This window comes from Demequina aestuarii (assembly GCF_000975095.1).
GTDB classification, from domain to species: Bacteria; Actinomycetota; Actinomycetes; order Actinomycetales; family Demequinaceae; genus Demequina; species Demequina aestuarii.
The window spans coordinates 170,537-227,875 of sequence record NZ_BBRD01000002.1; the positions used below are offsets into that span (position 1 = coordinate 170,537).

Annotated in this window: 56 protein-coding genes (2 of these 56 only partly in view); 25 read left to right on the forward strand and 31 right to left on the reverse strand. The window is 68.1% G+C overall.

All coding sequences use genetic code 11. From position 1 onward, the window contains the following. On the reverse strand, positions 1-148 hold the start of the coding sequence (locus AOP72_RS12405; RefSeq protein WP_062137671.1) for a PGAP1-like alpha/beta domain-containing protein. The gene continues 1,448 nt to the left of window position 1, outside the view; the window shows 148 of its 1,596 coding nt (coding positions 1-148); its start codon is at positions 146-148; the stop codon falls past the left edge of the window. Continuing rightward, positions 145-423 (reverse strand): hypothetical protein, encoded by a 279-nt coding sequence (locus AOP72_RS12410; protein WP_062137674.1) that lies wholly within the window; start codon positions 421-423, stop codon positions 145-147. Before AOP72_RS12410 ends, AOP72_RS12405 begins: the two co-directional genes overlap by 4 nt. 95 nt (positions 424-518) lie before the next feature. Here AOP72_RS12410 and purB point away from each other — a divergent pair, with 95 nt between their 5' ends. Next, positions 519-1,952 (forward strand): adenylosuccinate lyase, encoded by a 1,434-nt coding sequence (gene purB / locus AOP72_RS12415; protein ID WP_062137677.1) that lies wholly within the window; start codon positions 519-521, stop codon positions 1,950-1,952. Between the two features lie 213 nt (positions 1,953-2,165). Here the strand turns inward: purB and AOP72_RS12420 are convergent, their stop codons facing one another. Genes AOP72_RS12420 through AOP72_RS12430 form a run of 3 tightly spaced genes read right to left on the reverse strand, consistent with a single transcriptional unit; the run spans position 2,166 to position 4,828 of the window. Then, entirely contained in the window at positions 2,166-2,843 is a 678-nt protein-coding gene (locus tag AOP72_RS12420) for an MOSC domain-containing protein (protein WP_062137680.1), read from the reverse strand. A gap of 9 nt (positions 2,844-2,852) precedes the next feature. After that, the gene (locus AOP72_RS12425; protein ID WP_152650417.1) at positions 2,853-4,289 is read right to left on the reverse strand and encodes a hypothetical protein; all 1,437 of its coding nucleotides are present in this window, start codon (positions 4,287-4,289) and stop codon (positions 2,853-2,855) included. Beyond that, positions 4,289-4,828 carry an RNA polymerase sigma factor gene (locus tag AOP72_RS12430; RefSeq protein ID WP_062137686.1) on the reverse strand — a complete coding sequence of 180 codons (540 nt, stop codon included), beginning with the start codon at positions 4,826-4,828 and terminating at the stop codon, positions 4,289-4,291. Before AOP72_RS12430 ends, AOP72_RS12425 begins: the two co-directional genes overlap by 1 nt. Positions 4,829-4,952: 124 nt before the next feature. Between AOP72_RS12430 and AOP72_RS12435 the strand changes: the two genes are divergently transcribed. The 3 genes from AOP72_RS12435 to AOP72_RS13665 all read left to right on the forward strand — a co-directional run bounded on the left by AOP72_RS12435 (position 4,953) and on the right by AOP72_RS13665 (position 8,563). After that, a complete protein-coding gene (locus AOP72_RS12435) occupies positions 4,953-5,780 on the forward strand; it encodes a CPBP family intramembrane glutamic endopeptidase (RefSeq protein WP_062137689.1) in 828 nt (275 codons plus the stop codon). Between the two features lie 29 nt (positions 5,781-5,809). Then, complete coding sequence (locus AOP72_RS12440) at positions 5,810-8,284, forward strand: lysylphosphatidylglycerol synthase transmembrane domain-containing protein (RefSeq protein ID WP_062137692.1); 2,475 nt, start codon at positions 5,810-5,812, stop codon at positions 8,282-8,284. A gap of 123 nt (positions 8,285-8,407) precedes the next feature. Next, positions 8,408-8,563 (forward strand): helix-turn-helix domain-containing protein, encoded by a 156-nt coding sequence (locus tag AOP72_RS13665; RefSeq protein WP_193746433.1) that lies wholly within the window; start codon positions 8,408-8,410, stop codon positions 8,561-8,563. Positions 8,564-9,084: 521 nt separating this feature from the next. Here AOP72_RS13665 and AOP72_RS13670 read toward each other — a convergent pair. Then, complete coding sequence (locus AOP72_RS13670; protein WP_193746434.1) at positions 9,085-9,483, reverse strand: peptidase inhibitor family I36 protein; 399 nt, start codon at positions 9,481-9,483, stop codon at positions 9,085-9,087. Positions 9,484-9,938: 455 nt separating this feature from the next. Here AOP72_RS13670 and AOP72_RS12455 point away from each other — a divergent pair, with 455 nt between their 5' ends. The 3 genes from AOP72_RS12455 (at position 9,939) to AOP72_RS12465 (ending at position 13,785) form a co-directional block, all read left to right on the forward strand. Beyond that, entirely contained in the window at positions 9,939-10,667 is a 729-nt protein-coding gene (locus AOP72_RS12455; RefSeq protein WP_062137698.1) for a hypothetical protein, read from the forward strand. Between the two features lie 81 nt (positions 10,668-10,748). Further along, positions 10,749-11,861: a peptidoglycan-binding domain-containing protein gene (locus AOP72_RS12460; protein WP_152650418.1), complete on the forward strand. Its 1,113-nt coding sequence runs from the start codon at positions 10,749-10,751 to the stop codon at positions 11,859-11,861. A gap of 49 nt (positions 11,862-11,910) precedes the next feature. Continuing rightward, positions 11,911-13,785, forward strand: coding sequence for an ABC transporter ATP-binding protein/permease (locus AOP72_RS12465; RefSeq protein WP_062137703.1), 1,875 nt, complete (start codon positions 11,911-11,913; stop codon positions 13,783-13,785). A gap of 493 nt (positions 13,786-14,278) precedes the next feature. Here the strand turns inward: AOP72_RS12465 and AOP72_RS12470 are convergent, their stop codons facing one another. After that, positions 14,279-15,601, reverse strand: coding sequence for a hypothetical protein (locus AOP72_RS12470; protein WP_062137707.1), 1,323 nt, complete (start codon positions 15,599-15,601; stop codon positions 14,279-14,281). Between the two features lie 224 nt (positions 15,602-15,825). Between AOP72_RS12470 and AOP72_RS12475 the strand changes: the two genes are divergently transcribed. Then, positions 15,826-16,812 (forward strand): cytochrome c biogenesis CcdA family protein, encoded by a 987-nt coding sequence (locus AOP72_RS12475; RefSeq protein WP_062137710.1) that lies wholly within the window; start codon positions 15,826-15,828, stop codon positions 16,810-16,812. Positions 16,813-16,876: 64 nt separating this feature from the next. On the opposite strand, the gene AOP72_RS12480 is transcribed toward AOP72_RS12475, so the two are convergent. From AOP72_RS12480 to rpsF, 8 genes are all read right to left on the reverse strand, one after another. Continuing rightward, positions 16,877-18,499: a methyl-accepting chemotaxis protein gene (locus tag AOP72_RS12480; protein ID WP_084631950.1), complete on the reverse strand. Its 1,623-nt coding sequence runs from the start codon at positions 18,497-18,499 to the stop codon at positions 16,877-16,879. Between the two features lie 116 nt (positions 18,500-18,615). Continuing rightward, positions 18,616-19,179, reverse strand: a complete 564-nt coding sequence (locus tag AOP72_RS12485; RefSeq protein ID WP_084631951.1) for a redoxin family protein — start codon at positions 19,177-19,179, stop codon at positions 18,616-18,618. Positions 19,180-19,203: 24 nt separating this feature from the next. After that, complete coding sequence (locus tag AOP72_RS12490) at positions 19,204-19,821, reverse strand: thioredoxin domain-containing protein (RefSeq protein ID WP_062137719.1); 618 nt, start codon at positions 19,819-19,821, stop codon at positions 19,204-19,206. 122 nt (positions 19,822-19,943) lie between these two features. Further along, positions 19,944-21,311, reverse strand: coding sequence for a replicative DNA helicase (gene dnaB, locus AOP72_RS12495; protein WP_062137722.1), 1,368 nt, complete (start codon positions 21,309-21,311; stop codon positions 19,944-19,946). A gap of 543 nt (positions 21,312-21,854) precedes the next feature. Further along, entirely contained in the window at positions 21,855-22,301 is a 447-nt protein-coding gene (gene rplI, locus AOP72_RS12500) for a 50S ribosomal protein L9 (protein ID WP_062137724.1), read from the reverse strand. Positions 22,302-22,314: 13 nt separating this feature from the next. Further along, positions 22,315-22,551: a 30S ribosomal protein S18 gene (gene rpsR / locus AOP72_RS12505; RefSeq protein ID WP_062137727.1), complete on the reverse strand. Its 237-nt coding sequence runs from the start codon at positions 22,549-22,551 to the stop codon at positions 22,315-22,317. Positions 22,552-22,579: 28 nt separating this feature from the next. Next, complete coding sequence (locus AOP72_RS12510; RefSeq protein ID WP_062137732.1) at positions 22,580-23,071, reverse strand: single-stranded DNA-binding protein; 492 nt, start codon at positions 23,069-23,071, stop codon at positions 22,580-22,582. Positions 23,072-23,120: 49 nt separating this feature from the next. After that, positions 23,121-23,411, reverse strand: a complete 291-nt coding sequence (gene rpsF / locus AOP72_RS12515) for a 30S ribosomal protein S6 (protein WP_062137734.1) — start codon at positions 23,409-23,411, stop codon at positions 23,121-23,123. A 161-nt stretch (positions 23,412-23,572) separates the two neighbouring features. Between rpsF and AOP72_RS12520 the strand changes: the two genes are divergently transcribed. Continuing rightward, on the forward strand, positions 23,573-24,616 hold the full coding sequence (locus tag AOP72_RS12520; protein WP_152650420.1) for a lipid II:glycine glycyltransferase FemX: 1,044 nt from the start codon (positions 23,573-23,575) through the stop codon (positions 24,614-24,616). A gap of 150 nt (positions 24,617-24,766) precedes the next feature. On the opposite strand, the gene AOP72_RS12525 is transcribed toward AOP72_RS12520, so the two are convergent. Continuing rightward, the gene (locus AOP72_RS12525) at positions 24,767-27,013 is read right to left on the reverse strand and encodes a transglycosylase domain-containing protein (protein ID WP_062137740.1); all 2,247 of its coding nucleotides are present in this window, start codon (positions 27,011-27,013) and stop codon (positions 24,767-24,769) included. Between the two features lie 403 nt (positions 27,014-27,416). Here AOP72_RS12525 and AOP72_RS12530 point away from each other — a divergent pair, with 403 nt between their 5' ends. Then, on the forward strand, positions 27,417-28,007 hold the full coding sequence (locus tag AOP72_RS12530) for a PadR family transcriptional regulator (RefSeq protein ID WP_238581701.1): 591 nt from the start codon (positions 27,417-27,419) through the stop codon (positions 28,005-28,007). A 9-nt stretch (positions 28,008-28,016) separates the two neighbouring features. After that, positions 28,017-29,108: an inositol-3-phosphate synthase gene (locus AOP72_RS12535; RefSeq protein WP_062137743.1), complete on the forward strand. Its 1,092-nt coding sequence runs from the start codon at positions 28,017-28,019 to the stop codon at positions 29,106-29,108. Positions 29,109-29,235: 127 nt separating this feature from the next. Here the strand turns inward: AOP72_RS12535 and AOP72_RS12540 are convergent, their stop codons facing one another. From AOP72_RS12540 to AOP72_RS12555, 4 genes are all read right to left on the reverse strand, one after another. Continuing rightward, positions 29,236-29,907 (reverse strand): SDR family oxidoreductase, encoded by a 672-nt coding sequence (locus AOP72_RS12540; RefSeq protein ID WP_062137745.1) that lies wholly within the window; start codon positions 29,905-29,907, stop codon positions 29,236-29,238. An 84-nt stretch (positions 29,908-29,991) separates the two neighbouring features. After that, positions 29,992-30,819, reverse strand: a complete 828-nt coding sequence (locus AOP72_RS12545; protein ID WP_062138082.1) for a MerR family transcriptional regulator — start codon at positions 30,817-30,819, stop codon at positions 29,992-29,994. A gap of 116 nt (positions 30,820-30,935) precedes the next feature. After that, entirely contained in the window at positions 30,936-31,604 is a 669-nt protein-coding gene (locus AOP72_RS12550; RefSeq protein ID WP_062137748.1) for a LysE family translocator, read from the reverse strand. A gap of 90 nt (positions 31,605-31,694) precedes the next feature. Continuing rightward, positions 31,695-32,216 (reverse strand): DUF805 domain-containing protein, encoded by a 522-nt coding sequence (locus AOP72_RS12555; protein WP_062137751.1) that lies wholly within the window; start codon positions 32,214-32,216, stop codon positions 31,695-31,697. Between the two features lie 218 nt (positions 32,217-32,434). Between AOP72_RS12555 and AOP72_RS12560 the strand changes: the two genes are divergently transcribed. Next, positions 32,435-33,733 carry an MFS transporter gene (locus AOP72_RS12560; protein WP_062137754.1) on the forward strand — a complete coding sequence of 433 codons (1,299 nt, stop codon included), beginning with the start codon at positions 32,435-32,437 and terminating at the stop codon, positions 33,731-33,733. A 100-nt stretch (positions 33,734-33,833) separates the two neighbouring features. On the opposite strand, the gene AOP72_RS12565 is transcribed toward AOP72_RS12560, so the two are convergent. From AOP72_RS12565 to AOP72_RS12575, 3 genes are all read right to left on the reverse strand, one after another. Further along, positions 33,834-34,658, reverse strand: coding sequence for a hypothetical protein (locus AOP72_RS12565; RefSeq protein ID WP_152650421.1), 825 nt, complete (start codon positions 34,656-34,658; stop codon positions 33,834-33,836). 197 nt (positions 34,659-34,855) lie between these two features. Then, entirely contained in the window at positions 34,856-35,425 is a 570-nt protein-coding gene (locus AOP72_RS12570) for a hypothetical protein (RefSeq protein WP_062137760.1), read from the reverse strand. Next, positions 35,422-36,894 (reverse strand): CCA tRNA nucleotidyltransferase, encoded by a 1,473-nt coding sequence (locus tag AOP72_RS12575; RefSeq protein ID WP_062137763.1) that lies wholly within the window; start codon positions 36,892-36,894, stop codon positions 35,422-35,424. The genes AOP72_RS12570 and AOP72_RS12575 overlap by 4 nt, the downstream gene beginning before the upstream one ends. A gap of 84 nt (positions 36,895-36,978) precedes the next feature. On the opposite strand from AOP72_RS12575, the gene AOP72_RS12580 reads away from it, so the two are divergent. The 9 genes from AOP72_RS12580 (at position 36,979) to AOP72_RS12620 (ending at position 47,315) form a co-directional block, all read left to right on the forward strand. Beyond that, entirely contained in the window at positions 36,979-37,542 is a 564-nt protein-coding gene (locus tag AOP72_RS12580; protein WP_084631953.1) for an NUDIX hydrolase, read from the forward strand. Continuing rightward, the gene (locus AOP72_RS13675) at positions 37,539-39,680 is read left to right on the forward strand and encodes a DUF6049 family protein (RefSeq protein ID WP_062137765.1); all 2,142 of its coding nucleotides are present in this window, start codon (positions 37,539-37,541) and stop codon (positions 39,678-39,680) included. The genes AOP72_RS12580 and AOP72_RS13675 overlap by 4 nt, the downstream gene beginning before the upstream one ends. Next, positions 39,673-41,364: a murein biosynthesis integral membrane protein MurJ gene (gene murJ, locus AOP72_RS12590; RefSeq protein WP_062137768.1), complete on the forward strand. Its 1,692-nt coding sequence runs from the start codon at positions 39,673-39,675 to the stop codon at positions 41,362-41,364. The genes AOP72_RS13675 and murJ overlap by 8 nt, the downstream gene beginning before the upstream one ends. 47 nt (positions 41,365-41,411) lie before the next feature. Further along, entirely contained in the window at positions 41,412-42,785 is a 1,374-nt protein-coding gene (locus AOP72_RS12595; RefSeq protein ID WP_062137771.1) for a protein kinase family protein, read from the forward strand. Positions 42,786-42,887: 102 nt separating this feature from the next. Further along, positions 42,888-44,213 (forward strand): thioredoxin-disulfide reductase, encoded by a 1,326-nt coding sequence (trxB, locus tag AOP72_RS12600; RefSeq protein WP_084631957.1) that lies wholly within the window; start codon positions 42,888-42,890, stop codon positions 44,211-44,213. A gap of 113 nt (positions 44,214-44,326) precedes the next feature. Continuing rightward, entirely contained in the window at positions 44,327-44,734 is a 408-nt protein-coding gene (locus tag AOP72_RS12605) for a hypothetical protein (RefSeq protein WP_062137774.1), read from the forward strand. After that, positions 44,731-44,949 (forward strand): helix-turn-helix transcriptional regulator, encoded by a 219-nt coding sequence (locus AOP72_RS12610; RefSeq protein ID WP_062137777.1) that lies wholly within the window; start codon positions 44,731-44,733, stop codon positions 44,947-44,949. Before AOP72_RS12605 ends, AOP72_RS12610 begins: the two co-directional genes overlap by 4 nt. A 103-nt stretch (positions 44,950-45,052) precedes the next feature. After that, the gene (locus tag AOP72_RS12615) at positions 45,053-46,354 is read left to right on the forward strand and encodes an aminotransferase-like domain-containing protein (RefSeq protein WP_062137780.1); all 1,302 of its coding nucleotides are present in this window, start codon (positions 45,053-45,055) and stop codon (positions 46,352-46,354) included. A gap of 31 nt (positions 46,355-46,385) precedes the next feature. Beyond that, on the forward strand, positions 46,386-47,315 hold the full coding sequence (locus AOP72_RS12620; protein WP_062137783.1) for a D-alanine--D-alanine ligase family protein: 930 nt from the start codon (positions 46,386-46,388) through the stop codon (positions 47,313-47,315). Positions 47,316-47,357: 42 nt separating this feature from the next. Here the strand turns inward: AOP72_RS12620 and AOP72_RS12625 are convergent, their stop codons facing one another. From AOP72_RS12625 to rpmH, 8 genes are all read right to left on the reverse strand, one after another. Continuing rightward, positions 47,358-48,410: a ParB/RepB/Spo0J family partition protein gene (locus AOP72_RS12625; RefSeq protein ID WP_062137786.1), complete on the reverse strand. Its 1,053-nt coding sequence runs from the start codon at positions 48,408-48,410 to the stop codon at positions 47,358-47,360. Continuing rightward, a complete protein-coding gene (locus AOP72_RS12630; protein WP_084631959.1) occupies positions 48,407-49,423 on the reverse strand; it encodes a ParA family protein in 1,017 nt (338 codons plus the stop codon). The genes AOP72_RS12625 and AOP72_RS12630 overlap by 4 nt, the downstream gene beginning before the upstream one ends. 197 nt (positions 49,424-49,620) lie before the next feature. Continuing rightward, entirely contained in the window at positions 49,621-50,289 is a 669-nt protein-coding gene (gene rsmG, locus AOP72_RS12635; protein WP_238581703.1) for a 16S rRNA (guanine(527)-N(7))-methyltransferase RsmG, read from the reverse strand. A 30-nt stretch (positions 50,290-50,319) separates the two neighbouring features. Next, the gene (locus AOP72_RS12640; protein ID WP_062137789.1) at positions 50,320-50,808 is read right to left on the reverse strand and encodes a Jag family protein; all 489 of its coding nucleotides are present in this window, start codon (positions 50,806-50,808) and stop codon (positions 50,320-50,322) included. After that, a complete protein-coding gene (yidC, locus tag AOP72_RS12645; RefSeq protein WP_084631960.1) occupies positions 50,805-51,863 on the reverse strand; it encodes a membrane protein insertase YidC in 1,059 nt (352 codons plus the stop codon). Before yidC ends, AOP72_RS12640 begins: the two co-directional genes overlap by 4 nt. 8 nt (positions 51,864-51,871) lie before the next feature. After that, positions 51,872-52,198, reverse strand: a complete 327-nt coding sequence (yidD, locus tag AOP72_RS13310) for a membrane protein insertion efficiency factor YidD (protein WP_084631961.1) — start codon at positions 52,196-52,198, stop codon at positions 51,872-51,874. After that, entirely contained in the window at positions 52,195-52,542 is a 348-nt protein-coding gene (rnpA, locus tag AOP72_RS12650; RefSeq protein ID WP_084631962.1) for a ribonuclease P protein component, read from the reverse strand. Before rnpA ends, yidD begins: the two co-directional genes overlap by 4 nt. 1 nt (position 52,543) lies before the next feature. Further along, positions 52,544-52,681 (reverse strand): 50S ribosomal protein L34, encoded by a 138-nt coding sequence (gene rpmH / locus AOP72_RS12655; protein WP_062137792.1) that lies wholly within the window; start codon positions 52,679-52,681, stop codon positions 52,544-52,546. Positions 52,682-52,911: 230 nt separating this feature from the next. On the opposite strand from rpmH, the gene dnaA reads away from it, so the two are divergent. From dnaA to AOP72_RS12675, 4 genes are all read left to right on the forward strand, one after another. Beyond that, positions 52,912-54,309 carry a chromosomal replication initiator protein DnaA gene (gene dnaA / locus AOP72_RS12660; RefSeq protein ID WP_062137795.1) on the forward strand — a complete coding sequence of 466 codons (1,398 nt, stop codon included), beginning with the start codon at positions 52,912-52,914 and terminating at the stop codon, positions 54,307-54,309. A gap of 428 nt (positions 54,310-54,737) precedes the next feature. Next, positions 54,738-55,865, forward strand: coding sequence for a DNA polymerase III subunit beta (gene dnaN / locus AOP72_RS12665; protein WP_062137797.1), 1,128 nt, complete (start codon positions 54,738-54,740; stop codon positions 55,863-55,865). 1 nt (position 55,866) lies between these two features. Then, positions 55,867-57,042, forward strand: coding sequence for a DNA replication/repair protein RecF (gene recF, locus AOP72_RS12670; protein WP_062137800.1), 1,176 nt, complete (start codon positions 55,867-55,869; stop codon positions 57,040-57,042). After that, positions 57,035-57,339, forward strand: partial view of a DciA family protein gene (locus AOP72_RS12675; protein ID WP_062137803.1) — the start only. It continues 307 nt past the right edge of the window; 305 of the gene's 612 nt are visible here — the first part of the coding sequence; it begins with the start codon at positions 57,035-57,037; its stop codon lies beyond the right edge, outside the window. Before recF ends, AOP72_RS12675 begins: the two co-directional genes overlap by 8 nt.

The following is a 57,339-nucleotide window of genomic DNA, read 5'->3' on the forward strand; positions in this document are numbered from 1 at the left end:
AGTAGACAGCCATCCGCAGCTGGCGTGCCGCCTCGTCCACCTCCACCGCGGCGTGATCGAGCGTCGCGCTGGCGTACGCGATGTCCTCGGTGAGGGCGACGTGTCCACCCGCTCCGCCGCCGACGGCGATGGGTGGCGGCTCCGTCATGACTGGCCGTGCACCCAGGCGAGGGTGCGAGCGCGGTGCCAGTCATCGCGGCAGCCGTCGACCGTGACCATGAGCCGACGCACCCGCACCTCCACCTCCGCCAGCTCCGAGCGGTACTGCGCCGCCGCGACCGACACCCAGTCGACGTCACGCGCGTGAGCCAGAGACGCGAGCGCGCGGCTCAGAGCGGCGTAGGCCTCATCCAAGGGGTGAAGGGGCAGCAGGAGCGGGGGTGGCGGTGCGGTGCCTCCCCACGTGACGGCGAGCTTGGTCATGGCACGACGCTAGGGACGCGATCCGGGCCGCCGTCCCGCCGGCCGCCATGCGCTGTGGACAGCGGCCGGGCCCGCGCGGGTGTGCGCGTGGAACAATGGTGGCCGTGACCGCCTGGAACCCCTCATCCCTCGTGTCCCTCGCCGACGTGGAGCCCGCCATCGCGCTCGGCCCCCTCGACGGCCGCTACCGTCCCGTCGCGGCGCCGCTGGTCGACCACCTGTCGGAGCCGGCGCTCAACCGCGCGCGCCTGCACGTCGAGGTCGAGTGGTTCATCCACCTGTGCGAGACCGGCGCCGTGCCCGGCGCACGCGAGCTGACCGCCGACGAGACCACGCTGCTGCGCGCGATCCCGGCCGGTTTCGACGCCGCCGGAATCGCCGAGCACGCGGAGATCGAGAAGGTCACGGTCCACGACGTCAAGGCGGTCGAGTACTACATCAAGCGCCGGCTCGAGGGGACGTCACTCGAGCCGCTGAGCGAGCTCGTGCACTTCGCGTGCACCTCCGAGGACATCAACAACCTCTCGTACGCGCTCATGGTCAAGGGCGCCGTCGAGCAGGTGTGGACGCCCGCCGCCGCCGCGCTCGTCGAGGACATCGGGACCCTCGCGCGCCTGGCCAAGGCAGTGCCGATGCTGTCGCGCACCCACGGCCAGACCGCCACGCCCACCACGCTCGGCAAGGAGCTCGCGGTGCTGGCCCACCGCCTCCAGCGCCAGCTCGCGCGCATCGGCCGCCAGGAGTACCTGGGCAAGATCAACGGCGCGACCGGAACGTTCGGCGCGCACACCGCCGCGGTGCCCGGAACCGACTGGATCGCGGTGTCGCGCACGTTCGTCGAGGGCCTGGGGCTCACCTGGAACCCGCTCACGACTCAGATCGAGAGTCACGACTGGCAGGCCGAGCTCTACGCGGACGTCGCGCGGTTCGGGCGCGTGCTGCACAACCTCGCGACCGACGTGTGGACCTACATCTCCCTGGGCTACTTCGCGCAGGCCGCCGCGAAGGGGTCCATCGGCTCGAGCGCGATGCCGCACAAGATCAACCCCATCCGCTTCGAGAACGCCGAGGCCAACCTCGAGATCTCAGCGGCGCTGTTCGACACCCTCGGCGCCACGCTGGTGACCTCCCGCCTGCAGCGCGACCTCACCGACTCGACGTCGCAGCGCAACATCGGAGTCGCGTTCGGCCACTCGCTGCTCGCGATCGACAACGTGCGTCGCGGCCTCACCACCTTGTCGGTGAACGAGGCCGCGCTGGCCGCGGACCTGAACGCGTCGTGGGAGGTGCTCGCGGAGCCCATTCAGTCCGCCATGCGCGCGGCGGCAGTCGCGGGCGTGCCAGGCATGGACAACCCGTACGAGAGGCTCAAGGACCTCACGCGCGGTCAGGCCATCGACGCGGCGGCGATCCAGGAGTTCGTGGCCTCGCTGCCGCTGCCCGCCGACACCGCCGCCCGCCTGGCCGCGCTCACCCCGGGCTCCTACGTGGGGCTCGCCGAGCAGTTGGTGGACGAGTACCTGCGCTGAGCCCTCACCTCACTCTGCGCGCTGCAGGGACATGGGTGCAGGATTCGCGCCGAAACGTGCACTCATGTCCCTCCAGCAACTGCTCAGCGCCCATATCGAGCCGAACCGGGCACTCAGCACTTGGCCGGGCGCGCCGTGGCGAGGACTCTGCGCGCTAGCAGTCACTGAGTCCCGGGAATTGGCCCAGGTCAGCACTGAATGACTGCCAGGGCGCTAGCGCAGCTCTACCGCGTCGCCGACGGCGATCCTCCCTGGCGTGATCACGTCCAGATAGATGGCGACGCGCATGTCGCGCTGATCCCCCAAGGGCTTGAGCCACCGGGTGCGCGTCTCGACGCCGTCCTGCGCCAGATCAATGGTGCGGCAGCGTTCGATGCGCCCGGCGGGCCGGAGCACCACATCGCCGATGCGCACCTCGCCCGACCAGTCCTCCTCCTCGAACGGCTCCGAGGTCGCAACCACGATGTTGGGGCGCAGCCGGCGCGCGTCGGCGTCGGCGCCGAGTTCGCGAGCGCACCACTCGAGGGTCGCGGTGCCGATGAGCGACACGGCGCCATCGTCGAAGTGCGGCACGTCGTCTTCGGGGGCTACGGTCACTGCCGCGCCCAAGTCCACGCTCAGGGCACGGTCGAGCGCCGGGTCTCCCACCACCCAGGTGCCGCCAGGCCCACAGACCTCGACCCCCGCATCGGCCGTCCGGGCGCTGTAGGCGAAGACGCCGTCGCGCCGCACCAGCCGCGTGGTGTTCTTGCCCGAGGCGAGGCGGGCCTCCGCATCCCGCACGGCGTAGCCGCGGTCGCCCACCAGACCGCGGCCATCGAGCTCGACGGTCGCGAGCGCCTCGCCGCCCATCGACTTCACGGGGTAGCGGCGCAGCGCAGTCACGTCCATCTCGCCAGGCTACGGGTTCTCGATCTCCTGCCACCCGTAGATAGGGCCAGTGACGGTGCCGTCCGCCGCCATCTGCGCGCCCCCAGACACTCCGTACAGCTTCGCGTCCTTCAGATCGCCCGTGAACCCGTCGCATGGCAGCAGTTCGGCGTCGTCCAGCAGGAAGAATTCGAGCCCGCGGTGTGGGGGATCACCCTCGAGCCTCTGACCTGGCGTCTTCACCGTGACGCCCGACGGCAGCGCCCGAGACGTGGAATCGTCGATGACACCCACCACGACGCGGTCCTTGACGGCGACCAACGAGAGCGACGTGACGTCATATCTCTCGTCGAGAGTCCACGACTCGAAGGTCTCGATGAACCTCGGCGCACCCGGATCCTCAAGAACGATCTCCCCATGGTGCAGTCCCGGTTCGTCGAACAGAGCTCCAGCCGCTTCGAACCGCAGCACCGGCGCAGACGGCTTGCGTATCGACGTGTCGATCGAGTCCGAGTAGCCTGCCGAGACCTCCGCCCATGCCTCCTCGGGCGACATCCACTCCTGGTCCACGATCGCCCATTCGTCGGGCAGTCGCTCGTCCTCGGGCAGCACGTATCCGCACTGGTACGGGGACGATGCGGTGGCAGAATTGCCAGCCTCCAGGTCGTCCGCCTCTGCTTCCGACGCCGACATCGACGCCGAAGGCTCATGACCCCACGTATCCGTGTCGACACATACCCACGGCGATTCGGGCCAGTCGAGGGGGAAGTCACGTGCCCAAGCGCTCGCCGCCTCATCCCGGCCCACGCCTTCGTCGGTCTCCATCGACGCGGAGGCGGGGTCGGGTTGCGTGTCAGCAAGAGCGACGACGTTCTCGCCCGCGCTGTCCACCGTCAGCCACCGGCCGTCGCGAAGCTCGAACGTGTACGAGCCGTCGAGGTCTGAGGCGACAACGAGAGCCTCGTCCTCGGCGATCATCACGTGGAGCAAGTCCTCGGACACGGAGGAGGCCGCCAACTCCACCATCGCCATGACGTCTCCGGTGGAGTCGTCGAAGACTGCCGTGACGACCCCGTCGTCGAGCGACATTCTCTGCACCCCCACTCCGGGCACGTCACTGGACTGCCACTTGTCGTCGTCAGGCCCCCTCTTGCCGTAGGAGACGTCGTCAGCGCCGAGCGTGGGATCCACCCACATGGAGCCCGCGGGGCATGCGGTGCCTGGGCTCGCCGTCCCGGGCACGAGGCTCGGCTGCGCAGTGGTCACGCCCGGAAGCTGAGCCGCGCCGAACGCCATGCCGCCGAGCGACATCGCGGCAACGGACCCCACTCCCGCCGCCCGCACTCGCCGGCGCGTGCGCACTCGTCGGCGGGTGCTCGGCCGCAGCGCATCGGCCAGGACGTCACCGCTGATGCCACGCGCATCGTCCGCGACAGCCGCGGTCAGCAGATCTCGAAGGTCACTCATCATCGCGCTCCTTTCGGCGCTGGCGCCTCGATGGGCACCGAGGGGGTGTCGCTCCCGTCGGCGACGGTGTCGAGCTCGATCGCCAGGCGGGCCGATGCGTCGGACAGGTAGCGCTTGACGGTTCCCTCGGCGAGGCCGAGCCGCTCGGCGATCGCGGGCACAGTGAGGTCGTCGTAGAACCGCAGCACGATGCAGGCGCGCTCGCGGGGCGACAGCCTGACCAGCGCGGCACGGACATCGAGCACCACAGCGCGGTCCACGTGGTGCGGCTCCGGATCGCGCGTGCGGCGATGAGCCTGCGCCGCCGCATCGTGGCGCCGCAGGTGATCGATGAAGACGCTGGGGATCGTTCGCCGCACGTAGGCCTCGGCGCGGTTGACGTCATCGAAGGCCCTCCCACGCGAGAAGGCCCGCACCAACGCGTCCTGCATCACGTCCTGCGCCTCGGCGCCGTCCCCCGTGAGGAGGCGGGCGTAGGCCAGCAGTCGCGGCCCTCGTTCCCGGATCACCGCGTCGAGCACCGGTTCCCATCGCGCCACGTGCGCCTCCTGTCACGGACCCCTCGCGTTGTCGTCCACAGAACGCGCCTCGCCACCAGGATCGTTGGGGTGGCACCTCGGCGGGCACTCGGGCAGGCGATCGCTCGTTAGGGTGAGCGTGACCATGGACGACCACGCCGCCGCGCCCACCACCCCGACGACCCCGGCCCTCGCATCGGCCGTCGAGGTGCCCAGCCGCCGCCGGCTGCGCGCCGAGGTGCTGATCGTGCTCGGGCTGTCGCTCGGGTACTACGCGATCACTGCGGCGCTGCGGCTGGTCGAGCGCTACCTCGCGGAGCCGTCGATCGGCCAGCAGACGAGCCAGCTCAATCCGTCTCGCTCGCAGATCGACTACATCGACCTCATCCTGCAGGTGGTGCGCCAGTTCTACCTGCTCGTGCCAGTCGCGCTGGTGCTGTTCCTGCTGAGCGCGGGAGGCAAGAGTGCCCTGCGCAGGCTCGGCATCACGGGGCACGAGCACTCGGCGTGGAGAGACCTCGGCATGGGCCTCGTGCTCGCGGCGGCCATCGGCCTGCCTGGCCTGGTGCTCTACGCGGTGGGGCGTGCGATCGGCCAGACGGTGAGGATCGACACGTCCGGGCTGCCCGATGCGTGGTGGACGGCGACGATTCTGCTGTTCTCGGCGGCGGTCGCGGGGGTTCTCGAGGAGACGATCGCCGTGGGCTACCTCGTCACCCGGCTCCAGGACATGCGGTGGTCGGCGACCGGGGCCATCGTCGCATCGGCCCTGCTGCGCGGCGCGTACCACCTGTATCAGGGATGGCCGATGGCCCTCGGCAACGTCGTCATGGGCCTCGTGTTCGCGTGGTACTTCCACCGCACCGGCCGGCTGGGGCCGCTCATCATCGCCCACTGGACCCTCGACGCCGTGTCGTTCATCGGGCCCGAACTGGTGCCCGAGGAGTGGCTCGTGGAGCTCGGCGTCGCGTGATCGCGCGAGCCGACTCATAGACTCGCCTCATGGCCGCGGACACCTCGACGCAGGAGACCCCTGCGCCCCACCCGCTGGCCGGGATCACCATCCATGACGAGGCCGAGACCAGGGTCCATCGCGTCGCGGACCTCATCGCGGCGATCGGCACCGCCGTGGGCATCGTGCTGGTGCTGCTGCTCGGCGCCTACAGCCTCGAGACCACCCAGGGCTTCACCGAGGATGTGCGCGGGATCTCGCGGCTGCTGCAGCGGCTGCTGGTCGCTCCGGTCAACATCTTCTCCGCGATCGTCACGCTGATCGTGCCCGCGGCAGTGATCATCGATCTGGCCGCGCGGCGCGAGCCACGCCGCATCCTCGAGGTGCTGGGTGCGGCCGTGCTCGCGTTCATCGCAACCGTGTTCGCGGTCATCACCACCCAGCAGTTCGGCGCCGACGAGCTGGTCGCCAGCCTTTCGGTGTGGTCGGATGGCGAGTTCGTCATCCAGCTTCCCGCCTACCTGGCGGCCGTCTCCGCGATGCTGACCGCCGCCGGTCTGCGGACCACGCGCCGGGTGCTCTCGGTGTCGTGGACGCTGCTGTGGGTCGCGGCCGCCGTGGGCATCATCTCCGGCATCGTCACGCTGCCCGCCGCGATCACCGTCGTGCTCATCGGTCGGGTGACGGGTCTGGTGCTGCGCTGGGCGCTCGGCTCCACCGCCGATCGCGCGTATGGGGAGTCACTGGTCGACGGCATTCGCCGCGCCGGCTTCGAGCCACGCACACTGCTGAGGGCCGATGCGCGGGGCGCCTACGAGCCCGCCGACGTCGACGCGGTCTCGGCAGCCGTGGGCCGCACGCGCTCGGGCCGGGTCTACTCGCTCACCACGATCGAGGGGCACCACCTCATCGTCAACGCGCTTGACGGTGATCAGCACACGGCCGGATTCCTCGCGAAGCTGTGGGCCACCGTGCGATTCCGGGGCATCGACACGCGCGCCGAAGTGAGCCTGCGCCACACGGCCGAGTCCACCGCGCTCGCCTCCCACGCTGCACGCACCGCGGGAGTGCGCACCGCCCGCGTGCTCGGCATGAGCCAGGCGCGCGACACGATGATCACGGTGTATCAGCGGCCCGTGGCCTCGCACGCCTTGTGCGACATGGACCCCGAGGACGTCACCGACGAGATTCTTGACGCCATCTGGGGCGAGGTGACGCGCGCTCACGATGCGGGCATCGCTCATCGGGCCCTCAGCGCGCAGACCATTCTTGTGGGCGAGGACGAGGCGACCGGGGAGCCGATGGTGTGGCTCACCACGTGGGAGATGGGCGAGGTCGCGGCGGGACGGCTGTCGCGCCGGCTCGACGACGTCCAGGTGCTCGCGGCCACCGCAACCCTCGTGGGTTCCGGCCGCGCTGTCGCCGCGGCCTTCCGCGCTCTCGACGAGGACGTGCTCGAGCAGGTCGCGCCGCTGCTCCAGTCCATCGTGCTGCCGCGTGAGACCCGCCAGGAGGTCAAGGCGCAGCACAAGCTGCTTCAGCAGCTCCGCACGCTGATCGTGCAGCGCATCCCCCACGCCAGCACGGACCAGCAGAACATCGCGCGGTTCGGCTGGCGGACGGTGCTGACGGTCGCCGCGGCCGTAATCGCCGTCGGCATCGTGCTCGCGGGCTTCAACGCCCAAGAGGTGGTCGCGGCACTCCGTGAGTCGAACCCCTGGTGGATCGGCGGGGCGTTCCTGTGGTCGCTGCTCACGTTCGTGGGCGCCGCCATGGCCATGCTCGCTTTCTCACCCATTCGTTTGCCGTGGTTCCGCGTGGTGCTGGTGCAGGTCGCCGCGGCCTACATTGCGCTTGCCGTCCCCGCCGGAGTAGGCCCGGCGGCCCTCAACCTGCGCACCCTCACCAAGCGGCGTGTGGCGGGCCCGATCGCCGTCGCCACCGTGGCGCTGGTGCAGGTGAGCGCGATCGTGGTGACCGTGGTGGGCCTGCTGGTGCTGACCCTCATCACCGGCTCCGAGGGAACGCTCGCCGCGCTGCCCTCCACGGCGGTGCTGATCGGCGTGTTCTCGGTCGCAGTGGTGGTCACGCTCGCCCTGCTGGTGCCCGCGGTGCGGCGATGGGCCGCCGCCAAGCTGATGCCGCCGCTGCGCCAGACGTGGCCGCGCCTGGTGCAGGTACTGGGCCAGCCGGGACGGCTGCTCCTGGGCCTGGGCGGCAACTTCGTCCAGACCGCGGCCTACGTGGGTGCCTTCTATTGCACCCTGCAGGCCTTCGGCCAGGAGCTCGCCGTGATCGACGTCGCGGTGCTGTTCTTCCTGTCCAACGCGGCGGGCGCGATCGTGCCCACGCCCGGTGGTCTGGGCGCCGTAGAGTTCGCGCTTGGCGCCGGACTGTTCTCGGCCGGCATCCCGTGGTCTGTGGCCACCCCGGTCGTGGTCATCTACCGACTGATCACCTACTGGGCCCGGGTCCCCATGGGCTACGCAGCCTTCAAGTTCCTGCAGCGCAAGGGCGAGCTCTAGTGTCTGTAGGCAGACGGGCACGTTGCGACATTCGCTCCTCCATACGACACATCTGGGTCTGCCGCAGCAGCAGGTGACATCTGATCTGGCTTGCTCTTCGGGGCGGCCTGGAAGGTAGTTGCTGTGCCCAAGCCCTCTTCCCAAGAGTTCCGTGACGATGGGATCGCGGTGGCTCGCCGTCGCGAGCACGGCGTCACGATCAAGCAGATCGCGAGAGACTTCGGGATCTCGGAGGCCTGCTTGCAGAACTGGTGGCGTGCCGACGACGTGGCGGCGTGATCACCGTCGGACGTCTCGTCCGACCCGGCGCGAGTTCGCCACACGCGGCCATTGTGTCTCGCTGGCGCACGTGAGCCGGTGAGTGAGGCGTCTGTGGAAGCCGGGCCGACCACACCCTTGACGAAGTCCGAAGCGCCCAACCCCAGAAGAACCGAAGGCCCCTCCCGCAGGGAGGGGGCGAGGCGACGACCCCGCCCTGACACACCCGCAAAACCATGTCTGACGAACCGACACGCGACAATCGTGGCCGAACTGAACACCCACAGCTGGTGGGATGAAGGGGCCGCTTGGCGACCACTGGCGGAATGCACCAGAAGAGCACCTTGCCCGGATGCTGGAGACAACCGCACACCGTTGCGCATTGAGGTTGCGGCATAGATCGAGCGTGCCGACGACCGCCGATAGGGGCGGGTCGCCCTGGGGAAACTGATTCCCTCAGGGCCCCGACCATCGAACGCCAGCCTCGCCATCGAGGCCCCAATCTGCGCGCCACCTTTCGACGCCGCCGGCAGGACCCCTCCTTAACAGGCGCTTGTGTAGCTACAGAAGTAGCCAGAACTTGCCCGGTCATTCCAGTAGCCCGTCAACTGCGACTGTCCGGTCTTCTTGACGAAGGTCTTGTGGTATCCGCCCTCTCGAGGGTTCGCGAACAGAGCTGCATTGTAGGAGTTGCCGTTGTTGTAGACCGACGATGTGGTGTTGTCGACGCTCACGGCCGTCCCGGACTCCCACCAGTCCACGAACGCGAAGTCGGTGTGATAGTACTGAAACTCGAAGTTGAGCACACTAAATCCGTCGGTGAGGTAGTTCGAGTCCATCCACAGACACATCGCACCACTGCTGCAGTTCGACGGTGCTGCGGACGCGGGTGCCACCGCAAAGGCGGCCACCCCAATACCGGCGATTACTCCTGCGGCCATTCCGCGAATAGTCCAACGCTTCTTTGACATTGACTTCCCCCCTAGTTGGTTCATCGCAGTCGTTTGAATGCGATCCGGCGCAGTCGAAGTTGAATGCGCCACTTTGACCGTATCGTGTTGACGTGTGAACCGCATCCGGTATGTTGGCAATGCGAGCGTGCCGACGTTGATCAACGACTCAGGACGTTGGCCTTTGCTGCGACGCCTGGGATCGCCTCTCGTTGCCGCGAGAAGGCGTTCTACGTGAAAAGAGGCGTGTGAAGGGGTGCCAGTTGCGTGGATTCGATGACTCTGGTCCTGGGCCATCCAGCCGTCGCCAAGGTTGGAGGGTGGCCTTCAGCCTATTGTGCTGTGCGCTCGTCGGTTGCGGGCCGCAGCCCTCATCTGACCCAATGCCATCGGGTGCTGCGTCGCCTTCAGGTTTCGAGAAGCATGCTCTGCCACTCGACGACTACATGATCTCCCCGTTCGAGTGGGATCTCGCGAACTATGCGGAGAACCTGCTCGTCGAGCAATGCATGAACGGGCAAGGCTTCGATTGGCCGGTGCCTCGGCGCGATGTCAGTTCGCTCAAGCCCTCCGCTGTTCGATCCGATGGTGGTCGCAAACTCTTCGATGTCGACATTGCAGCCGCGTACGGCTACCGGTCACCCGACTGGCTGCCTCCCGATGTCGTTGCCGCGGAGCAAGAGTTCTCATCGCTGGTGCTGACTCCCGAGAAGCAAGCCGCAGTGGATCGATGCATCACCCAGGACGCGAGAGACGAACTTCCCTTGCCGGCGAACTACACCCAACTCGCCGTCGACCTGGCAAGCGAAGCCCTTGCCACTGCACTCGAAAGTACCGAGGTGGAGGACGCTGCGGCGGCGTGGCGTGAATGCATGGGGCCGCTGGGGATCCCAGATCTCCCGGAATCGCCCCTCGCCATGCCAACAGACGCGCTCATGGATGAATGGGGCATGGATCAGCCAGGCGCGCAGGCCAGCGCAGACCAGATCTCGATCGCGGTTGCGGATGCGGAGTGTCGTGCCAGCAGCGGGTACGACGCCACTTTGTACAACGCGGAGCTACGGCTCCAAACTGTGGCGCTCACCAACAACTCCGACGAGCTGGTAGCGGAGCAGGCGGAAGGCGACGCTTACGTAGCCCGTGCAATGTCCAAGCTCGCGGAGATCGGCGGCTAGCCCCGTATGCCCGCTCGTTGGAGACGAACCGCGCACAGCCGTGACGCCGCACGTCACGGACGCGTGACGGTTGTACTCTCTGTGCTCGGCATTCTCGCCGTGTTCGGTGCGGGTTGGCTCTTGGCAAGCATTGTCCAATCGCCGTCGCAACGCGCGGCAGCGGCGACAGCGCCCTCACCGCTTCCCGTGGTGGCTGAGGTTCAATACGGTGACCTTGCCGATGAGACGACGGCCGAAGCCGCCATCACGCGACAATCGTCAGTAACTCATGTGCTGCGCGGCCCCGCAGGCAGCGCGAACGCATTTGTCACCGCATTGTCTGTTGAGCCGGGCAGTTCGGTCGGTCCGATGGAGACGCTCGCCGCCGCCAACGACCGTCCGATCTTCGCGATCCGCGGAGCGGTGCCCGCCTACCGGGATCTCACTGAGGGGGATCACGGCTCAGATGTCATACAGCTGCAGGAGGCGTTGCGTCTCGCGGGGTACGTGATCCCCGACGGTGAGTGGGGAGACTTCGGCGCGGCCACGAGAAGTGCGGTGCTGCAAGCGTACGACGCGGCCCGCTTCTGGCCGATGACCCGCCGGGACGGCGGCGATGTCCCTACGCGACCCACGGACATCACCGCTGAGGACCTGATTGTTGTTCCATCGACCGAAATCCTCACGTTTGACCTGACGTTTCCGATCACCATCGACAGCACTCCCGCAATCGGGGACTCGCTGGACGGGGAGTCGTCGATCACGGCTTCAAGTGGTGACTTGGCAGCCGTCGCAACGTTGCCGGACGGGATGCTCGCCAGAGTGCAAGTGGGATCCGCTGGCGTCCTGGGGGCGTACACGCCGACACCGGTCGCCGTGGAGGTTGTCTCCATCGACGACGGAGATCCGGACAACGGCGTGGCCGGCTCGGTACTCCTTGAGGCAACGGATGGAGCCACGATCAGTGAAGACTGGTACGGCACCGAGGTGGTAGTTGCGATCACGATCGAGACAGTCGCATCGAACTCCCTGATCGTGCCGGTGCGTGCTATCTCCACCGACGCGATGGGGACCTCCACCGTACAAAGAGTGGCGACCTCCGGAGATCTCACAACCTCGGTCGAGGTCTCGGTGACAGGCGAGCTGAGTGGTCTGGCGGCCATTCAACCAGTGGCGGGCTCGCTTGAAGCGGGAGACCGCGTTGTCGTCGAGTAGTGCGGCACTACTGCAACTGCGCGATGCCCACGTCATCTACGACGGAGCCATGCCGGTGCATGCGCTTCGTGGCGTCAGCCTCGACGTGTTTCCGGGCGAACTCCTGGCTATCGAGGGCCCGTCCGGGGGCGGCAAGAGCACCCTCCTCAATGTCCTCGGCCTCTTGCAAACCACCACTGAAGGCACCTACGTCGTCGACGGCATCAACGCCACCTCTCTTCCCGACCCCGCTCGCACCCGGCTTCGGTCTCAGACCTGCTCGTTCGTCTTCCAGAGCTTTCATATGCTTGCCGGCCGCCCCGCGCGAGACGGGGTGTCGATCGCCTTGTCCTACTCGGGTCTGCCGTCCGACCAGGTTGCGTCGCGGGTCGAGAAGGCACTTGAGACAGTCGGCTTGGACGGTTTCGGGAATCAGAACGCGAGCACCTTGTCGGGCGGGCAACAACAGCGCGTCGCGATAGCCCGGGCACTTGCGACAGGAGCCCCCGTACTCATCGCGGACGAGCCCACCGGAAACCTTGACTCCGAGAACGCATCACAGGTTCTCTCCGCACTGTGCGAACTGCGGGACGCAGGTGTCGCCGTCGTGATCGCGACCCACGAAGCCTCAGTGGCGGACAAGGCGGATCGGCGCGTCCGAGTTCTTGATGGCGAGATCGTGGGCGATCCGGCACCTCCCGATGGAGTGCTCGCCGCCGCCGTCAGGAGTGAGAACGCGGCGCGGGAGCTGAAGCCAACGAGGCGCACCGCTCGGGACGTCGTCGCCGACGCAGTTGCATCGCTGAGGTCGCGGCCGTCTCGAACGGCGGGCCTCGTCAGCGCGGTCGCAGTCGCCGTCGGACTCGTCGTAGGAACCCTTGGGTTCGGAACCACGGCACGTGCTCAGGTGAGCGATGCCTTTGACGCACGTGCGAACCGATACGTCACTGTCGAGAAGGATGCCGTCGACCTCACCGTGCAGACTGACACCAGCGGCTGGAACTCTCCAGACCCTGTCGAGGCCGTCTCGGCGCTCACTCACATCGCTGGCGTCGACTCGGCAGCGATTCTCGTCGATGGAGACCAGACGCCCGTGGCGGCGCGCCCCGACAAGACGGCGATCTCACTCCCCGCATACCGAGCGGACGGCGACTTCCAAGAGGCCACCGACAGCGAGATCCAGTGGGCCGCTGGCTACGCCGGCGACGCGGGCCGCGTCGCGATCGTGGGTGTCAATGCGGCCTCGAACCTCGACTTGAGCCCGGTGGACAGTTGGCCGGTCATATGGCTCGATGGTTCGCCTTGCGTCGTCGTGGGGCTAATCGAGAGTTCACCGCGCGTGCCGCTGCTGACAGGCTCGATAGTCGTCCTCGAGGATGATGACTCGTCGACGGGGCTGGCTCTGGACACTCAAGCAGCAACGTTTCTCCTCACGGTAGGCCCGGGAGCCGCAAGCCAGGTGGCCTCGCAGGCGAGACTTGCGATCCACCCGCAAGACCCCGCCGCGCTTCGTGTGTCTGTTCCCCAGGATCCTCGGGATCTGCGCCAGGAGATCGAGGGAAGCGTCGCGACCTCGCTCGCCGTACTGTCACTCGTCGCGATCGCGGCAGCCGTGCTTGCCCTAGCGAATGCGATGAACTTGACGGTGTCGTGGCGTCGCAGCGAGTTCGGACTCCGGCGGGCGCTCGGTGCATCACCCGGCGACCTCTTCCGACTCGTTCTCGTCGAATCGACGCTCGTGGGGGTCGCCGGTGGCTTCCTCGGGATGCTCGCTGGTTATCTCGTGATTCTCTGCATCACAATCGCCAACCGATGGACACCTGTGGTTGAGCCGTCTCTCGTTCCGCTCGCCGTGGCAGGCGGAGTCTGCGTCGGAGCATTGGCTGGAGTAGTCGCCGCTCTCCAGGCCTCACGAATAGACCCCGCGCTTTCGCTCCGGATGTGAGCGCCGAACTCGACGGGCCCGACGGAACGTCTCGGTAGACCCGCATGCCGTGTCTCAGTCTGGCCCGAGTTCCGCAACGATGGTGCCCCACGGTGATCGGTGGTGGCTGGTGGGGGAGGGCGCGGACGTTGCCGTCGATCCCGGGCTCGGCGGTGGTCAGGTGCCCGGCGATGTTCACGGTGACGGTCAGGCCATCCTGGCCTTCGGCATCGAAGCGCGTGACCCACGTGTGGACGCGCCTGCGGCAGATCCCCATTGCGTTCGCACCGTGCGCTTCGGGTCATGCCCGACGGTGCCTGTCATCTCCCAGTCGCCTGCTGCGCTCAGCTCCTGCACGTCCGCGCCCGCCACGCTGCAGATAGTCATCCCGACCACTTCCGCGCGCCGCTCGCCTCCTGCGTTGTCCTCGTGCCCACGGCACCCTGACGCAGAAGGGCCCGGCCCCGCCGCCCATGGCAGCAGGACCGGGCCCGAGCAAACGGATCGCGCCCGATCAGCCGGTGACGCCCACGATCTCGTTCATCTCCACGCCGACCTCAGCGGACTTCCACACCTCGCCGCCCACGTAGTCGACCGCGTGGATGGCGCCGTTCGCCGGGTCGGTCACGTAGGCCATGCCTTCGAGCACGGTCAGCGCCGGGTGCGCGGTCTGCCACTCCTCGGGCACCGCCCACGCGTCGATCACGTCGATACTGCGCACCACCTCGCCGGTGGCCGGGTCGATGACGCGCAGGGCGCCGTCGGTTCCCAGGGCGAGCGCCTCGCCCTCCGCCCCGCGAGCGAGACCGCGCCACGTGTACTGCGCGTCGGCCCCATCGAACGGGTCGATCACGGTGATGGACTCGCTCTCCACGTCGATCAGCGTCGCCTGCGTGAGGCCGATGCCGCCCTCGGGGTCCGTCTTGTAGTCGCCGAGCACGATGTCGGAGCCATCGAACGAGAACGCGTTGCCGATGCGCCCAAAGGCGTCGGGCGCCGCGATCTTGTGCGCGTGGTCGCCATGGAACACGAGGGCGCCGTCGTGGCAGCCCGTCATCATGTACTCGTCGCCCGAGGCGCCGGTGAAGGCGGTCTCTCCGTGCAGGCCCGGGCACTGGTCGCTGGAGACGATGACCTGGTCATCGGCGTCCAGAATGGCGACGCTGCTCACGCCGTCGTCCTCCGTGCCCTCGGTGACGAGCATGCTGCCGTCGGCCGCCGCTGCTGCGACGCCGTGGTGCGCCGCGCCGGTGGCGTACTCACGCGACACGTGCACGTCGCCGTGCTCCACCATCTCGGTCCACTCGCCGGTCTCGACCACGGTCACGTCACCGGTGCCGTCATCGAACAGCGACGTCAGTCCGTCGTGGACCACCACGTGCGCCGGCAGCTCCGCTTCGACGAGCACCTCATGGAGGACGGGGTCCGCCGTGTAGTAGTGCGCGTGGTCCCCGTGCGCCTCGCTCCAGGTGCCGGCGTCCAGGACCGCCCAGCCTCCGTTGGTGGCGACGGCGACGTGCCTTCCGTCACCCGCGGCGTTGATGCGGTTGAAGCCATCGAGCTCGAGGTCCGCGACCAGTTCGAGGGTGGCGGCGTCGATGACCGCGACCCCGCCGTCGTAGGCCACGGTCAGTCGGGGCGTGGCGGAGGACTGCTGCGTGGCGGCGCCCTCGCCGTCGTGGTGGTCATCGTGCGCGCCCTGAGTCGCTCCCGGGGCGGCGCTGGAGCTGGCCGATGAGGTGGCATCGGACTCCGCCGCGCATGCGGACAGGAGCAGCGCGAGCGCGGCGCCCCCTGCCAACGTGGCCGCTCGCGCGGTGTGTGCTGTCGTGCTCATGGAGAACCTGGCCCCTGCGGGGGCCGACCTTTCGTGTGGGGGATCGTGGCCGGCGGCGACCGCCGGGAGAGCGCTGCGACGCGCCCATCGGTGACTCTAGCGTTAGTTGATAATGATTACCAATCGTATATGGGGTGAGGTGCGCACCCGTCCGCGGCCGCCGTCGCACCGAATCGACTGCAGGCGCGCTCCGCCGCCCTACACTCACCCCAAGAGGAGGGGCCATGCTCGACGCCACCGTCGCCGCCTACGTGCTGCTGCTTGGCGCGGTCGCCGCCTTCAACCCGTGCGGATTCGCCCTGCTCCCGGCCTACCTCACCGTCATCGTCACGGGCAGCGCCGATGCGGGCGTCACCCGCGCGGTCGCCCTCCGCCGCGCAGTCGGCTTCGGCCTCGCGATGACCCTGGGCTTCATGGTGGTGTTCACCGGATTCGGCCTGCTCTTCGGCGCCGTGAGTCTGGGGCTCCAAGGGTCGGTGCTGCCCTACGTCTCCTACGTGACCGTCGCAATCGGCGCCGTGCTTGTCTGGCTCGGCCTCGTCATGCTGCGCGGCGGTCAGCTGCGCGGTCCAGGCCTCCGCATCACCGGCCACGCGCCGCGTCGAGCGTTCTGGTCGCAGGTGGGCTACGGGGCATCGTTCGCGGTCGCATCCCTCAGCTGCACCATCGGGCTGTTCCTCGCGGTGGTCGCGCACGCGCTCGCCGCGACCGGCCCGGTCGCAGCCGTCGCTCCGTTCTTCATCTACGGCGCGGGGATGGGGGCGTCCGTGCTCGCGATCTCGATGGTGGCCGCCGTCGCGGGCTCCGCTGCAGCCTCTACGATGCGGCGTCACACTCCGCTCCTCATGCGCGTCGGTGGCGGGCTCATGGTGGTGGCCGGGCTCTACGTGCTCGTGTTCGGCCTTGCAGAGGTGCTGCTCCAGTACGGCATCGACACGCTGAACCCCGTGCTCACCACCACCGCTCAATGGCAGTCCGGGGTATCGGCGTGGATCGAGTCGTGGGGGACGGCCGTGCTCGTGATCTTCGTCGCGATCGTCGCTGCTGCGGCAGGGGCGATCCTGGTCGCGGCCCGGCGCGGGGGCACGAGCGGCCGCGCGCGGGTCAGCGTCGACGGCGAGGGGGACCGGCCGCCACGCGGTTCGGCTCCGGGTTTCACCGTCGCCGATCCCGCCACGCTCGAGTCCGTACGCCGCGCGAGTCGTGGCTGACCCGCGCACCCGCACGGCGTGACCATGTCTCGGCTCGCCCCGACAATGGCGGGGGAGCCGTCACTCAGACGCGGAAGCGACCCACCAGATCGTCGAGCTGCATCGCGTTGTGCGCGAGTTCGTCCGCCGAGGAGCGGATCTGCGTGATGCTGCCGACGGTGCTCTCCGCGCTCGTGGCGATGGAGCGCACGTTGTCAGCAATGGTGGTCGCCCCCACAGCAGCGTCCGCGACGTTGGTCGCCACCGCTTTCGTGGTGACGCTCTGCTCCTCGACAGCACCGGCGATGCTGCCCTGGTGGTCGTTGACCTGACCGATGACCTGCGAGGTGGTCGCAATCGCCGTGACCGCCACGTCGACGTCGGACTGGATCTGTGCGATCTGGGTCGTGATTCCCTCGGTCGCCTTGGCGGTCTCCTGCGCGAGCTCCTTGACCTCTCCCGCGACCACGGCGAAGCCCTTGCCCGCCTCGCCGGCTCGCGCAGCCTCAATGGTCGCATTCAGGGCCAAGAGGTTCGTCTGCTGGGCGATGGTGTTGATGAGAGCGACGACGCTCCCAATGGCGGCCGACGACTCGCCGAGACGGCTGATCATCGCATTCGCCTCATCGGTGTTGGTGACCGCGGTGCGTCCAGCGCTGCTCGCCTCTGCGGCGCTACGAGCGATCTCGTGAATCGACGCCCCCATCTGCTCGCTTGCTGCTGCCACGGTCTGCACGCTGGAGGAGACCTGCTCCGCAGTTGCCGCCGCGGTGGCGGCCTGCTGCGCCGCGTCCGAGGACTGCCGCGTCATCTCCGCCGTGACGACCGACAGTTCGTGGGCTGCGGACGACGAGGCCGACGCGGAGACGCCGATCTGGCGCACGAGCGCGGCGATGTTTCCGACGAACCGGTTGAACACCGTCGCCAGATCACCCACCTCATCCGCGCGCGAATCGTCGACCCGCTGGGTGAGGTCACCGTCCCCGTCGGCGATCTCGCGCATCCGCGCCGAGAGGGCGTTGATCGGTTGCGTGATGCTGCGGGTCACATAGGTGCCGAACAGCAGCACGACGACGACGGCGGCCAGCGTCCCGCCGATGATCACCGTCTTGGTGGTATCGGCCGCAGCGGCCGCCTCGACGGCGCGATCCTCGAGAAGCGCTTCCTCATCGGCACGGATCTCGTCGAGCAGAGCACGAATCTGGTCCATCACCACCTTTCCCGCATCTGACAGGACGATCGCTTGGGCCTGTGCGAACCCTTCGGCTTCACGGACGTCGATCGTCTGCTGCATCTCCTCGAACTTCGCAGCGATGAGCGGCTCGAGTGCGGTCAGCCGATCCTGTTGCGTGGCGTTGTCGCTGGTCAGCGAGCGGACACTCTCGAGGTGCTCGACGACAGAACTCTGCGCCTCCGTGTACGGCGCCAAGTATGAGTCGACCCCGGTGATGAGGTAGCCCCGCTGGCCGGTCTCCGCGTCCTTGAGAGACGAGAGGATGGCGTCTGTCTTCCCCAGCACCTCATGGGTGTGCTCCACCCAACCGCTGTTGGACACCAGCGCCTGTGTGTTGACGAAGGACACCAGCCCGACACCCGCCATGAGTATCAGCGCAACGGCGTAGCCCGCGACGACCCTGCGGCCGATCGTCCACCGCCATCCCCGTGCGCGCACTTTGACGACGCCGGAAACTGGAGACGCACCACTCATCACACTGCTCCTTGCTCAGATACCTCAACTGGAATACCCACTCCATCGGCTGGAGCGACGAGGTTCTGAGACTTCTGGACGTTGCACGAGCATGAGCGCGCGGCTGGCGAGCGACCCTAACTGTTCGCGAGGTCCTCTGCCCGCTCGAGGATGTCGTCCGCGCTCAGGCCCGATCCCGCACGAGTTCCGGTGCCATCATCGTTGACGAACAGGAACGCCGGCTGCTGGAGCACGCCGAACGCCTCCCAGATCGCGCCATCGACGTCCGCCACGTGCGTCGCGTCGCCGGTGCCTGTCCACTCCAGGAACTCCTCCATGGCGGGGAAGTCGTCGCTGCGTCCCGCGATGCCCACGAACTCGACCCCCTCGGGCATCTGCGCGATCGCGTCTGCGACATGCTCCTTGCCCTCGACCATGCAGGTGGGGCACCACGGCGCCCAGAACCACAGGATCACGTCGCGGCCGCGCAGCGTCTCTCCATCCAGGGTCCCCCCGGCGACAGTCGCCGCCTCGAAGGCGAAGGGGCTCTCCGGTTCGGCCGAGGAGCTCGCGACGGGGGACGAGGTGGCCGTCGACGTCCCAGTCTCGCGTGGTGCGACTCCACCCGGACTGCTTGCACACCCCGCGAGCAGCACTCCCAGGCCCACTGCTCCAATGCCCCATCGCGTCGCTGTCTTCATGACACCCTCCCCCGTTCCGTGTGGTTACTCTGCCGCGAGCTGCGCAGCCGCGTCGATGATGTCCTGCTTGCTCATTGATCCAGGAATCGTCTCGACTGAGCCATCATCACCGACCATCACGAGTGCAGGCTGGTACGAGACCCCGAAGTTCTGCCACAGGCTCCCGTCCTCGCTGAAGATGTGCGGAAAGCCGTCGAGTCGGTAGTCCTCGACGAAGGCCTGAGACGAGGCCGCATCGGCCTTGCCAGGCAGGCCGTAGATCGCGACGCCGTCTGGCAGCTCGGCCGCCGCCGCAGCGACGTCGGGCGCCTCCGCTTGGCACACCGGACACCAGGGGGCCCAGATCCAGATGAGCACATCCTGTCCCGCGAGTGACGTGCCGTCGAAGACCTCGCCATTCGCGAGCAGCGTCGCCTCGAACCGCAGCGCCTCAGGGACCTCGACCGACACGTCCGAGTCCGCCGCAGAATCCTCGGGCGTGGCGTCGGCTGCGGTGATCGCCGGCTCAGGGGCCGCAGAGGTCGTCGACGGGGGAGCCGGAGACGGCGACGTGATGTCGCTCGCGCCAGCAGCACATCCGGTGAGGAGCAACGCGGCCCATGCCGTGAGGGCGGCGCGCTTCGCCGTGCGAATTTGGGTCAAGGTCGCCTCCGTGTGCCGGCGTGATCGTCACTGCAGGCGCACGACGGTTCGCGCGCCTTGGCAGGCATTCGGAGCAGCCGATGCGGCGGTTGGGTCCGTGCGACCCGAACCGAGAGGCGGACCTACAGGTCGGGCGCCATGTCGGCGAAGTGCGCGTAGTCCTTCTTGAACGCGACGGCGATGGTGTCTGTGGGGCCGGCGCGGTGCTTGGCGACGATGAAGTCGGCCTCGCCGGGGCGGTTGTCGCGGTCGTAGGCGTCGTCACGATGGAGAAGAATCACGATGTCGGCGTCCTGCTCGATCGCGCCCGACTCGCGCATGTCCGAGAGCATCGGCTTCTTCTCCGTGCGCTGCTCAGCACCGCGGTTCAGCTGCGAGATCGCGATCACGGGGACCTCGATCTCCTTCGACAACAGCTTGAGGGCACGAGAGAACTCGGAGACCTCTTGCTGACGCGACTCGACCTTGCGGCCGGAGCTCATGAGCTGAAGGTAGTCGACGACCACCAGCTCGAGCCCGTGCTGCTGCTTGAGCCGGCGGCACTTGGCGCGGATCTCCATGAGCGACATGTTGGGGGAGTCGTCGATGTACAGCGGCGCCTTCGACACTTTGGCTGCTGTCTGGGCGAGGCGCTCCCAGTCGTTGGGCCCCATCGGACCCTTGGTGAGCTTCGAGAGCTTCACGCCGGCCTCTGCGGAGAGCATGCGCTTGGTGATCTCCTCGCGGCTCATTTCGAGCGAGAAGATCACCGACGGCTTGCCGTGCTTGATGGAGGCCGAGCGCGCGATGTCGAGACCGAGCGTCGACTTTCCGATCGCGGGACGGGCGGCCAGGACGATCATCTGGCCGGCCTGGAAGCCGCCGGTCAGCTCGTCGAGGTCGCGGAACCCCGTGGGGATGCCCAGCATCTGGCCGTCGCGGTTGGAGGACGCCTCGACCTGCTCGAGCGTCTGCTCCATGACGTCGCCGATGGCGAGGTAGTCCTCGGAGTTGCGCCTCTCGGTGACAGAGAAGATCTCCGCCTGCGCGCCGTCGACCACCATGTCGACCTCGGCGCCGTCGGAGTCGTAGCCCATGGCCGCGATCCGCGTGCCGGCCTCGACGAGCCTGCGCAGGATCGACTGCTCGCGCACCAGACGGGCGTAGTAGCCGGCGGAGGCCGCCGACGGCACCACGGCGATCAGCGTGTGGAGGTACTCGGCGCCGCCGATGCGTCCCAACTGGTTGGTGCGCTGAAGCTCGGCGCTCACCGTCAGGGCGTCGACCGGGTCGCCGGCGTTGTACAGCTTGACCGCGATATCGAAGATGGTCTCGTGGGCCGGCTTGTAGAAGTCGTCGCCACGGACGGACTCGATGACGTCCGCCATCGCGTCCTTGGACAGCAGCATGGAGCCGATCACGCTCTGCTCCGCCTCGACGTTCTGAGGCGGGAGACGGTCGTACGTGTTGCGCTCCGGGCCATAGGCCGCTTCGAGCTCATCAACCGACATGCGTTTGGGGTCTCCCTGTCACTGCTGATTCCGGGCCGCGTGTGTCGCGGCGTCATTGCTACGAGTGTCCCTCGTCGGTCTGACACGCCAAGATATGAGTCCCGGCGCGGCGGCACAACTCGCGCGCCGCGTGACCGGTGGACAACCCGTGGAGACACGCCGTATTCACAGTGGACGACCTGTGGACAAAGGGCGCGCGGCCCTGTGGAGGAACATGTGGATGAACGGTCCCGTATGTCCCCGACGTCGTCACTACCAGGGATTACGAGGGCACTATCGCTGGGGAAAAGAGTGGGAGAAAAGTCGTCGGCGTGTCGCACGTGGGCGTGTCGGAGTGACGTTTTCCACACCCGCGCGTCGTCCCTGGTGAACGGCCCCCTCCCCGCACCCCGCACCCCGATGCCGTCGGCCGCCGCCGACCATTCGTGCATCGACCCGTCGCGACCGAGCAGCGCGGCCCGGGAACGGCAAAGGCCCCGGTCGGCGGCCCCCAAGGGGCCGCCGACCGGGGCCGGCGCGGTGCTGACTGCTCAGCGCTGCGAACTACTTTGCTGCGACCACCTGGAGTTCGACGTTGGCGGTCACCTCGTCGTGCAGGGCGACCTGCACGGTGTAGGTGCCGGTCGTCTTGATCGCCTGGCCGATGTGGATGCGACGCTTGTCGACCTTGGCACGGTCGCCGATGGCATCCGCGACGTCGGCCGGGGTGACGCCGCCGAACAGACGACCGGAGTCGCCCGCCTTGGCCTCGACCTTGACGGGGTTCGCCTGCAGCGAGTCACGGGCCGCCTGGGCCTCCTCGACGCTGGCGATCTCCTTGTCGCGACGCGCCTTGCGCATCGAGTCGATCTGCTTCTCGGCGCCAGCGGACCACGGGGTGGCCAGCTTGCGGGGGACCAGGAAGTTGCGGGCGTAACCGTCCTTGACGTCGACGACGTCGCCGGCGATTCCGAGACCGGAGACCTCGTGGGTCAGAATGAGCTTTGCCATATCAGACCCCCGATCAGCGGCCGGAGCCGGCGTAGGGCAGCAGCGCCATCTCGCGTGCGACCTTGATCGCACGCGCGATCTCGCGCTGCTCCTGGGTCGACACGCCAGTGACGCGGCGCGAGCGGATCTTCCCGCGGTCGGAGATGAACTTGCGCAGCAAGGCGGTGTCCTTGTAGTCGACGGTGCTGACCTTGGCGGCCTTGAGCGGGTTCACCTTCTTGCGGGGCTTACGAATGTCGTGCTTGGGCATTGTGGTACTCCTGAAGTGGATCAGTGCTTTAGAACGGGGGCTCGTCAGACGCGGGGGCCGTGGCCCACGGGTCGTTCGAGGAGCCGCCTGCCGGCGCGGAGCCGCCACCGCCACCCGAGAATCCGCCCTGGCCGCCGGAGCCGCCAGAACCTCCTGAGCGCTGCGTGCGCGTCACCTTGGCGGTGGCGTAGCGCAGGCTCGGGCCGACCTCGTCGACCTGGATCTCGTTGACAGTGCGCTTCTCACCGTTTGCCTCCCACGATCGCGACACCAGGCGGCCGGTCACGATGACCCGCATGCCCTTCGTGAGGGATTCGGCCACGTTCTCCGCGGCCTCGCGCCACAGAGAGCAGCGCATGAACAGGGTTTCTCCGTCTTTGAACTCGTTCGTCTGTCGATCGAACGTGCGCGGGGTGGACGCCACCGTGAAGTTGGCGACGGCTGCGCCGGACTGGATGAATCGCAGTTCCGGGTCGCCCGTCAGATTTCCCACGATGGTGATCGGAGTCTCGCCTGCCATGTGAATCCCTTAAGTGTCGTGTCGTGTGCGGTTGCAGTCGGGAGAGTCGCTACTTGGCTTCGGGGCGCAGCAGCTTGGTGCGAAGAATCGACTCGTTGAGGCCGAGCTGACGCTCGAGCTCCTTGGCCGTGGCGGACTCCGAGGTGAAGTTGATCACCGCGTAGATGCCATCGTTCTTCTTCTTGATCGGGTAGGCCAGGCGACGACGGCCCCAGATGTCGAGCTTGTCGATCGTGCCGCTGTCTCCCGTGATCACCTTCAGGTACTTGTCGAGCGACGGCTGAACCGTCCGCTCGTCTACCTCTGGGTCGAGAATGACCATCATTTCGTACTGACGCATCGAATACCCACCTCCTCTGGACTAATGCGGCCACGGACGTTCCGTGGCAGGAGGGTTGATGCCTTGAGGCCCACTCGCCATGGAAGCGCGCGGGCCAGCGACAAGGATACCGTGCGTGGGGGTCGCAGGGGAATCGTGCGTCCGCAGGTAGCGTGGGTGCGGTGAGCAACAGACGGCCGATGCGCGTGGAGCAGGTCTCGAACGACCGCTTCCTGGAACTGGCGAAGGCCTCCGGCGAGCCAGTGCCGATCGAGCAGTCCCCGGCGTGGGACCCCTATGACGAGGCCGTGCCCGCGCGCGCCTTCTGGCGGCGGCTGGCCGTGGCCGATGGGGACGGGCCGGTGGCCGTGATCGCGCTCACCGAGTACACCGGCCGCGGGTTCCAGTACCTGTGGGCCAAGCATGGCCCCCTCTGGATCGGGGAGCAGACTCCCGACGCGGAGCGCGCGCTTCGCGAGGCGCTGTGCGGCTACATCGCGGCGGAGGCTCCCCACGTCGTGTTCGCCCGCCTCCACGCCCGTCACCCCGCCTCGGACCTCCACGAGCTGCTGCAGACCGTCACCTACGACCGCACCGTCGTGATCGACCTGACGCCCGAGGAGGACGACATCTTCGCGTCGTTCGCCAAGCGCCGTCGCACCGGCATCCGCAAGGCCCTGCGGGACGAGAGCTTCGACCTGACCGACGAGTCCGGCCTCAGCCGCGAGGCGTTCGGCGAGCTCTACCGGATCTACGAGGAGACCGCGGAGCGGGATGACTTCGGCATCTACGACGCCGACACGTACTACGCGATGGTCGCGGCGCTCGGAGAGCACGCGCGCGTGTTCGTCGCGCGCCGCACCGACGCGGGCACAGACGACGCTCCGGCCGAGCCGGGCCGCGCAGTCGCCTGGGTGATCGTCACCACCTACGACGGCAAGGCGACGAGCTACTACGCTGGCGCGAACCATGAGGCGCGCGGCACCAACGCGGTGATGCTTCTCCGCTGGCACGTGATGCGGGTGCTCAAGGCCGAGGGCATTCACAGCTACGACCTCATGGGCGTCGACTCCGCTCGCGCGCCGCAGCTGAAGAGCGTGGGCGACTTCAAGCGACAGTTCGCGGACGAGACAGAGGTGGACGGTGCGTGGGACGTGCCCGTCAAGCGGTGGCGCTACCGCGCCCTCGTGCTCGCGCTGCGAGTCAAGCGCCTGTTGCGCCGCTGACCCCGGTCGACACTGATCCCCAGCGAGCCAGCGCATCGGCCGTCGGCGGATCGCGCGCGCCGGCAGTCGCTGAGCGCCGAATCCGGCACGATGTCAGCGCTCAGTGACTGCCGCGACGCGCGGCTCGCCCGGCGACTGCTCGCCCGGCGACTAGGGCTCCGGAGTCGGCGTCGGCGCAGCCGTGGGCTCGGGCAGTCCCGTATCTGACGGCTCGGGCTCGGGCTCCGGCTCGGGCTTCTCCGGCTTCTCCGGCTTCTCGGGCTTGGGCTCCTTCGAGGGCTCCGGCTTCGGCTCCTCGGTCTCGGTCGGCGTGGGGCTCGGCTCCGGGGGAGGGGGCTCGCTGTTGGCGACCTCGCCCACATTGGCGCGCGGCGGGAAGTCCACGACCTCCATGGGCTCCAGGATCGGCTCCATCATCCAGGTCCACACGCGCGCCGGAATGGTGGACCCGGTGATCTGATCGAATCCCCCGAAGGGCGTGATCTGCTCAGCAGAGCCGTCCTCACCCACTTGATACAGGGAGACCGATCCGACGATCTGCGGCGAGAATCCCACGAACCACGCGGAGCGGTTCTCGTTGGACGTTCCGGTCTTGCCCGCGAGCGGCCGGCCGATCTGGTTGGCGAACTCGCCGGATCCATACCGCACGACCTGCTGCATCGCGTACGTGGTGTCGGCCATGACGTCCGCCGCGAACACCTGCTCGGACTCGACCTCATGCTCGTAGACCACGTCGCCGCCGGAGTCGGTCACGGTCTGCACCATGAAGGGCTCCGTCCGCACGCCGGCGTTGGCGATGGTCGCGTAGGCGTGCGCCATGTCGATGGCGTGAGGCGAGGCGGTGCCCAGCACATTGGACGCGTTCGGCTCGAGGCCCAGCGTCTCCTCGGGGAGCCCCGCCTTGATCGCGGTCTCCATCACCACCTGCGGCGTGACCTCGAGGCCCAACTGCACGTAGGCGGTGTTGACCGAACTCTGGGTCGCGCGCACCAGATCGATGTAGCCGTAGTCGACCCCACCGAAGTTGCGCACCGGACGGTCGAAGCCCTCGAACTCCATCTCGTTGTTGGAGAGGTACTCGGTCTCGAGGCTGATCCCCCGCTCGAGAGCGCCGATGAGCGCGAAGGGCTTGAACGTCGATCCGGCCTGGGCGACGTCCTGGGTCACGGCGTTGCGCTGGATCTCCAGGTAGTCGGGCCCGCCATACATCGACGTCACCGCACCGGTGGCGGCATCCATGGTCACGGCCGCGACCCGCAGGTTGTCGGCATGATCCTCGGGCATCTGCGCCACGGCCTCTTCGGCCGCCCGCTGGTGCTCGGGCACGATGGTGGTCGTGATCCGGTAGCCGAGCGACTCGATCTCCTCCTGCGAGGCTCCGGTGCGCTCGACGACCTCGTCCATGGCCTCCCGCAGGATGTAGCCCTGCGTCCCCGCGAACACGTCCGCGTTCTCGTACTCGATGGGCTCGGGGAACTGCGTGATGTCGTCCCGCTCGTCCTGGGTCAGGAACTTCGCGTCGACCATCCCGTCGAGCACGTAGTTCCAGCGCTGCTCGGCGCGCTCGGGGTCGACGCGGGGATCCCAGTTGCTGGGCGCCGGAATGATGCCCGCGAGCATGGCCGACTCGGACAGGGTCAGGTCCGCGGCGGGCTTGCCGTAGTACTGCTCGGCTGCGGCCTGAATGCCGTATGCGCCGCGGCCGAAGTAGATGGTGTTGAGGTAGTTGCCCAGCACCTCGTCCTTGGACTGCTGCTGGTCGATCTTGAGCGCCAGCAGCGTCTCTTCGATCTTGCCGGGAATCGACGTGGTGGTCTCACCCACGTAGTACCGCTCGACGTACTGCTGGGTGATTGACGAGCCGCCCTGCTGCTCGTTCAACACCACGGTGCGGAACAGCGCGCGGGACATGCCCACCACGTCGATGCCGGGGTTGGTGTAGAAGCTGCGGTCCTCTGCGGCGACGACCGCGTTGCGTGTGTGCTCCGGGATGTCCTCGAACGCGACGACCTCGCGGTTGGCGACGCCGAGGCGTCCCATCTCGGTCTCGCCGTCCGCGTAGTAGAAGGTCGAGGCCTGGGCCTGAGCGAAGTCGTCGGGCTCGGGCACCTCGAGGCTGACGTACTTGATGATCAGCGCGATGAGCCCGATCAGCGCGACCGCGAGGCCCGCGATCAATGCGCCGAAGCCGATACGGCGCAGCCAGAACTTCCAGCGAGGCTGATCCGCGCGGGAGGTGCGCTTGCCGCCGCCGCCCTTGCCTCCACCCTTGCCACCCTTCGCGGCGCTCTTCGGCTTGGCCTTCGACGCGCTGGATCTCGACGCGGCGGTGCCGCCGGCGCCGGTTCGCGGCTTGGCCGCGGAGCTCTGGCGCGCGGACGCATTGACGGCGCTCACCGAACTCCACGGCGGAATGCCATTGGCGGGAGCACCGGAGGAGTCGCGCCTCACGCCCGTGGAGGCGCGCGTCGGCTGCGCTCCGGTGGTGGAACGCGTGCTTCTGCGCTGCGGGGTCGTGCCCTGCGGCCTGCTCGAATCGGTCACTGTCTTCTCACCCTAGGGAGATCGGGGCGAGCCAAGGGGACGGCCCGCCGTGGCATCGGCGCTTGGGACGCGGCCGATGCGGTGGTCACGTCAGTAACGCGCGACGACGTCGAATCGTGGCGCGGCTGGCGCGCCCTCGCACAAGAACGCTAGCCGATGTATCGTGTCGATACAACCAAATGCTATGGTGAGCGTCTGCCACGGCCGTCGCCGCCCTGGCAGCACCCGCATCGGGCATCGAACGAGAGGAGGGCCCGTGGCCAAGACCGACGTCCTGTCGCTGGCAATCCTCGGCATGCTCTCCGAGCAGCCGCTGCACGGCTACCAGATCCGCAAGCGGCTCGGCAACGAGCTCGGACCGTTCCGTGCCCTCAGCTACGGCTCGCTCTACCCGTGCCTCAAGCGCATGGTCGGCGAAGGCCTCATCGCCACCGACGACCGTGACGACGCCGCGATCCGCGCCACCGCCTCCAAGCGCTCGCGCATCTCCTATCAGCTGACCGACGCAGGGCACGCTCGCCTGGCGGAAGAGCTGGCGAGCTCGGGCGCCTCGTCATGGGACGACGACGCCTTCGACGTGCGCTTCTCGATGTTCGAACGCACCGACTCCGTGACCCGCCTGCGCATCCTTGAGGGACGCCGATCGCGCCTCGCCGAGCGGCTCGAAGAGGTCTCCGAGGGCCTCCAGCGCGTGCGCGAACGTCACGACGCCTACACCACTGAGCTTCACCGCCACGGCCTCGAAAGGGTCGAGCGGGAGGTCGAATGGCTTGACCGGCTCATCGAGAACGAACGATCCGCGACCCGCGGAGACACCAACAACACCGCTTCCGCGGGCAACAACTAAGGAGAAATCATGGCTGCACTTCGCGTCGCCATCGTCGGCGTCGGAAACTGCGCGACGTCCCTCGTCCAGGGCGTGGAGTTCTACAAGGACCGCGTCGCAGGGGAGACCGTCCCCGGCCTCATGCACGTCCAGTTCGGCGACTACCACATCTCGGACATCGAGTTCGTGGCAGCGTTCGACGTCGACTCGCTGAAGGTCGGCAAGGAGCTCGTCGAGGCCACTCAGTCCTCCGAGAACAACACCATCAAGATCTGCGACGTCCCCAAGACGGACATCCAGGTGCAGCGCGGCCACACGCTCGACGGCCTCGGCAAGTACTACAGGGAGACCATCGTCGAATCCGACGACGCCCCCGTGGACATCGTGAAGGTGCTGCGCGAGACCAAGGCCGACGTCCTGGTCTGCTACCTGCCCGTGGGCTCAGAAGAGGCCGCCAAGTTCTACGCCCAGTGCGCCATCGACGCGAATGTCGCGTTCGTCAACGCTCTGCCCGTCTTCATCGCCTCCGACCCCGTGTGGGCCAAGAAGTTCGAGGACGCTGGCGTGCCGATCGTGGGCGACGACATCAAGTCCCAGGTGGGCGCCACCATCACGCACCGCGTCATGGCCCGCCTGTTCGAGGACCGCGGAGTCACGCTGGACCGCACGTACCAGCTGAACGTCGGCGGCAACATGGACTTCAAGAACATGCTCGAGCGCGACCGTCTCGAGTCCAAGAAGGTCTCGAAGACCCAGGCCGTGACCTCCAACCTCGAGGGCTCGCTCAAGGACCTCAAGGACTCGCGCGACGTGCACATCGGCCCGTCCGACTACGTGGCCTGGCTCGACGACCGCAAGTGGGCCTACGTGCGCCTCGAGGGCCGCGCGTTCGGCGAGGTGCCCCTCACACTCGAGTACAAGCTCGAGGTGTGGGACTCGCCCAACTCCGCCGGCATCATCATCGACGCGATCCGCGCCGCGAAGATCGCCAAGGACCGCGGCGTCGGCGGCCCGATCCTCTCGGCCTCGACGTATTTCATGAAGTCGCCGCCCGTGCAGATGGAAGACACCAAGGGCCGCGTCCAGCTCGAGGCCTTCATCGCCGGAGACGTCGAGCGGTAGAACTCGCGCGCTAGCCGCACGCAGAAGGCCCGGTCACCGCACGGTGACCGGGCCTTCTGCTGTGTCAGGTGGTGGCGTGGCTCACGCCACTGCGTTGACCGCGCTCACGCGGCCGCGCCATGTGCGCTCACGCGACCTCGCGCTCGATCGCGGCGGGGATGGGCGTCTCGCCGCTCACGGCCTCCCACTGCTTGCCGGCCGATGCGGGCTGGTCCAGGCAGTCGGCGAGCACGTGGGCCACGTCGGCACGCGGGATCTGGCCCTGGTCGACGGACTCGGACAGGGCGATCTTGCCGGTCGCCGCGCCGTCGGTGAGTCCGCCGGGGCGGATGATGGTCCACGACAGCCCGGAGTCGCGCAGTGCCGCATCGGCGTCGCGCTTCGCGTCGACGTAGGCCTTCCACACGGGCTCGGTGTCGTCGGGCACGGGGTTGTCCACGCCGAAGGCGGAGATCTGCACGAACCGCTCGATGCCAGCAGCCTTCGCGCCTGCGATCGACTTGAGCGATCCCTCGAGGTCGACGGTGCGCTTGCGATCGATGTCGCCGTCAGGGCCGCCGCCGGCCGCGAACACCACGGCGTCGCAGCCCTCGAAGGCCTGGGCGAAGTCCTCCTCGGACGCCGCCTCGATGTCGAGCATCCGTGGCTCGGTTCCCATGGCTGCGAGATCGAGCAGCTGCTGCTGCTTGCGAGCCAGGGGGACGACGGTCTTGCCCCGTCCCTTCAGGATCGGAATGAGGTGGAGGGCGATCTTGCCGTGGCCGCCCACAATGGCGATGCGCTGAGGTGTGTTGGTCATCCCCCCACCCTCCCTCTTTCACCGTCGCGATGCACGTTCGTTCGCGCTCAGTGGAAGTCGGAATCGAGCGCGCCGTCCCATGAATTACGCGAGTGGCTGGCAGACCTCGGTCACATATTCGTCCTCGCTGGCCGTCTCTTCGGTGACGAGGTAGCGATTGAACGCCTTGCTGGCGACCGTTCCGTCGTTCCTGACGACCAGGTTTTCGCTGGAGATACGCGCGTTCATGAGATCGTGAGCCCCGCTGATCTGCGCGTAGGGCCCATGCACTTGCGCGACGAGGCAGTCCCGCTCCGGCAGCTCAAGGATTTCCAACGGGGCCTCGACGCTGGTGCCTGGCGCCACTGGCAGGAAGATCGACAGGTCGACATCGCGTTCGGTGTACTCATCGTCGTGCTCGATGACGCCGCACGACCCGAGGGGAGTGAGGCCTTGGGCCGCGAGTGCGGGCGTCATCTGCTCCCACAGCTGACCTTCGTCGGAGTAGGTCGGAACGATGCCGCGTACCGCGACGACAGTCATCGCGGGGAATGTGACGCGGCTGAGGGTGATGGACATATGTGATTCTCCTTGGTCGAGCAAGCGGCTGATGAGGGAGAGCCGTCCCTGGGCAGTGCGCAGCTCCTCGGCGAGGCTGTCGCGCTGCAGTTGCAGTGCGTGAAGCCATGCCGGGGTGCCGCGGGCAGCGAGGAGGGCGCCAATGGCAGAGACGCCGAACCCGATGTCGCGCAGGTTCCGGATGTCGGCGGCGTCGGCGAGCTGGTGCGGCGAGTAGTGGCGGTATCCGGTCCACGGGTCGACATCAGCGGGCACCAGCACGGCATGGGCGTCGTAGTGCCGCAACATCCGTACCGACAGTCGGCTCAGCGAACTGAACTGACCTATCGTCATGAGGTGGGTGGTCTCGGCCATGAACACATGGTGGCGCCTCACACCATGTCAGGGTCAATCCTCGACGAGGAGTCCTCGCCGACAGCCACGGCAGCGACCACGCAGCGACAGAACCGGTCGGACGGGTCCGAACTGATCTAGTGGGCGGCGCGGCGTGAGGCCATCAGCACCACGCCGAGCGCCGCCATCATCCCGCCACCTGCGGCGCGCACACGTGCCACCCGCCGAGGAGATGAGGCGACCCAGCGACGCGCACCGGAGGCCGCGAGCGCCCACACGCTGTCGATGAGCAGCGCCATCAGCGCGAACACGACGCCAAGGACGAGGATCTGCGGCCACGCTGGACCGCGCGCGGCATCGACGAACTGGGGCAGGACGGCCACCATGAACACCAGCGTCTTGGGGTTCGTGACGCCCACGAGGAACGACTCAGAGAGCGCGCGCCGCGTGCTGAGGCGATCAAGGTCGCGAACCGCGTCACCCGGGGGCTCGGCTGCGGTCGGAAGCGCGAGGCCGTCGTGACGATGCCGGATCGCCTGGACCCCCAAGTACACGAGGTAGAGGCCGCCCGCGAGCTTCAGCACCGTGAAGGCCGTGGCAGACGCCGCGACGAGCGCGCCCACGCCGGCCGCCACCGCCACGGCGTGCACCACGAAGCCGCCGGCGTTGCCCGCTACCGAGAGCAGCGCGCCGCGGCGGCCGTGCTGGAGGGCACGCCCCACGATGAACAGCACGCTGGGCCCAGGGATCGCGACGAGCACGGATGCCACGGCAACGAAAGCGAGCAGCCTATCCCAGGCGATCATGCGCTCAGGCTAGTGCGCGCATCGGCCGTCTGGAAGGTCCCGGCAGTGCCGGTGCCAGCTCCTGCGGACGGCCGATGCGCGGTCAGCGACCTACTGCGTGGGCGCGGGGGGCTGGGGAGGCAGGTAGCCACCCGGTGCCTGGCCGGGCTGCGCCTGGCCGTACTGCGCCTGCCCATACCCGCCGTACTGACCGCGCTCTGCGGCCTTGGGGTCGGCGCCCCACCGGTTGGCGCCCTGCTGGGAGTCCATGAACGCCATGATCAACGGCACGATGCCCAGGCTCACGAGGTTCAACCACAGCCAGTGGCCGGACTGTCCCATGTCGTGCAGTCGGCGCGCCCACGCGGCGTAGACCGGAATGATCAGCGCGAGGTTCACCAGGATGACGATTCCCAGCACCACGAAGTAGACCGCGAGCCCGGCGCCGGACGGGTCGGGGTCGAGCTCGGACGTCGGGAGCACGGTCAGCGCCGTCACCATCGTGATGCCGAAGCTGACGGTCCCCACGAATATCGTGAAGAGGTAGAAGAGCCAGAACTCGGCGCGACGCGCTCTGCCCTCGAACGTCGCGTACTTGCTGAAACAGGTCTTGATTGCTGTGCCGAATCCCACGGTGAGTCCCCTCAACGGTCGAATAGATGTGTGCCGCCACCGGCGCCTGGTCGCGAGCGTAGCGGGTTCTCCCCGCGCGCGACGTGCCTGGACGGCCGGGCGATTCTGCGCCCAGGTGCGCCACGCTGCCGTGGCGCGGGCGCGATGGCCCCGCCCGCGCATCGGCCGCAAGGAAGGGCGCGCCGTGCCGCCCTCGCGTCTGGCCCTAGGCTGACGCCATGTCGTTCGCGCGCGATCTCTCCCGGCTGTGGCGCTCGGACGGGTTTCGCCGCCTGACGTATGTGCGGCTGCTCTCTCAGGGCGGCGACGGGATGTTCCAGGTGGGCATCGCGGCGGCCTTCTTCTTCGACCCCACGACGGCGGCGAGCCCCGGGGCCATTGCGGCGGGGTTCGCGGTGCTGCTGGCGCCGTTCACTCTGGTCGGGCCGTTCGTGGGGCCGCTCATCGATCGATGGCAGCGGCAGCGCATCCTGCTGGTGGGGAACATGGTGCGGCTGGCCCTGGTGGCCTCGCTGTGCGCGCTGCTGGTGGCGAACGCTCCGGTGTGGACGCTGTACCTCGTCGCTCTCCTCACCCTCTCGGTCAACCGGTTCCTGCTCGCGGCCATGTCCGCCGGCATCCCGCGCGTGGTCGCGACCGAGGACCTGCTCGCGGCCAACGCGATCCAGCCCACGCTCGGCACGGTCGCGGCCGCCATCGGAGGCGCCATCGGAGGGATCGTGACGTTCGTTGCGCCCCAAGCCTCGGACGCCAGCCTCGCGTTCGCCGCGCTGATGGCTGGCGGCATCGCATTCGGCCTCGCCTCGTGGGCGACACTGCTGCTGGGGCGCCGTTCGCTGGGTCCCGTGCACCCGCTCGAGCAGCTGCGGCTGCGGGCGCAGGTGCGCGAACTCGGCACGGAGCTCAGCACCGCCGTTCGCTACCTGCACGCACGCGTGACGCCGTTCCACGCGCTGCTGGTGATGGCGGCGCAGCGGCTGCTGTACGGGGTGATGTTCGTCGCGTCCATTCTGATCTCTCGCCACGTGCTCGGCGACCCTGACCGGCCCGAACAGGCGCTGGGGAACTTCACGCTCGTGATCGCCTTCGCCGCCGTCGGGTTCGGGGCCGCCGCGGTGCTGACCCCGGTGTTCGGGTCGCGCTTCACCCGTCACCAATGGATCGTGCTGTGCCTCGGGGTGGGCGCCGTGGGCCAGACCGCCCTGGCGCTCTCCATGGAGCCCTGGTCGCTCTTCACCGCCGCCGTGGTGGTGAGCTTCGCGGTGCAGGGTGCCAAGATCGCGGTCGACACGATCGTGCAGCGCGACACCGAGGACGAGGTGCGCGGTCGCGCCTTCACTCTCTACGACATGGCGTACAACGTGGCGTTCATCTCCAGCGCGGTGATCGGCGGCCTGGTGCTTCCGGACGACGGCTACTCGCGAGCCGTGATGGCCGTGCTGGTGGCGCTGTACGTGGCGACGGCGCTGGCGTTCGCCCGCGCGCCGCGCGAACCCGCGCCGGTCCCTGCGCGCTGACCCCCAGCCGTCGGCACCCCACACCCCGAGCCCAAAGTAGGAACCTGGCGACTCGTCTTTGCGACCTCCCGCACCCTGGAGGAACATGAAGACTCATCGCTCAGGTCGAACGCCGCTTCAGCACATCCAATGCCACTGCACGGCACCAATCCGGCCGGTTCATGACGTCCACAAACGAGAACCTCACTGTGAGGACGCCTCTCGTCGCGAGTAGCGCGTCTCTCCTGCGATCGCGCCGTTGGGCGGCCGCGTCGGAGTGGCTCCCGTCCCCGTCTACCTCGAAGGCGGTGCCCGACTTGGCGTGGAAGGCATCGATGCGAAACGACTGCCCGGCGACCCTGACACGATGCTGAAGAATCACGCTGGCGAATGCGTCACCCGTGAAGACCCTGGTGACGGCCCGCTCTTCGAGGTAGCTCTCGACGCCCTTGGCAGCCAGGCCGAGCATCCCCAGCAGGGCGCGACGCCCACGGGCACGAGGCAGGCGATCCAGGTGGGCGATGGCACGCTCCGCCGACACGCCGTTCGCACAGGCTCGGTAGACCAGGTCTGCCCGCGTCCGGTGTGGCTCGCGTGCAAACGCGTGGATCAACGCGTCCGCGGGCCCCACCAAGGTAAGGCCCGCGCCGGCATCGAATCGCTCGCACGGAACCGTCTGGCTGGTGACGTGCAGCCACGGCACGACGGATCGGTGGCAGCCCCGCGGCACCACGAGTCCAACCTCTTCGGCACCCTCTCCGAGCACGCCCCACTCGACCAGGGCGGCGCGCCCCGTCACGGCGGACCCCGCCGGTGCCCACCGTGATGCCGCACGGGCTCTCACCTGACGCGAGTCTGTGTGCATGGCGAGCGAGTAAAGGTCGGGAAGCACGCGGACCAACTCGCCACGGCCCAGGGCTCCCGTCAGGCGATTCCTGCTCATCACGCGTAGAAGCTCCGACCGGCTCCAGGGCCCGATGCCGTCAAGTAGCCGGTGCAGCTCTGAGTTCATGCGCTCCGGTCTAGCCCGTCATCGCGCCCAGCGGCGCCCGGGTCGACGCCGCCTGTGGAGGAGCATGTGACCCCATGAGTCCTGGACTTCCTACAGGAGTCGGTCGGTCCAGGAAACGAGTCCCGACGTTCCTACTTGGGAAGGGGAGGTGCGGGTGGGGTCGTCGGCGGGAGCGGGGTGGACAACGGCGGGGTGGACGGCACGGCGGCCGATGCGACGGCCATCAGTGCGTTCGTCGTCGCGCCCAGCGCGAGCACCAGTCCCGACAACGCGCCGAGCGAGTCGGCCGCGAGCGACGCCGCGGCGATCACGAAGACCAACAGCACGGGCGCAGCACCGAACGCGAGCATCAGCCAGGGGCGTGACCGCCGGTGCGGCGATGCGACACGGTGAGCGACGACGATCACCGCGATCGCGCACACCAGCCCGAAGAGACCCAGCGTGGGCATCGCGAAGCGGCCGACGACATCCGTCAAGAACCCGTCGCTGAAGCCTCCGTCAAGCGCGAAGCCGATGCCGAAGAACGCTGCGGCGGCCGAGGCCAGACCGCCCGGGACGGCCATCAGCCACGTCAGGGTCCGCAATGGATACCGCCGCGCGACATCGGCTCGAGCATCGGGGCGGGTCAGCCAGACCAGGCCGTACGCGAGCGCCACCAGTCCGGCGACCGCCGGCACGGCGAAGACGACCAGGAAGATCATCCGGCGTTCCTGTCCGCCCACCAGGCCAGCAGCTCCGATCGAGCCCGTTCCTCGTCGAGGGGTCCGTGCTCCATCCTCAGCTCGAGCATGTGGTGGTACGCCGCGCCCACGTCGCGCCCGGGGCCGATTCCGAGGATCTCCATGATCGCGTTGCCGTCGAGGTCGGGGCGGATCGAGTCCACCTCCTCGCGCTCACGCAGCTCGGCGATGCGCTGCTCGAGGTCGTCGTACGCGAAGGACAGACGGTCGGCCTTGCGCCGGTTGCGCGTCGTCACGTCCGCCCGGGTCAGCCGATGCAGGCGCTCCAGCTGGTCTCCGGCATCAGTGACATAGCGGCGCACCGCGGAATCTGACCAGCGTGCGTCGGCGTAGCCGTGGAACCTCAGGTGCAGCCCGACCAGGTGCGAGACCGCGCGAGTCGTGTCCTTGTCGAATCGCAGCGCCTTCATGCGCTTGGCCGTCATCTTGGCGCCCACCACCTCGTGGTGGTGAAAGCTCACGCCGCCCCCCGGCTCGAGCCGGCGCGTGGGGGGCTTGCCGATGTCATGCATCAGCGCCGCCAGGCGAAGCACCAGGTCGGGAGCCGGCACCGGTCCGTCAGCACCCGTCTCCAGCGCGATCGCCTGGTCGACCACCGTGAGCGTGTGCTCGTAGACGTCCTTGTGGTGGTGGTGCTCGTCGACCTCGAGCTGCAGCGCGGGCAGCTCGGGCAGCACGTGTGCCGCCAGGCCGGAGTCGACCAGCGCCCCGAGGCCCGCGCGTGGAGAGGCGCCCAGCATCAGCTTGGTCAGCTCCTCGCGCACGCGCTCGGCGGACACGATGCCGATGCGCTCGGCCAGTCGAGACATCGCGGCGAACGTCGCCGGCTCGATGTCGAAGCCGAGCTGCGACGCGAAGCGCGCGGCCCGCATCATGCGCAGCGGGTCGTCGCCGAAGGAGACGTCGGGCTCGATCGGGGTGCGCAGCAGCCCGCCACCCAGATCCTCGAGCCCGCCGTGCAGGTCGACGAGCTCGCGCGACGGCAGCCGCACCGCCATCGCGTTGACCGTGAAGTCGCGCCGCGCCAGGTCGCCCTCGAGCGAATCGCCGAAGGCCACCACCGGCTTGCGCGTCTCGCCGTCGTACTCGTCGGCGCGGAACGTCGTGATCTCCACCACGAGGTCGCGGCGTCGGCCGCCGATGGTGCCGAACTCTCGACCCATGTCCCACGTGGAGCGAGTCCACGTCCGCAGCAGCCGCTCCGTGTCATCCGGTCGTGCCGACGTGGCGAAGTCGAAATCGGAGGACGACCGGCCCAGGAACGCGTCCCTGACCGGTCCGCCCACCAGTGCGAACTCGTGGCCGGCCGCGTCGAATACCTCCGCCAGCTCGAGGATGGAGGCGGGCAGCGCCTCCCATAGGGACGCGGCACGGCGGCGCAGCACGTCCATGGGGGGCATGGGGATGGGGTCAGTCACGTGCACCAGCATCCCAGACACCGGCCCGGTGGCCCTCACCAAGCCCTCACCGCGCGGCCTGCTCCGGGTCCCGGCGCGCCTCGTTAGAGTTGGCGCATGCCCCATCCGTCCGATCCGCGCCCCGGAGCGACACCCCGCCCACCGGCGGGGCACTCGCTGCGCCAGCGGCGGGCCGGTCAGGCCAGGGGCGACGGCCATGTGCTGCGGGCGGCGCAGCTGCCCGTGTCGAACGAGACATCTGCGGGCGGCATCGCGGTGAAGGTCGAGGATGGTGTGGCTCTCGCCGCCTGCATCGGCCGCCGCAACCGCGCGGGTCGCCTCGAGTGGTGCCTGCCCAAGGGCCACATCGAGGGCGTCGAGACCCCGGAGGAGGCCGCGATCCGCGAGGTGGCGGAAGAGACCGGCATCGACGCCGAGGTGATCCAGCCCATCGGCGTCATCGACTACTGGTTCACGGGCGACGATCGCCGCGTGCACAAGGTCGTCCACCACTTCCTCCTCGAAGCAAAGGGCGGCATCATCACCACCGAGAACGATCCCGACCACGAGGCCGAGGTGGCCGACTGGATTCCTGTCGCCGACCTCGGCAGCCGTCTTGCGTTCCCCAACGAACGCAAGATGGCGCAGGTGGCGGCCCAGCTGCTGGCGATCCCGACGTGAGCCGTATCGTCGCCGCGCTCGCGGCGAGCCTCGTCCTGCTGACCGCCGCCGCACCCGCGGCGGTCAGCGCCGAGCTCCCTGAGCCCAGCGCCTCCCCGTCTGCGTCGGCCGATGCGCTGCCCCCGGAGACCATCGAGCCGACGGGCATGCTCACGGCACGGCTGGTGGATCTCGCCTCCCCGGCCCTGGACCCGTCGTCGCGCCTGACTGCGACCATCACGGCCACGAATCGGAGCTCGCTGCCCGTCGACGACGTGGTGGTGGAGCTCAGGCTCACCGAGCAGCCGCTCGGAGACCGCGAGGCGCTCGACGCCTTCCTCGCCGACCCCTCCACCTTCTCCTCGCGGCTCGCAGCGCAGCAACCCGAGCCGCCGGAGGAGACCGCCGCCGAGACCGCGGCATCCACTCCGGCGGACCTGCCGGGCGTCGTCGGGGCCGAGGACGACGTGGAGGCCGAGCCGGAGCCAGTGGGGGTCACGATCGCCGCAGGGACCTCGCGCACCGTCACCATCGGCGCGAGCCCGTCAGAACTCGGACTGCCCGCCGGGCGCTGGGGTGTCTACGGTGCCGTGCTCACCCTGCAGACGGCGAACGGTCCCATCGCGGTCGACGCCGTTCCGCTCACGTGGCAGGGCGCGGCGGTGCCCGAGCTCACGCTCACGACGCTCTCGACCGCGGCGGGCACCCAGAACCGGGTCGCCAACCAGCTCGGCGCCTCCAATGTCGCGGGGGTCACCACCGCGGTCGACCCCGCTCCTGTGACCAACGCGATGGCCTTCGACTCCGGGTTGGTGGTGCGCGAGTCGTGGCGCCTCGCGAGCGGATCTCCTGACCTCACCTCTCTCGCACACGCAGGCGAGACGACGCTCATGGATCTGGCCCTGTCGGTGCCCGCGGGCACCAATCTGGCGAGCATCGGGAGCGCGCCGTGGCTCGCGGTGCCTGCCGCGCTCGACGCAGCGAGCACGAACGCGGCTTCCGCCCTCGGCGCGGGTGCGGTCCTCGCCCTGCCGGAGGCAGAGGGCTTCGAGGATCTCGAGGAGCAGGCCGATGCGGCAGTCGCCCGGGCGGGCGACGCCTTGGTGCTGGTGCCCGATGCGAGCCTCAGCCGGGCGATCGCCCAATACCGGCCCGGGACCGAGGCGGCCCAGGCGCGTGTGATCGCCGAGTCCGCTCTGCTCGCCGACGAGGCCGACGGCGCGCCGGTGCTCGCGGTGCTCGACGACTCATGGCGCCCGGGCTCTTCCGCGCCTTCGGACGTCCTCGAGTCGCTCATGACCGCGCCGTGGGTGGACCCCCTCCCGGTCTCGGCGCTGCTCGAGACGGACGCTGACCCGGTGACGCTGCCCGCCACCTTGGGGACCGATGCCGACCTCGCCGTGAACGACGTGGCGGCGCTGGCCGCTGCACTCGTGGAGCTCACCACGCTCTCGTCTGCGACCACGTCTCCGTCCGCAGCCCTCGCCGATTGGGGAACCGACCTGCTCCAGGGCGCCGCAGTGAGGTACCGCAGCAATCCCGGACTGCGCGGTGCTGCGGTGAGTGCCGCTCTCGCGCGCGTCGATGCCACGCTGGCATCGCTGCGGATCGCCGAGAGCTCGGACCTGAACCTGCTGGCCGAGTCAGGGGAGATCCCCGTGACCATCGTCAATGGGCTCGATCACGACGTGGACGTGCGGGTCGACCTGACCAGCTTCTCGCCCAACCTCCAGGTGCTGGCGAGCCCCACGATCACCGTGCCCGCCGGGGCAGAAGGCGCCGCGCTCGTGCCGGTCGAGGCGGTGTCGAGCGCGAATGTACGGGTGGCGGTCGTGCTCCGCAGCACGGACGGCCTGCCGGCGAGCGACGCGCAGACGTTCGCGGTCCGCGTGCGTGCGGATTGGGGCAACGCCGCCACGGCCGTGTTCTCTGTCCTGCTGGTCCTGCTGCTCGTCGCCGGATTGGTGAGGACCGCCCGCCGCGGCCGACGGGACACGCGCGCCGAACCCGCGCCGGCTCCTACCACCGAACCCGATGGCGACACCGAGAACGTCCCCTTCGAGGACGGCGACGACGACGGTGAGGCCGCCGGCGATCTCGACAGCGATGAGCCCGACGAGGACGCCTCGCACACCTCCCCCGGGACCGGACGTGACTGAACCGCCCGAGAACGCATCGGCCGGATCGCCGGAACCCCGCCCGCGCACCTCGCTGCGCCGCTCCTCGGCCATCATGGCCTCCGGCACCGCCACGTCGCGAGTGCTCGGGCTGGTGCGCAGCATGCTGCTGGTCGCGGCCATCGGCCTGAACGCCGACGCGGCGAACGCGTACGACGCGGCGAACCGGCTGCCCAATGCGTTCTTTGCGATCCTCGCCGCGGGAGTGCTCAACGCCGCGCTGGTGCCACAGATCGTGAAGGCTCTTCATCGCGAGGGCGGGGAGCGCACTGTCGATCGGATCCTCACCATCGGCGGGGTCATCACGCTGGGCGCCACGATCGCGTTCACCGTCACGGCGCAGGTCTGGGTAGCGGCCTATACCGACAACTGGTCACCGGAGCTGCTCGCCCTCGCGACCGCCTTCGCGTACTGGTGCATCCCCCAACTGTTCTTCTACGGCCTGTACACGCTGCTGGGCCAGGTGCTCAACGCGAAGTCCCAGTTCGGGCCGTTCATGTGGGCTCCGGTGCTGAACAACATCGTGTCGATCGCGGGACTGCTCGCCTTCCTCGCGTTCTTTGGGCCGTTCGACGAAGCCAACCCGCTCGCACCCGAGGAGTGGACTCCCGGCGCGATCGCTCTCATCGGCGGCACCGCCACGCTGGGCATCATGGCGCAGGCGCTCATCCTCATCATTCCGCTGGTGCGAGGCGGCTACCGCTGGCACTGGCGATGGCGCGGCCCCAAGGGAGAGCTCACCGTCATCGGCCGCGTCGCCGCGTGGGCCCTTGCCGCCGTGGGCGTCGAGCAGGTGGGGGTGCTGCTCGTCATGCAGGTCGCGTCTGCGGCGGCGACGGCACCGGGCGCCGACGCCGGCGGTGAGATCGCGGGCAATGCCGCCTACACCCAGGCGCTGTCGCTCTACCTGGTGCCGCACTCGGTGATCACCCTCTCGCTGGTGACCGCGATGTACACCGCAATGGCGGGACATGCCGCACGAGGTGACATGGCCTCTCTTCGGGGAGACCTCTCGCGCGGTCTGAGAACTGCGGGAGTGCTCACCGTGTTCACCACCGCAGCGATGATCCTCTTCGCGCCGTACGTCGCGCGGGTGGCGCTGCCCACGGCGACCTCGGAGGAGGTCCAGTCAGTCGCCTGGGTCATGAGCGCGATGGTGATCGGACTCGTGCCGCTGGGCGCGACGGTGCTGTTCAAGCGCGTGTACTTCGTGCTCGAAGAGGCGCGCTCCATCTTCTTCATGCACATCCCGATGACGATCGCGTGGGTCGGGGTGGCCTGGGCGTTCCGGCTGTGGACCGAGCCGCGCTGGTGGACCGTCGGCGTGGGCCTCGGTCTCGCGGTGTCGAACCTCGTGGGCGTGGTGCTCCGCGCAGGTGGGCTGAGCAGGCGACTGGGGGGACTCGATGGCCGGCGCATCCTCGCGGTTCACTCCAAGGCGGCGATAGCCGCCGTGGGGGCGAGCGCGGTCGTGTGGGTGCTGCTGAGGTACGTCCCCCCCGCGACCCAGTTCTCGGGACTGGACGGAGTGCTGACGTCCCTGCTGGTGGTCCTGGCTGGCGGTGTGGTGATGCTCGCGCTGTACGCGGGCGGCCTGTGGCTGCTCCGTGTTCAGGAGGCCCGGGACGCCGCTCGTCCGCTCCTGCGCCGTCTCCGTCGCGGTTAGGATGGAATCTCCCCGCTAGGGGACAGGCGACACCGGGGAGATGAGACGTGGAGGCAGGAGCGACGCTGGGTCGCCGCTTCATTCTGCGTCGCCGTGAGCCCCACGATCTTCCGGGCGTGGACCGGTGGATCGCTCACGATGAACGCCGGGACGTCGAGGTCACCGTCGACGTCCTCGCGTCGCTCGCCCCCTCGGCCGTCCGCCGCGCCGCGGTGCGAGCCGCGCAGGTGAGGGATGTCCGATTCGCTCGGGTGATCGCGTCCGGTCGGGAGACGGTGGGCGACGAGCGGATCACGTACGTCGTCTCCGAACGCCCCGTCGGGCTGTCCATCGCCGAGGTCGCGGGCCACCGCATCGTGCCTCCGCGCCTCGCGTCGTCCATCATCGGCGAGGCGGCCCGCGCCCTCACGGTCGCCGCCGCCGCGGGCGTGCACCACGGATACCTGCGTGCCTCATCCATCACCGTGACGCCGGCGGGTCGGATCATCGTCTCCGGGCTCGACGCCGAAGGCGAGCTCGCGACGCAGGCTGGCCTCGGGCGAGGACATTCGGAGCACTCCGATGCGGTCGCGCTCGGGCGCCTCCACCTCGCTCTGCTCACCGGCATGGATCCCGATGCGGTCACGGCCGCAGACGTCCCAGAGACTCTTCCCTCTCCCGCACGCACCCTTGCGCTCGCCACGGTGGCGGGCACGGGTCCGCAGACGCTCGCCGAGATCGTCCGGGCCGCAGGTCCGGCCGATGCGGCGGCGCTGCGGTCATTGCGTGGAGCCATGCGCGGGATGCCTCGCGCGCCCAGCGCCGGAGCGACGGCCGCGCCGCCGACGGCCGCGCCAGCGGTCGCCGTCACCCACGACACGCTCGCCCACGCGGAACACGATGCCGCAGCCGCGATCGCCGCGGGACTCGCCGTCCCCGAGGTCGCGCAGGAGGTCCGCACCGACCACGTCGACCGGGCCGCCATGCTCGCGGAACAGGCGGAGGATGGCCGCGTCCCCGTGCCCCCAGAGGTCGCCGCGCAGTACTCGAAGCACACTCGGCGCGCGGCCGCCCGTCAGGCCGACGAGCCACTCGCGCTCGAGACGTGGCAGGAGATCGCGTCCGAACAGAACGCCGACGTCCCGCCCTCTGCCGCGCAGGCCCTGCTGGAGCGGCTCGAGCGCCGGTGGCCGGACTCGGCCGCGCTCGGCACGGCCTTGGAACGCGCCCGCCATCGTGCCCAGCGACCTGCTCCGCTCAATTCTGGTCCGGTGCTCGTCGGGGTCTTCCTCGCCATCACCGTGGTCGTCGCCATCGTCGCCCTGTCGATGCTGCTGTCGCCCTTCGAGCCCGACTTCGACCGGCGGAACAATCCACCCCCCAGCTACCCGGAGTTCACCTATACGCCGTCTCCCTCGCCTAGCGTGTCCGGGGACGGCTGACCGTCGCATCGGCCCACTGCGGATGAGGGAAGAACCACCGCCTACGATTCGTTATCAAGCCGGGTGCCGCACGCACCCGACCACTCAAGTGAAGGAAGCACCGTGAGCGACACTCGCACCGTCATCATCGTGGGCTCCGGCCCCGCCGGCTACACCGCCGCCATCTACGCCGCGCGCGCCGGCCTGCAGCCGCTGGTCATCGCGGGCTCGATCACCGCCGGTGGCGCTCTCATGAACACCACCGAGGTGGAGAACTTCCCCGGCTTCGTGGATGGCGTGCAGGGCCCTGAGCTCATGGAGACCCTGCAGGGCCAGGCAGAGCGATTCGGCGCAGAGGTGATGTTCGACGATGCTTCGGAGCTCCAGCTCGACGGTCCCATCAAGACCGTCAAGACTGCGCTTGGCAAGGAGTTCACGGCGAAGGCCGTCATCCTTGCGACCGGCTCCGCGTATCGCGAGTTGGGTCTGGACGACGAGAAGCGCCTGTCGGGCAAGGGTGTGAGCTGGTGCGCCACCTGCGACGGGTTCTTCTTCCGCGACCAGGAGGTGGTGGTCGTCGGCGGTGGCGACTCCGCGATGGAGGAGGCCACCTTCCTCACGCGGTTCGCCTCCAAGGTCACCGTCGTCCACCGGCGCGGCGAGCTGCGCGCCTCCAAGATCATGGCTGATCGCGCGATCAACGACCCCAAGATCGAGTTCGCCTGGCACTCAGAGGTGGCCGGGCTCGACGGTGACGCCAAGCTCTCCGGCGTGCGTCTGCGCGACGTCACCACAGGCGAGGAGCGAACGGTCCCCGCGACCGGGCTGTTCGTGGCGATCGGCCACGTTCCTCGCTCCGAGCTGGTCGCCGGCGTCGTCGACACCGATGCCGAGGGCTACGTGCAGGTCATCGGCCGCACCACGGCGACCAACGTCGAGGGAGTCTTCGCGTGTGGTGACCTCGTCGACAACCGTTACCGCCAGGCGATCACCGCAGCCGGATCGGGCTGCGCGGCCGCTCTCGACGCCCAGCACTACCTGGACGCACTCGCCGACCTGGAGTCGAGCGGTTCAGAGGTGCCCGCTGCCGTCGTGACCGAGGAGGCGCCCGCAGGGGCCGTACCCACGACGCCCATCGCCGCCACCGAGGACACGTTCCAGGACGAGGTCATCAAGTCTGACGTTCCTGTGATCGTGGACTTCTGGGCGGAGTGGTGCGGTCCCTGCCGTGCCGTCGCCCCGATCCTTGACGAGCTCGCGGAGGAGTACGCGGGCCGCATCAAGATCGTCAAGGTCGACACAGATGCCAACCCGCAGCTCGCCATGGCCTACGGCGTGACGTCGATCCCTACGATGAACGTCTTCAGGGGGGGCGAGCTCGTCCGGTCGGTCGTGGGCGCCAAGCCCAAGCCGGCCCTGAGCGCCCTGTTCGACGAGGTCATCGCCTAGGACTCCGTTGCTGGAGGGGCCGGTTCCGCGAGTGCGGAGCCGGCCCCTTCGTGCATCGGCCCGCTCGTGTGTATAGTGACCTATACGGATAGTTCGCTATACAAGGAGGAATCATGATCGTTCGTCGGATTCTCACAGGCGTCACCGGCGTGGCGGTCGCAGGCACGGTCGGTGTTCTCGCGTGGCTCCTCTCGCCCGTCGCCCCCCTCCTCTCCGGAATCGTGTTCGCCGCCACGGCACTCCCTTTCGGAGTGGCGCTGAGCTGGATCCTCATCATCGCGCCCAAGACGGTGCCGGAGTCGCCGCACGCGTCAGACTCGGTTGAGACCACCTGGCTGAACAGGGCCCTGGCCGGCACCGCCAACGATCTGGTGATCGTGGTCGGGCTCAGCCTCGCAGCCGTCTCCATCACCAGGGTGGAGCTGCCAACGGCGCTCGTGCTGCTGGCCATTCTGCTCATCGCCTTCACCTCCACCATGGCTCGCTATGCCCTCGCGCGTGGACGGGCAGTCCGGTCGTGAAGAACTCGGTGCGAGAGCGCCGTCAGCAGGAAGGCTGGTCGCAGGCTCACCTCGCGGACTTGGTGGGCGTCACCCGCCTCACCGTGATCTCCATCGAGAAGGGTCGGTTCGACCCGAGCCTGCCGCTGGCCTTCCGCCTCGCCTCCCTCTTCGCCGTCCCCATCGAGGAGCTCTTCGAACCGGAGGGCTGCGACGCGCCACCCGCGCCGCAGTAGCGGGGCTTCACCCGAGTCCACCCGTGGCCTTGGTGGCACCCCTCTGCGAGCACCGGCCCAGCCTCTTCGCGTGGACGCCCTGGCGCGTGGGAGACTTGCCCGCATGACTACACCCGACGGCCCCGGAACGCGACTGGACCCCTGGTTCGACTCGTATGCCGCCCGTGCCCACGCGATGCGCGCGTCGGAGATCCGGGCGCTGTTCTCCGTGGCCAACAGGCCCGAGGTGGTGTCACTGGCGGGCGGCATGCCGTACATCGGTGGGTTGCCGCTCGAGGAGATTGCCGAGATGACTCGGCGGCTGGTCCTCGAGCAGGGCGAGGTCGCGCTCCAGTACGGGTCCGGCCAGGGGGATGAGGGCCTGCGTGAGCACATCACCCAGGTGATGGCGCTCGAGGGCATCTCGGCGCATCCGGACGATGTGGTGGTCACCACCGGCTCGCAGCAGGCGCTGGACCTCGTCACCAAGATCTTCATCGATCCCGGCGACGTGGTGGTCGCGGAGGCACCGTCGTACGTGGGCGCTCTCGGCGTGTTCCGCGCGCAGGAGGCGGACGTGGTTCACGTCGCCATGGATGCGGACGGGCTGGTCCCGGAGGCGCTCGAGGCGACGCTCGTCCGGCTGCAGTCAGAGGGCCGGCGGGTCAAGTTCCTCTACACGGTGCCGAACTATCACAATCCGGGCGGGGTCACCTTGTCGCTGGAGCGCCGTCCCCTGATCCTCGAGATCTGCCGCCGCTTTGGCGTACTCGTGCTCGAAGACAACCCCTACGGGCTGCTGGGCTTCGATCGTGACCCTCTGCCTGCACTGCGTTCCATGAGCGAAGATGGCGTGATCTACCTGGGGTCATTCTCCAAGACGTTCGCTCCGGGCTACCGTGTCGGGTGGGCCGTCGCGCCCCACGCGGTCCGCGAGAAGTTGGTGCTCGCGTCCGAGGCTGCGATCCTCTGCCCCTCGAATGCGTCGCAGTTCGCGATCAAGGCGTACCTCGACCACGCCGACTGGCAGGGTCAGATCAAGAAGTTCCGCGAGCAGTACCGCGAGCGTCGCGATGCGATGATCTCCGCCCTCGAGGAGCACATTCCCGATGCGTCGTGGAACGTCCCCGACGGCGGCTTCTACGTGTGGGTGAAGCTCCCCCCGGGCCTCAATGCCAAGTCGATGCTTCCGCGCGCGGTCACCGAGCGCGTCGCCTATGTCCCCGGCACGGCGTTCTACTACGACGGCCAGGGCGCGGACCACATGCGGTTGTCCTATTGCTACCCCACGCCGGAACGCATCAAGGAGGGCGTGCGACGACTGTCCACCGTCGTCGACGCCGAGCTCGAGACCGTGCGCATCTTCGGCACCGACGAGGGCACGGGCGGCGACACCGTCGAGTTCCCCTCTCCCGACATCGCATGAACCCCTTCGCAACCGACCTCAGGAGGCTCCCATGGACGTGCTGATTCTGGCAGGAGGCCTGTCTCACGAACGCGACGTGTCGCTGCGGTCGGGCCGTCGAGTCGCCGAGATCCTCCGCGACCGCGGCATCAAGGTCCAGGTGCAGGACGTGGACACTCGTCTGCTCGGCACACTATCGTCCCTGGCAGATGGCGTGGTATGGCCCCTTCTCCATGGCTCCTCCGGTGAGGATGGATCGCTCCAGGCACTGCTCGAGCTGGCAGGCGCGCGCTATGTGGGGACTCGCTCGAAGGCCGCCCGCGTCGCATGGGTGAAGCCCGTCGCCAAGGCCGTGTACGGCCGAGAGGGGGTGCTCACCCCTGACTTCGTCACACTTCCGCAGTCGCTGTTCCGAGAAGTGGGCGCCGAACAGGTCATGGACGCCATCGTGGCGCGGTTCGGCCTGCCGCTCGTGGTCAAGCCCGCTCGAGGTGGCTCGGCGCTCGGAGTGTCGCTGGTGACGGATCGTGCTCAACTGTCCCGCGCGATGGTGCACTGCTTCGCGTACGGGGACAACGCGATGGTCGAGACCGCCGTGGCCGGCACGGAGGTCGCGGTCTCGGTCATCGGCACCGGGAGCGAGGCCACCGCCCTGCCTCCGGTTGAGATCGTCTGTGACGGTCCGTACGACTATGACGCCCGGTACAACGCTGGCCGGGTCCAGTACTTCACGCCGGCCAGGCTCGAGACGGCCGATGCCGCCCGCGTCACCGAGGCGGCCCTCACCGTCCATCGGGTCATGGGCCTTCGTGATCTGTCCCGCGTCGACATGATCCTGGACCACGAGGGCAATCCACAGGTGCTGGACGTCAACATCGCGCCAGGCATGACCGAGACGTCGTTGCTGCCCCAGGCAGCGGTCGCCGACCCGCGAGACATCGGTGAGATCTACGAGGACATCGTCCGCGCCGCGCTCGTCTGAGCGCAGCAGACCGGGCCTTGCTCCACCCCTGGTAAAGATGCCCTACGGGGCGTCTGCACCGCCCTGAAGAACACCCGGGTCCTTCGGGTCGAGCACGCCGACGATGCGGTTCAGGTCCTCCACCGACGCGAAGTCGATGGTGATCTTGCCGCGAGCCTTGCCCAGTTGAATCTTGACGCGCGTGTCGAAGCGGTCGCCCAAGCGCGAACCGAGCTCGTCGAGGGCAGCCGTGCGTCCTCCCGCTCGCACCTGGCCACGCGTGGGCTTCGGCTTCTCCACGCCCAGCGTCACGGCCTCCTCGGTCGCGCGGACCGACAGGCCCTCTGCCACGATGCGCTGAGCGAGGGTCTCCATCTGATCAGCACTCTCGAGCCCCAGCAGCGCACGGGCGTGACCTGCGCTGAGCACGCCGGCAGCCACGCGTCGCTGCACGAGCGGCGGGAGGCGCAGCAGGCGCAGCGTGTTGGTGATCTGCGGGCGTGAGCGACTGATGCGCTCGGCGAGCTGCTCATGGGTGATGCCGAAGTCGTCGAGCAGCTGCTGATAGGCGGCGGCCTCTTCGAGGGGGTTGAGCTGGCTGCGGTGAAGGTTCTCCACCAGCGCGTCGCGGAGCATCGCGGTGTCGACCGTGTCGCGCACGATCGCGGGGATGAGCTCGAGCCCGGCCTCGATGGTCGCCCGGAGGCGACGCTCTCCCATGATGAGTTCGTAGCCAGTGCCATCCGGGTGGGGTCGCACGACGATCGGCTGCAGGACGCCGATCTCCTTGATCGAGCCGATGAGTTCGGCCATCGCGTCTTCGTCGAAGACATCACGGGGCTGATGGGGGTTCGGAGTGACCGAGTGGGGATCGATGCTGGCGAACCTCGCACCTGGCACGGGGACCAGGTCAACGTCGTCACGAGTGCCGCTCGACTCAAAGAACACATCATGCGGGCGCTCACGCTGCGCGCGCCCGTTGCCGCTCGTCGGGACCGTGCCGTTCTCCGTGCCGGGCCCCTCTGTCGAAGAGGAACTGTCCTGATCGGTGCCGTCGGGCTCGCTCGGAATCAGGGCGCCGAGTCCTCGACCGAGGCCGCGCTTGGGCTTGCTCACTGGTGCTCTCCTCTATGCGTGGCGGTGCCCCGAGCCGCGATCTCCCGGGCCACTGCCGTGTAGGCGACGGCGCCGGTGGAATGGGGGTCGTGCGTGATGACGGTCTGACCAAAGCTGGGGGCCTCAGAAACGCGCACGCTGCGCGGAACGGTGTGCTCGAGTGTCTCGTCAGGAAAGTGGCTGCGAACCTCGGACGCGACCTCCCGCGCAAGGTTGGTGCGACCATCGAACATCGTGAGCACGATGGTCGACACCACGATGTCGCGGTTCAAGTGCTTCTTGACCATGTCCACCGTCTTGATGAGCTGCGTCAGACCCTCCAGCGCGTAGTACTCGCACTGGATGGGGATCAGCACTTCGTGAGCGACCACCATGGCGTTGAGAGTCAACAGTCCGAGGCTGGGCGGACAGTCAATGAACACGTAGTCGAGGCGCTTGCCTGGGCCGGCGAGGAGATCGTTCACCGCGCCGTGGAGACGAAACTCCCGTCGCACGATGGACACCATCTCGATGTCGGCGCCAGCCAAGTCGATAGTGGCCGGGACGCACCACAGGGTGGGCAGGTCCGGGCATCGCTGGGCGACGTTGGCCATGGGCTCGTCGTCGAGGAGGACCTCATAGATCGAGGGCGTGCCTGACCGGTGGTCCACGCCGAGCGCAGTCGAAGCGTTCCCCTGAGGATCGGCGTCGATCACGAGCACGTTCGCGCCACGCTTGGCTAGAGCCGCTGCGATGTTGACCGTCGAGGTCGTCTTGCCCACTCCGCCCTTCTGGTTCGAGACCGCGATGACACGGGTGTGCGCGGGGCGTGGAAAGTCGGACTTCTCCAGCTCACGGCGGAGGCGCTCTGTCGCGATCAGCTCGTTGGCCAGGGGGCTGCCTTCGTCATGGTCGAGCCCGCCGAACGCGTCGGTCGTTTCACGTGAAACAGTGGTGCTCTCCGCCGACGGCGCCGCCGGACGAGCCGGCAGCTCGGCGCCCAGGTCAGTGGCGCCAATCGTGGGCTCTGTCACTGTTGTCCTTCCGCTTGTTTCACGTGAAACAGTCTCCGCTGGAACTGCACTCGCACGACTCTACCGGTTCGTCGCGACCGGCGTCCCCTGTGGATGAACACGGGGGAGAACCTCGATTTCCCGTATGAACGGGGTGTGGATAACTATGGGGATAGCGCCGGCAGCGCCAGCCGGTCGATCGAGGCGGACCACGCCGCTCACCCGGTGCGCTGAAGCCGCACGACCGTGGTGGGAGCGAGGCCCGGCAGCGTCGGCGCCGATTCGACCGATCCCACGAAGCCGAACTTACGCAGCACATACTTTGCTCGCTCGAGTTCATCGGGCGCGCTCTGGCCCTTCAGCAGCGCCATCTCGCCACCATCCGCCAACAGCGGCGCACACCACTTGACGAGCTTGTCGATGGGGGCGACGGCACGCGCCGTGATCACGTCAGCTTCCACCACCTCCCGGACCTCCTCAGCCCTGCCGCGCACCACGGTGACATTGTCAATACCGCAGTGCTCGGCAGCCTCGAAGAGCCAGGTCGTGCGGCGCTCCATGGGCTCGACGAGCACCACCCGGCGTTCCGGCAGCATGGCGGCAATCACGAGCCCGGGAAGCCCAGCACCGGAACCGACGTCGACGATCGTCCCGTTGCCAAGGAATGGGGCCACGGCAGCCGAGTTGAGAATGTGCCGCTCCCAGAGTCGGGCCAACTCGCGTGGCCCGATCAGTCCGCGCAACACGCCTTGGTCGGCCAACATGAGGGCAAAGCTCTCAACCCGGGGGTAAGCGTCACCGAAGAATTCACGCACGCCATCGCTCCGATGGAGCGGGTCTTCCCCCAGGTCCCCACCGGCACCCTCGGGCCCTCCGTCGTTCGTCACGATCCCCACCAATGTTTCACGTGAAACGGGTCACGCCTTCGGCGAGACCACGACATGGCGGTCGGGGTCTTCACCCTCTGACTCGGAGCCAAGTCCAGCCTCGAGCACCACGTCGTGAACGACCTTGCGCTCGAAGGCGTTCATCGCGGGCATGGCGACGCTCTCGCCGGTCTCGCGGACCTTCGCGATCGTCTCCCGTGCCTGCTCCGCGAGGCGTTCGCGTCGGCCCGCACGGAAGTCGGCGATGTCGAGCATGAGGCGACTCATCTCGCCGGTCTCGGACTGCACCGCGAGGCGTGCCAGATCCTGCAACGCATCCAAGACTTCACCCTCGGGGCCGACCAGTCGCTTCAGGTCCTGGTGCGGCCCCTCCGAGACCACAGCCACCTTGGCGCGGCCCGCCTCAACAGAGATGTCGATGTCGCCATCCATGTCCAGGATGTCGAGCAGCTCCTCCAGGAAGTCTGCTGCTGCGTCGCCTTCCGCCTCGAGGCCGGAAACGTTCTTCGATTCAGTCATCGGTCGTCCTTCTTCTCTGCATCAGGTGCTGCGTCGTCGTCGCCCGTGCCTGCGGACTCATCGGCGGGGTCGCTGGGGGAGGACTGGCGTGGTGTGCCCTTCTTGCGCTGCGATCGGGGTGCACCCTTCTTGGGCTGCTGGCGCTGGCGGGGCTCCTTGGCCTCCTCGATAGCAGTGACGTCCTCGGACGTCCCCTCGATGACCACGCCCTTCTTTCGGGCCTTGGCCTCCCTGCGCGCCTTCAGCGCCTTCTCGGCCTCGGACCCGGGGGTGGGGTTGTTGCGGATCACATAGAACTGCTGACCCATGGTCCACAGGTTGGTCGTGGTCCAGTAGATCAGCACACCCACGGGGAAGTTGGGCCCGGTGATCACGAAGATGAACGGCAGCGCATACATGAGGATCTTCTGCTGCTGAGCCATGGGCCCCTCGAGCGCCGAGGCGGGCATGTTCTTGCGGGTCAGCTGACGCTGCGTGAGGAAGGTTGTGGCCACCATGGCGATGATCAGGACCGCGGAGACGACCTTGACTGCGGCGTTGTCCGATGTCAGGAACGTGTCAGAGAGCTGCGCACCGAAGATCGACGCGTCATGCGCCTCTGCGGCGAGCTCAGCCGTCAGGAGACCGATGGGCTTGGCTTCAGTGGCGCTCTCGATACGACCGTTCAGCACACGGAACAGCGCGAAGAAGATGGGCGCCTGCACCAGGATGGGCAGGCAGGACGCGAACGGATTCGTCTTGTGCTTGGAATACAGCTCCATGGTCTCGCGACTCATGGCCTCACGGGATGCCTGGTCCTTCTTGCCCTTGTACTTGTTCTGCACAGCCTTGAGCTCGGGTGCGATCACCTGCATGGCTCGCGACGCCTTGATCTGCTTCACGAACAGTGGGATCAGCAGGATGCGGATCGTGACCACGAGGCCCACGATCGACAGTGACCAAGCCCATCCAGAGTCAGACGCCATCCCGAGCTGCGTGAACACCCAGTGGAAGCCCACCATGATGTTGGCGACCACCCATTCGAGTGGATAGAGAAAGGAGAAGAAGCCGTCCACTGCGATCCTTACGTAGTGCTTGCCGACGCCGGTGCGTCTGAGGAAGTCTTGTGCGGTACCCGCGCGAAGAGCGGGGCGCCCTTCGCGGGCACATCGTCAACGCCTCCGTGACTCCAGGGGTTGCAGCGCAGCACTCGCCACGACGCGAGCACGAAGCCCCGCATCGCGCCATGCCGGCGCACCGCCTCGAGTCCGTAGTGGGAGCAGGAGGGGTAATACTTGCAGCGTGGGCCGAGCAGGGGAGACACCGTCAACTGGTATAGACGGATGATCCCCACGAGCAGCAGGCGCGGCACCGATGCCACTGCCCGCGCGACCCCCTCGAGCCTGCTCATAGTGCCGAGAGCTTTCGGGTGGCAGTTCCCACAGCGTCCGTCACGTCGGCGCGAAGACGCGCGAAGTCGACCTCGGCGGAGCGCGGGAGGGCACGGATCACCACGGCAGTGCCGTCGGGGAGAGTCGGCAGCACCTCACGCATGATGGCGCGCAAGCGCCGCTTCACGCGGTTGCGGATCACGGCACCTCCCACGGCTTTAGAAACAGCGAAACCGGCGATGCTCTGAGCATTGCCGGTTTGCCTCATGTGCACGACGACGGTGGCCCGACCGCTCCGGGTGCCCAGTCGCATCGCGGACCGAAAGTCCGCGGCGGCCGTCATCCGAGAGCGGGCCGGAAGCACCTTACGCCGACAGCTTGCCGCGGCCCTTACGGCGACGCGCGGTCAGAATCGATCGACCGGCACGCGTGCGCATGCGCAGACGGAAGCCGTGCGTCTTGGCGCGCTTGCGGTTGTTCGGCTGAAAAGTCCGCTTGCTCACGGGTCACTCCACGGGAATATTGGGTACGGGCAGAAAGCGCACTAACGTTACGCGTCAGCGAGCGCAGGGTCAAGTCGCCGCGCACGCATTGGATGCCCGGCCTGAACAGGATAGGCTCCACCAACACGGAGACCAACCCGGGCAGCGACACGCGCCGGCGAGGTAACGAATGGGTGACAGGCTCTCAACGTCCTGTGCACAACCATGTGGAGAAGCCGGAAGGAGAGTCGATGGCCACCCCACCCGGCGCCGAGTCCATGGATCAGGTCTGGGCTCGCACGATCGACTCTCTTCGCCAGAGCGACGCTGTGACAGCCCAACACCGCTCGTTCATCAGGCTCATCAAGCCACTCGCCATCGTCGAGGACAACGTCTTCCTCGCAGTGGCGGAAGACTTCACCAAGAACTACGTCGAGACGACCATCCGCGAGCTGCTCACCCGAGCCCTCTCGGACATGATCGGTCGCGAGGTTCGGATCGCCGTCACCGTGGACTCCTCGGTGAGTCCGCCGGAACCGAGCACCCCGGTGGACGACGACCCCCCGCAGCGGCGCTCCAGCGCTCCCGCGCGTCAAGAGCCGGAGCCGGCGTACGAGGATCCTCATCTCAACCCGCGCTACACCTTCGACACCTTCGTCATCGGTTCCTCCAACCGGTTCGCTCACGCGGCAGCCCTCGCCGTGGCGGAGTCCCCGGGCAAGACATACAACCCACTCTTCATCTATGGGGACTCGGGCCTGGGCAAGACGCACCTGCTGCACGCGATCGGTCACTACACCCGGCACCTCAAACCTCAGACGCGCGTGAGGTACGTGAACTCCGAGGAGTTCACCAACGACTTCATCAACTCGATTCGCGACGATCGATCGCTGAGCTTCAAGCGCAACTACCGCGAGGTCGACGTGCTGCTCATCGACGACATCCAGTTCCTGCAGGGCAAGGAGCAGACGCTCGAGGAGTTCTTCCACACCTTCAATGCGCTGCACAACGCAGGCAAGCACGTGGTGATCACGTCCGACGTCAGTCCCCGCAACCTCGACGGCATCGAGGAGCGCATGCGCACGCGCTTCGAGTGGGGCCTGATGACCGACGTGCAGCCCCCCGACCTCGAGACCCGCATCGCCATTCTTCGCAAGAAGGCCGCCGCCGACGACGTGCAGGCTCCCGGAGACGTTCTCGAATACATCGCCTCCAACATCACGAGCAACATCCGCGAGCTCGAGGGAGCACTCATCCGGGTCACTGCATTCGCAGCGCTGAACAAACAGCCGGTGGACCTCTCGCTCTCGCAGGTGGTGCTCAAGGATCTGATCTCCGACGACGACTCGGAGATCACCGCCTCGACCATCATCGGCATCACCGCCGACTACTTCGGCATCTCGATGGAGGAGCTCACCGGTACGAGTCGTAGCCGCGTCTACGTCACTGCGCGTCAGATCGCGATGTATCTGTGCCGCCAGCTCACGGACCTGTCGCTGCCCAAGATCGGCGAGAACTTCGGTGGCAAGGATCACACCACCGTGATGTACGCCGTCAAGAAGGTGGAAGACCAGATCGCTCAGCGCCGGCAGATGTACAACCAGGTCAACGAGATCCACGCGCGCATCAAGCAGCAGTCTCGCCGCTGACCGCTCCGCGGCACAGCTCCCGCCTCACCCCGTCACGTGACGGCTCCTGTCTCGCGCCGTATCACATCCTGCACACATGTGGATAACCCTGTGAGTAAAGGTGGAGACAGACCGGCGTCCACAGGGACAGAACTGTGAGTTTCGGGGACAGCCTGTGTACGAAGGATCGTCGTCCACCGCGACGAATGACAAGAAGCACCGCGTCTCCCGAGCCGATGCACATGGCAACACCCGGGTCTACCAGGGACGCCACACGTTGTCCCCAGTTTCCACGTCCCCTATGACTACTACTCACTCTTGTCATTACGCGTGCATGTGAAGGACCTTCATTTCCACAGCGACCTGTTCGCCCTCGTGTGCGTTCCGACCGCTTGCCGTGTCGTCGCCGTGGCGTAGTCTGTCCGTCAGTGACATCAAGGAGCACCTGAATGAAATTCACCGTCGATCGCGACGTGCTCGCCGACGCCGTCGCGTGGACCTCGCGCGCTCTTCCGGCGCGCCCGCCGGTCCCCGTTCTTGCCGGAGTGCGCATCACGGCCGATGCGACCGGTGAAGTGACGCTCGCCAGCTTCGACTACGAGGTCTCGGCTCGGGGCACGTTCGCCGCCGACGTCGATGACGCTGGAGAGGTGCTCGTGTCGGGGCGTCTCCTCAAGGAGATCGCCAACGCGCTGCCCCACAAGCCGGTCGACTTCGCCCTCGAGGGAACCAAGGTCTCGGTGACGTGTGGCGCCTCGCGATTCACGCTCGCGACGATGCCCGTCGACCAGTACCCCGCGCTTCCCGAGCTTCCCGCGCAGTCGGGGACGATCGACGGCAGCGACTTCCAGCGGGCAGTGGCCCAGGTGACGGTCGCCGCGTCCAGGGACGAGACCCTGCCGATCCTCACCGGAGTGAGAGTCGAGATCGAGGGATCCCACATCTCGCTGCTTGCCACCGATCGCTATCGCCTCGCGCTGCGGGAGATGTCCTGGAAGCCGTCAGCCTCTGACGCATCGGCCGTCGCCCTGGTGCGTGCTCGCACGCTGAACGACACCGCGAAGGCTCTGGGTGCCGGTGACGTCACCGTCGCCCTCAGCTCGGGCACTGGTGTCGATCTCATCGGCTTCGAGGCAGCGGGTCTCACCACCACGTCGCTGCTGATGGATGGCGACTACCCGCAGGTACGGCGCCTGTTCCCGGACGAGAGCCCCGTGACCGCGGTGGTCAAGACCACCGAGCTCATCGAGGCCACGCGCCGGGTGTCGCTCGTCGCAGAGCGCAACTCTTCGGTGCGTCTCGCCTTCGCCGAGGGGGAGGTCACACTCGACGCTGGACAGAGCGACGATGCCCAGGCATCCGAGGCGCTCGAATGCCAGCTCGAGGGTGAGGCCATCACGGTCGCCTTCAACCCGCAGTATCTTCTCGATGGCCTCGGCGCGCTGTCGACCGAGTACGTGCGCCTCGGCTTCACGCAGGACACCAAGCCCGTGGAGTTCGTGGGGCTCACCGCGCCCGGCGGAGAGCTCGCGTCTGACTTCCGCTACCTGCTGGTGCCCATTCGCATCCAGTCGTAGCGTGCGCGTCACCCACCTGCACCTGACTGACTTCCGTTCCTACGCGGAGCAGGAGATCGAGTTCGGCCCGCGTGTGACCACGCTGGTGGGACGCAACGGTCAGGGCAAGACCAACGTGGTGGAAGCCGTCCGGTACCTGTCGAACCTGTCCTCTCACCGGGTGGCGGCCGATGCCCCGATGGTCAGGCAGGGCGCGGAGCGTGCGGTGGTGCGGGCCAGGGTGGAGAAGTCCGGGCGGTCACTCGCCATCGAGGTCACCCTCAACCAAGGCCGCGCCAACTCGGCTCGGTTGGGGCGGTCCCACGCCAAGCCACGCGATCTGCTCGGAGTGCTGCGCACGGTGGTGTTCGCCCCCGAGGACCTTGCGCTCGTCAAGGGCGATCCCTCGGGCCGCCGCCTGTTCATGGACGAGCTGTGCGTGGCCCTCCAGCCGGCCATCGCGGGCGACCACTCCGACTACGATCGCGTGCTGCGCCAGCGATCGTCCATGCTCAAGACCGCGAAGAATGCTCGTGGCGATCTCACGATGCTCGACATCTGGGACGAGAAGTTGGCCGGGCTTGGCGGTCGCATCATGGCGGCGCGACTTCGGGCCGTGCGTCTCCTCGCTCCGCACGTCGCCGCGGCCTATGAGGCCGTCGCCCCCGGAGGCGGTGACTGCCGTGTCTCCTATGCGACGGGGCTTGCGGAGGCGGACGGCTATGCGGCCGATGCGTCGGCGGCAGACCTTGGCGCAGTGCTGCTCGCACGGCTTCAGGAGTTGAGGCCCAAGGAGATCGAGCGTGGTGTCACCATCGCGGGGCCTCACCGAGATGACCTCGACATCGCGCTGGGGACGATGCCGGCGAAGGGATATGCCAGTCACGGCGAGTCGTGGTCGTGCGCACTCGCACTCCGGCTCGGTTCGTATGAGCTCCTCACCAGGGACGGTGGACCGGATGCGGACGAGGACGGCGAGCCCGTGCTGATCCTCGACGACGTCTTCGCCGAGCTCGACACCGGCCGGCGGGCGGCCCTCGCCGCGCGTCTGACGGCGGCGAGCCAGGTCCTCATCACTGCTGCCGTCGCAGAGGATGTGCCGGAGGCGCTGCGCGGCGAGGTGCTGCGGGTCGTCGACGGCACTGTCGTCAAGGACGATTCCACAGCCACGAGCGAAGAAGCGGCGCAGCATGACTGATCGCCTGCCACCCGGGGACTCCGAGCAGACACGCAGCACCGATGAGTGGCGCGACGACATCGCGAACGACGAGGCCGACGACTCCGCGGAGCCTGCCGAGCCTTCACACTCTCCCCATGACTTGGCGAAGGCGGCGATGGAGCGCGCTCGCGCATCGGCCCGTCTTCGGGGCGCGTACCGTTCCAGTCCCAAGGCGGGAAGACGTCAGCGCGAAGAGAAGCGGCGCTCGTCGCGTCCGTTCTCCTCGGGACGGGATCCGGCGGCGATGTCGGAGGCTGTCGAGTCGCTGCTGCGACG

Excerpts from the sequence above, each read along its gene's own strand:
- AOP72_RS12440 (WP_062137692.1), top strand. The coding sequence starts at position 5,810 with ATGGCCGCGGACACCTCGACGCAGGAGACCCCTGCGCCCCACCCGCTG.
- AOP72_RS12420 (WP_062137680.1), bottom strand. The coding sequence starts at position 2,843 with ATGGACGTGACTGCGCTGCGCCGCTACCCCGTGAAGTCGATGGGCGGC.
- AOP72_RS13670 (WP_193746434.1), bottom strand. The coding sequence starts at position 9,483 with ATGGCCGCAGGAGTAATCGCCGGTATTGGGGTGGCCGCCTTTGCGGTG.
- AOP72_RS12570 (WP_062137760.1), bottom strand. The coding sequence starts at position 35,425 with ATGATCTTCCTGGTCGTCTTCGCCGTGCCGGCGGTCGCCGGACTGGTG.
- AOP72_RS12580 (WP_084631953.1), top strand. The coding sequence starts at position 36,979 with ATGCCCCATCCGTCCGATCCGCGCCCCGGAGCGACACCCCGCCCACCG.
- rpsF (WP_062137734.1), bottom strand. The coding sequence starts at position 23,411 with ATGCGTCAGTACGAAATGATGGTCATTCTCGACCCAGAGGTAGACGAG.
- dnaA (WP_062137795.1), top strand. The coding sequence starts at position 52,912 with ATGGCCACCCCACCCGGCGCCGAGTCCATGGATCAGGTCTGGGCTCGC.
- AOP72_RS12550 (WP_062137748.1), bottom strand. The coding sequence starts at position 31,604 with ATGATCGCCTGGGATAGGCTGCTCGCTTTCGTTGCCGTGGCATCCGTG.
- AOP72_RS12470 (WP_062137707.1), bottom strand. The coding sequence starts at position 15,601 with ATGAGCACGACAGCACACACCGCGCGAGCGGCCACGTTGGCAGGGGGC.
- AOP72_RS12465 (WP_062137703.1), top strand. The coding sequence starts at position 11,911 with ATGCCGGTGCATGCGCTTCGTGGCGTCAGCCTCGACGTGTTTCCGGGC.
- rplI (WP_062137724.1), bottom strand. The coding sequence starts at position 22,301 with ATGGCAAAGCTCATTCTGACCCACGAGGTCTCCGGTCTCGGAATCGCC.
- AOP72_RS12560 (WP_062137754.1), top strand. The coding sequence starts at position 32,435 with ATGTCGTTCGCGCGCGATCTCTCCCGGCTGTGGCGCTCGGACGGGTTT.
- AOP72_RS12545 (WP_062138082.1), bottom strand. The coding sequence starts at position 30,819 with ATGGCCGAGACCACCCACCTCATGACGATAGGTCAGTTCAGTTCGCTG.
- AOP72_RS12540 (WP_062137745.1), bottom strand. The coding sequence starts at position 29,907 with ATGACCAACACACCTCAGCGCATCGCCATTGTGGGCGGCCACGGCAAG.
- AOP72_RS12605 (WP_062137774.1), top strand. The coding sequence starts at position 44,327 with ATGATCGTTCGTCGGATTCTCACAGGCGTCACCGGCGTGGCGGTCGCA.
- AOP72_RS12455 (WP_062137698.1), top strand. The coding sequence starts at position 9,939 with ATGATCTCCCCGTTCGAGTGGGATCTCGCGAACTATGCGGAGAACCTG.
- AOP72_RS12475 (WP_062137710.1), top strand. The coding sequence starts at position 15,826 with ATGCTCGACGCCACCGTCGCCGCCTACGTGCTGCTGCTTGGCGCGGTC.
- AOP72_RS12615 (WP_062137780.1), top strand. The coding sequence starts at position 45,053 with ATGACTACACCCGACGGCCCCGGAACGCGACTGGACCCCTGGTTCGAC.
- dnaB (WP_062137722.1), bottom strand. The coding sequence starts at position 21,311 with ATGTCGGTTGATGAGCTCGAAGCGGCCTATGGCCCGGAGCGCAACACG.
- dnaN (WP_062137797.1), top strand. The coding sequence starts at position 54,738 with ATGAAATTCACCGTCGATCGCGACGTGCTCGCCGACGCCGTCGCGTGG.
- yidD (WP_084631961.1), bottom strand. The coding sequence starts at position 52,198 with ATGAGCAGGCTCGAGGGGGTCGCGCGGGCAGTGGCATCGGTGCCGCGC.
- AOP72_RS12425 (WP_152650417.1), bottom strand. The coding sequence starts at position 4,289 with ATGAGTGACCTTCGAGATCTGCTGACCGCGGCTGTCGCGGACGATGCG.
- AOP72_RS12485 (WP_084631951.1), bottom strand. The coding sequence starts at position 19,179 with ATGAAGACAGCGACGCGATGGGGCATTGGAGCAGTGGGCCTGGGAGTG.
- purB (WP_062137677.1), top strand. The coding sequence starts at position 519 with ATGGTGGCCGTGACCGCCTGGAACCCCTCATCCCTCGTGTCCCTCGCC.
- AOP72_RS12620 (WP_062137783.1), top strand. The coding sequence starts at position 46,386 with ATGGACGTGCTGATTCTGGCAGGAGGCCTGTCTCACGAACGCGACGTG.
- AOP72_RS12535 (WP_062137743.1), top strand. The coding sequence starts at position 28,017 with ATGGCTGCACTTCGCGTCGCCATCGTCGGCGTCGGAAACTGCGCGACG.
- AOP72_RS12640 (WP_062137789.1), bottom strand. The coding sequence starts at position 50,808 with ATGACTGAATCGAAGAACGTTTCCGGCCTCGAGGCGGAAGGCGACGCA.
- AOP72_RS12410 (WP_062137674.1), bottom strand. The coding sequence starts at position 423 with ATGACCAAGCTCGCCGTCACGTGGGGAGGCACCGCACCGCCACCCCCG.
- AOP72_RS12575 (WP_062137763.1), bottom strand. The coding sequence starts at position 36,894 with ATGCTGGTGCACGTGACTGACCCCATCCCCATGCCCCCCATGGACGTG.
- AOP72_RS12435 (WP_062137689.1), top strand. The coding sequence starts at position 4,953 with ATGGACGACCACGCCGCCGCGCCCACCACCCCGACGACCCCGGCCCTC.
- AOP72_RS12510 (WP_062137732.1), bottom strand. The coding sequence starts at position 23,071 with ATGGCAGGCGAGACTCCGATCACCATCGTGGGAAATCTGACGGGCGAC.
- AOP72_RS12480 (WP_084631950.1), bottom strand. The coding sequence starts at position 18,499 with ATGAGTGGTGCGTCTCCAGTTTCCGGCGTCGTCAAAGTGCGCGCACGG.
- rpsR (WP_062137727.1), bottom strand. The coding sequence starts at position 22,551 with ATGCCCAAGCACGACATTCGTAAGCCCCGCAAGAAGGTGAACCCGCTC.